Genomic DNA, 54,658 nt, shown 5'->3' on the forward strand with positions numbered 1-54,658 from the left:
CCGAGCAGGCTCCCCGGCTGCTGGACCCGGCCGTCCCGGTCGTCACGTACTGCTGGGGGCCGGGATGCAACGGCGCCACCCGCGCGGCCCTGGCGCTCGCCCAACTCGGCTACCAGGTCAAGGAGATGCTCGGCGGCTTCGAATACTGGGCGCGCGAGGGCTTCGCCTTCGAGACCTGGGAGGGCGGCGAGCGGCGCGCCGCCGACCCGCTCACGGCACCGGTCGACGACGACGCCGACTGCGGCTGCTGACGGCCAGGCCGTCGCGCTCACACCACCGGCCGGGACCCGCTCCGCGAACGGGCCCCGGCCGGCGGGCGGGACGGATCAGAGCCGGGACAGCTCGTCCACCAGATCGTCCAGGCCGAGCGACCCCTGCGAGAGCGCCGCCATGTGCCAGGCCTTGAGGTCGAACGCGTCGCCGTGCGCCGCGCGGGCGTTCTCCCGGCCGAGCAGCCAGGCCCGCTCGCCCAGCTTGTAGCCGATGGCCTGGCCCGGCATGGACAGGTAGCGGGTCAGCTCGCTCTCCACGAAGTCGGCCGGCCGCCCGCTGTGGTTGCCGAAGAACTCCTGCGCCAGGTCCGGCGTCCAGCGCTCGCCCGGGTGGAACGGCGAGTCCGCCGGAATCTCCAGCTCCAGGTGCATGCCGATGTCCACGATCACCCGGCAGGCCCGCATCATCTGCGCGTCCAGATAGCCCAGACGCCGTTCCGCGTCGGGCAGGAAGCCCAGCTCGTCCATCAGCCGCTCCGCGTACAGCGCCCACCCCTCGGCGTTGGCGCTGACCTGACCGAGCGACGTCTGGTAGCGGGAGAGGCTGTCGGCGACGTGCTTCCACTGCGCGATCTGGAGGTGGTGGCCGGGAACGCCCTCGTGGTACCAGGTCGAGACCAGGTCGTACACCGGGAAGCGGGTCTCGCCCATGGTGGGCAGCCAGGTGCGCCCGGGGCGCGAGAAGTCCTCGGAGGGGCCCGTGTAGTACGGGGCGGCGGCGCCGCCGGGCGGGGCGATGCGGGACTCCACCCTCCGTACCCGCTCGGCCAGTTCGAAGTGCGTGCCGTCCAGCGCCTCGATGGCCTCGTCCATCAGGCCCTGGAGCCACTCGCGGACCTCCTCGACGCCTTCGATGTGCTTGCCGTGCACATCGAGGTGGGCGAGCGCCTCCCAGGGCCCGGCGCCCGGCAGGATCTTCGCGGCCTCGGTCTTCATCTCGGCCAGCAGGCGGTGGTACTCGGCCCACCCGTACGCGTACGCCTCGTCGAGATCGAGGTCCGTCCCGTTGAACTGGCGCGTCCAGCGGGCGTAGCGCTCCCGGCCCACCGTGTCGGGTGCCCCCTCGATCGCCGGGGCGTAGACGTCCCGCATCCAGTCCCGTAGGGAGGCGAAGGCGGCGGTCGCGAGCCGGGCCCCCTCGGTCAGCTCCGGACGCAGGGCCTCCGGTGCGGGGGCGATGAAGTCCGTGAAGAACGCGGTGCTCTCGCCACCGCCGCTCCACTCCGTGAGCTGCCCGATGAAGGTGGCGGTCGCGCGGGGTCCGCCGTACAGCTTGCGCTCGAGGCCGAGTCCGAGCGAGGCCCGGTACCCCTCGACCGCGGCCGGGACCGCGCGCAGCCGCTCCGCGACCGCCGCCCAGTCCTCCTCCGTTTCGGTGGGGGTGACGGTGAAGACGCCGATGAGGCTGTGGGCGGGGGAGTGCAGGTTGGAGACGGCCCGCAGCCCCTCCTCCGCGTCGTGCACGGCGAGTTCCGCCGTCAGCCGCTCGCGCAGGAGCCGTCCGCAGCGGCGTTCCTCATCGCTGTCGGCACCCGGCAGCCGCTCGGCGTCGTCCAGCTTCAGCAGCGTGGCGCGGATGAGGTCGGCGGTCGCGTCCTGACCGGCCGGTGAGAAATCGGGCAGGCGGCGCGAGCTTTCCGGGACACCCAGATAGGTGCCTGTGATGGGGTCGAGTTCGATGACTGCGTCGACGTAGGCGTCGGCGACCTGGCGGGGCAGCGCGCTGCTCGAAGTGTCTGACATGCGGACATCCTCCAACGGCGGGCCCCTCCCCGTCACCACCGCCGAAGGGTCCACGTCCGAAAGACGATCACGGGCGGACCGGTTGTTCCGGCGGCAGCAGCGGGCCGCACTCCCACTGCTGGAAGATCAGCCGGGTGTCCACCCGGGCCACCTCCCGGCGCGAGGTGAACTCGTCCAGGACCAGCCGCTGGAGATCCGCCGCGTCGGCCACCGCCACCTGGACCAGATAGTCGTCGGGGCCGGTGAGATGGAAGAGCGCCCGCGACTCCGGCAGGGCCCGGATCCGGTCGACGAACGGGCCGATGAGCTCGCGGCGGTGCGGCCGGACCTGCACCAGGAGCAGCGCCTGGAGACCCCGGCCGAGCTTCGCCGGATCCAGCCGGAGCTGATCGCCGAGGATGACCCCGGAGCGGCGCAGCCGGGTCACCCGGTCCAGGCAGGTCGAAGGGGCCACCCCGACCTCGGCCGCCAGCTCCCGGTAGGTGGTCCGTGCGTCGTTCTGCAACAGCCGCAGAATGTGCAGATCCACCGGATCCAGAGCGACAGAATCAGCCATGCGGCGAACGTAACACGGTCCTTCGCCCCTACGAGCCGGTAACTGTTCAGAGTGTTGTCATGGACAACGAAGTCTCGATGACGCCCCCTGCCCCCACCCCGTCCAGGGCGCTGGCCACCGAAGCCGTGCACGCCGGACGCGACGACCTCGCCTCCCTCGGCCTGCACGCCCCTCCGCTCGACCTGTCCACCACCTACCCCTCCTACGACTCGCGCGGTGAGGCCGAGCGGATCGACGCCTTCGCCACCACGGGCGCCCGGCCGGACGGCCCGCCCGTCTACGCGCGGCTCGACAACCCGACCACCGCCCGCTTCGAGACGGCGCTCGCCCGGCTGGAGGGGACCGACAGCGCTGTCGCGTTCGCCAGCGGCATGGCGGCTCTCACGGCGGTCCTGCTGGCCCGCGCGAGCCTGGGGCTGCGCCATGTCGTCGCGGTCCGGCCCCTCTACGGGTGCAGCGACCACCTGCTGGGCGCCGGACTGCTGGGCACCGAGGTGACCTGGACCGACCCGGCGGGCATCGCCGACGCGATCCGCCCGGACACGGGTCTGGTCATGGTCGAGACCCCGGCCAACCCCACCCTGGCCGAGATCGACATTCGGGCCGTCGCCCACTCCTGCGGCTCCGTGCCGCTCCTGGTCGACAACACCTTCGCCACCCCCGTCCTCCAGCGCCCCGTCGAACACGGCGCCCGGATCGTCCTGCACAGCGCCACCAAGTACCTCGGCGGACACGGCGATGTGATGGGCGGAGTCGTGGCCTGCGACGAGGAGTTCGCCGCCACGCTGCGCCAGGTGCGGTTCGCCACCGGGGGCGTGCTGCACCCGCTGGCCAGCTACCTGCTCCTGCGCGGCCTGTCCACCCTGCCGGTCCGCGTACGGGCCGCCTCGGCGAGCGCCGCCGAGCTTTCGCGCAGGCTGACCGCCGACCCCCGGATCGCGCGGGTGCACTACCCGGAGATCGGCGGCGCGATGGTCTCCTTCGAGGTGTACGGGGACCCGCACGCCGTAATCGCCGGCGTACGGCTCATCACCCCCGCCGTCAGCCTGGGCAGCGTGGACTCGCTGATCCAGCACCCGGCCTCCATCAGCCACCGCATCGTGGACGAGGGGGACCGGCAGGCGTCCGGCGTCGGTGACCGCCTGCTGCGCATGTCGGTCGGTCTTGAGGACGTCGAGGACCTCTGGGCGGACCTGTGCCAGGCGCTCAGCGACGGGCCCGTTCCGCGGGCTCGGACCGCTGAGCGGGCCGCTGAGGGGGGCGCGCGTCCGTCGGCTGAGCCGTCAGCTCGTCCGCCGTACGCGTCTGCTCCGTCGCCCGCGTCAGCCGCGCGGTGATGACCAGGGTGCCCTCCTCGATCTGGTAGTCGAGGGGCAGCTCCAGGGCGCGCATCGCCGCGACCATGCCGGTGTTACGGGACTGGGTGACGGCGTACACGCTGTCGCAGCCCGCCTCCTCGGCGAGCTGCACCAGACGGCCGAGCAGCTCCGAACCGATGCCCCGGCGCTGCCAGTCGTCCTCGACGAGGAGGGCCACCTCGGTCTCGTCGCCGTCCCAGAGGAGGTGGCCCAGGGCCACCAGCTTGCCGGAGGCGGTCTGCACGGCCAGCGTGCGGCCGAACCGCGGGCTCAGCAGGTGGTCCAGGTAACGGTCCGCGTCCCCGACGGGCCCGTGGTAGCGCAGGCCCAGGGTGCCGGGGGAGCACCGGTCGTGCATGGCGCGGGCGGCGGCGAGATCGCTGCGGTCCGCGCGGCGCACGGTGATCTCGTTGCCCTCGGGCAGCGTGAGGATGTCCTCGCTACGGGGCACCCGCGGGCCGAGCCGGGCGTCCAGCTCCACCAGGGCGCGGGCCCGGGCGAACTCGGTCGGGGTGAACGGCAGATGGGGCCGCTCGACGGAGATCACGCCGCCGGACGGGTCGCGCAGCCGCATCACCGTCTCCTCCAGCACCCCTTCGACCGGGGCGCTCTCCCCGGTCGGGCGGCCGGTGATGGAGACGGCGGGCAGCGAGTGGATGGTGCACCGGCCGAGCAGCTGGCGCAGGGCGAGCGGGAGCTCCGCCGCGTCGAGCGCCGTGCGGGTGGCCAGCGAGAGCACCCGGGTCGGGGTGTCGACCAGATCGTGGGTGTCCGCCCGCTCGATCCAGGTGGCGGTGCCGCCCGCGCCCGAGATCTGCCGGGTGAGCTCCTGCGCCGGGAGCGAGGCGGGCGCCCGCAGCAGGAACTCGTCGACCGTCCCCTCGGCCAGCGGATGGGTCTGGAGCGTCAGGATGTCGATCCGGAGCCGGGCGAGCACCAGGCACAGCGCGGCCAGACTGCCCGGGGCGTCGCGCACGGTCGTCCGCATCCGCCACAGGACCGTCTCCCCGGCACCCGCCCCGGCCTCGGCCTCGGCCCCGACCACGGTCGCGGCCGTCGAGCCGGTGGCCGTTCCCGGTGTCGGATCGGACGCGGCCGGATCCGCGGACGGGGGAGCGTTGCTGTGGCGCCGCGCCCACCAGGTGTGGAACGCCGCCGTGGCCACCAGGGCCACGGCCGACGCCACGAGCAGGTACGGCCCGTCGGGCTGGTGCCCGATCAGATTGGCGATCGCGTCGGCCACGGCGACGGCGGTGAACAGCGCGGCCAGCTCGATCAGGTCCCGCCGCCAGTGGTGCGGACGGCGGGCGGTCTTCGCAGAGGTCACATCAGTCATATCCTTACTGTGAACGTCTGGTGTTGCCTGATCACGAACACCTTGTGACTGATGGGTTAAGTATGGATCTGATCACCTATCGTCGGTTTTCAGCCGTATTCATCACCTCGTGAAGGCCTTCTCCAGACGCGCGGCCTGCCGGACGGTCTGCGAGGATCCCTTGCGCCCGGCCGTCGCGGCCAGCCCGGCGATCGGCTCGATCCCCTCCGTACCGCAGCGTTCGGCGCACTCCGCCGCCACGGCCAGCAGGTCCCCGATCCCCCGGGGCGCCTTCTCGTACGCCAGCAGGGTGGGCAGCACCCTGGCGAGCACGCCCAGCACCGTCCGGTACGCCCCGGTGGCGGCCGCCGTCCGGGCGGCGTCGGTCAGGCGGTTGACCTTGACCAGGTCGTGGTCGACGAGGACCCCCAGCTCACGCCCGAGCAGCGCCGTGTCCAGCCGTCCCTGAGCGGCCAGCACGAGGAGCGCGTCCACGGCGGATATCCGGTCCTCGGGGTGCCGTGCGCCCAGCCCGTAGGCCAGGGCGAGGTGCGCCGCGACCCCGGCCTCGCCCCCCGTCTCCATCAGCGGCGGCAGGAACCACGCCCCGCCCCTGGGCCCCTCGTCGGCGGTGCGCAGCAGATCCGGCATCAGCCAGGCGGCCAAGGTCTCCCCGTCCTCGGGCAGGGTGGCGGCCCAGTGCGGGCACTGGTCGGTGCCCCAGTGGTAGCACTCCCGTGTGTTGGGCACGTGAGGGCGGCCGAGCCAGTGGAAGGAGCGCGGGAACTCCTGCTGGATCACCAGCCGTTCCCTGGTGGCGAGGAGCACCTGCCGTACCCCCGACGCGGACCGCTGCCACCAGTTGCCGGCCGAGGGCAGGTCGCTGGTGAGACCGTGGCGCAGGACGGGAGCCACCGGCTCGTCGGCCCGTATCCAGGCGGCCAGCCGGTCCCCTTGCGGTGTGGAGAGGGACGCGGCGACCTCGGCGGCCTCCGAATCGCCGCTTCGCCGCACCCGCAGCAGGGCCTGGGAGAAGTCGGCCGGCCCCGGGGCGACGCCGAGGCGCTGATAGGTCCGCAGCCGCTCGACCAGCTCCGCAGCGTCCAGCGAACCGGTGTGCCAGGTCGGTGTGGCGAGCAGGAAGGGGACCCGGTCGGTCGCCACATCACCGGCCGCCTCCCACGCCCGGGCGAGCAGCACCCCGTTCAGCGCCGCGTGGGCGCACGTCCCGGTGCCCGTCCAGCGGTTCTTCCCCTCGACGATGTCCTGGTACGGGACCTGGCCCAGGAGCGAGCCCACCACCAGCGCGAGTGCGTAATCCGTGGTCATGTACGCCGGTTCGGGCTGCTGCTCGATCCCGTGCTCGACGAACCACACCCCGGCCAGAGCCTCCCGCAACGCCTCCGTCAGCTCGGCCCGGTCGGTGCGGGCCACGCGGACGAGCCCGTCCAGCGTGCGCTCGAAGGCGGAGATCCCCGACGCCGCGGCCAGGGCCCCAGGGGTGGAGCCCTGCCAGGAGCGGGACTTCAGCTGGGCCGCCACCTCCTCGACGAGCTCCGCCACGCTCCCCGGCGCCGGGTCCAGCCGGGACAGGACCGGCACGGGCGGCAGCAGCTCCTCGTACGGGCCGTCCGCCGGCGCCTCCTCACCCACCGCCCCGAACAGCGCCGTGACCGCCTCCCGGTGCAGCGGCCCCAACTGCGCGGCAGCGAACGCCAGCTCCTCCCGCAGCGGCGCGTCGTCGGCCGGAAGGTGGCGCGCGATCAGCTTGAGCGCCCGCTCCTGGAGGGCGACGTCCTCGTTCCCGAACGCCTCGGCGACCACCGGGAGCAGCTCACCCGCCGTCGAGGCGTCCCGGCTCAGCACCTTCCCCAGCAGGAGCAACTGGCCCCGCACCAGCTTCTTCTCCCGGCGGAAGAGGACCGAGCCCGACACCTCGGCGAGATCCCCGGTGGACAGCTCGCCCCGTGCGTCCAGCCGCGCGAGCATGTCCTGGGCGTGGGAGGCCACCACCGAGATGCCGTCCGCCGCCATGGCCATCCAGTCGCGGAGGTGAGCCCTCTCCTCGTCCTCCGTGATGCTGAGCTGCTGGAGCACCGTGAGGAAGAACCGCTGGTCACCGGTCTTCCCGCCGCGCACCAGGCGGGTCACGCACCGTTCGGCCAGCTGCGGACGGTCGAGCACGCCCTCCTCGGCGAGCACGCGGAGCGCGGCCGGCCAGTGGTCGGTCGAGTCCGGCATGTCGTACCAGCCGACCTGCGAAGGAAGCTCCCGCATCTCGAAGAGCCGGGGCGCCAGCACGGCCACATGCGGGTCCGAGCGCAGGAGGTCGACCAGCGGCACCCGGCGGCCGGACCTGCCGTGCCACCGTGCCGTACTGATCCGCTCGGCCCAGCCCTCCACCAGGCTGTCCGTCGTCGGGATCGGGCACCCCGCCATCCGTACCAGCTCGCTGATGAACGTGTACTCCGCCTCCGAGTTCAGCGACTTCGCCGCCAGCCGGTGGGCGAGATCGCCGAGCCAGGCCGGATCACGGTCGCCCAGCGCCACCAGGATCAGCGGATACGGGGACCGCGACCAGCTGCGCAGGTCACGGCCGCCGATCCAGGTGGCACAGCCCGCCGCCCCCGTGTGGCAGCCGGCCCCGGCCACCTGGAGGGCCTTGCGGATCTTGTCCTGTCGCTGCCACTCCCAGCCCCGGGCCTCCTTGCGCAGCTCCTTCAACTCGGCCAGGGCCGCTCTGCGTCCGGCCCGGTCCAGCCGGAGCACCAGCGCCGGGACCTCGCGGTGCTGTCCCGCCCGTACCGCGGTGAGCAGGTCGGTCATCGCACACCTCCGGCGACCGTCGCGCCGCGCCGGACCATCGTCACGGCGAGGGCGTGTTTGCACGGGCCCCGCTTGCCCCGGTAGTCCGCCCACCACTGGCAGGTGCAGGTGAGCGCCCCGTCGCCCTCGCGCACCTGGTAGCGCCGGTCGCCGGAGGCCACGTACGCAACCGTCCCGTCCAACGACACCGCCCCCGCACCGGCCAGCTCGCGGGCGGCGACCAGACGCGGGTTGTGACGCTCGGCCCGGTCCGCGTCGTAGGGCAGTTCGCGGTGGAAGTAGGCCGCGTCCGCCAGGTCGTAGCCGACCCGGCCCGCCGTGCCGAGCCGGGTGAGCGCGGCCCGTACCCGCTCGACGCTCAGCCCCGACCGCTCGGCCAGCGTGGCCGGTTCGATCGTGGGCTCCCAGGCGAGCAGGACGGAGACCAGCTCGGCATCGGCCGCCGCCTCATCGGTGGCCAGCGCCGCCAGGACCCCGCCCTCACCCGAGAAGCCGCGCGAGGCATCGGGGGACAGCGTCAGCGTGAGCCGCATGCCCGGCAGGACCACCTCCCAGGCGCTCGCCACCGGCGCACCGTCCGCCACCGGAGGCCCGTACACCCGCAGCGCCGTCGCGTGGCGGAGCACCCGCTGCAACGCCACCAGCCGCTCGGGCCCCGGCAGGCACACCGCGCCCGGCACCGGCCGGGTCGTCGGCCGCAGGGCGGAGCCGGAGGCCACCACCCACTGGGCGCCCCGCGCCGCGTTGCCCGAGCCGCGCGGCAGGGAGCGCAGGAACGCCACCGCCTGCGCCGCCGACAGCTCGGCCCGCAGATCGAACCCGGCCGAGGCCACCTGCGCCTCGGCGAACCCCCGCAGCCACCGGTCCGGCAGCGGCACCTTCTTCTCCACCACCGGCCCGTCCAGCGTGGTGACCGCCAACTCCTCGGGGCCCACCCGCAGATGCAGCGGGTCGTCCGCCGTTATCCGGGACAGGGCGTCCCGCAGCGGATTGTTCACATCCACATTGGTCGTGCCGTGACCGGTCCGCTCACCCTCCAGCCCCTCCTGGAGCACATCGAGGCGCGCGTACACCCCGCAGCAGCCGGAGAACGACTCGAACCGCAGCCGGTCCCCGTTGCCCGTCACCACTGGGTCCAGGGAGGCGGGCAGGGTGCGCTGGTAGTAGCGGGCGGCGGCCACGTCGGCCACCGCCAGCAGCCCGCGGGCGGCGGTGCGCGGGGCGGAGAGGAATCCGGCGAAGAACCGCGGATGCGCCTCCGCCCCGCGCGGGGTGAGACCGCCCGCGGTCTCCAGGCCGAGGGAGGCTCCCACCTGCGAGGACTCCAGGGCGGACGGGCGTGCGTAGGCCAAGGCCTGAACGGATCGGGTCATGGAGAAAACGGTAGGACCCACCACTGACAACGGCCCCTGGCGCAGCCGTCCGCGCAGGTCAGCGGCGCTCCACCGCTGACCTGTTACACGCAAGTCAGCGGCGCTCCCTCACTGACCGACGCGGCCCGGCCGCAGCACCTTGGTGAACAGCACCCCGCCTTCCTCGGCCCGCAGACGTACCGTCAGCTCCGCGCTGTCGCCGTCGATCTCGACCTCTCCGAAGAACTGCGGCGATTCCATCGGCGACACATTGGCCCGGTCCGGCGCCCGGACGAAGACCCGGTCGGGTCCGAAGGTGCCGTCCAGCGCGTTGGCCGGAAATCCCCCTGCGGCCAGCGGACCTGAGACGAACTCCCAGAACGGAGCGAAGTCCTTGAACGCCGCCCGCTCGGGGGCGTAGTGCTGCGCCGAGGTGTAGTGCACGTCGGCCGTCAGCCACAGGGTGCCGGTGACCTTGCGGTGCTTGATGAACCGCAGCAGCTCGGCGATCTGGAGCTCGCGGCCGAGGGGAGCGCCCGGTTCGCCCTGCGCCACCGCCTCGAAGTCCGTCGCCCCGTCCGGCACCACCAGGCCGAGCGGCATGTCGGCCGCGATCACCTTCCACACCGCGCGGGACTCGGCAAGGGAGCGTTTCAGCCAGCGGAGCTGCTCCGCACCGAGGATGCCGGTTGTGTCGTCGGCCTGCCGGTTGGGTGAGTTCCGGTTGCGGTGCGAGCGCATGTCGAGCACGAAGACGTCCAGCAACGGCCCGTGGTGGACGGTCCGGTACATGCGGGAGCGCCGCGAGGAGGTGCCGTACGAGCCGTTCGGCGCCGACACGGGAAAGTACTCGTGGAAGGCGCGTGCGGAGCGGGCCGCGAGGATGTCGACGTTCTTCTCGGTGTAGCGCGCGTCGTCGAGGATCTGGCCGGGGTACCAGTTGTTGCGTACCTCGTGGTCGTCCCACTGGACGACGGAGGGGACCTGCGCGTTGAAGCGCCGGACGTTGTGGTCGAGCAGGTTGTAGCGGAAGTTTCCCCGGTACTCGTCCAGTGTCTCGGCGACCTTGGCCTTCTCCTCGGTCATGACGTTGCGCCAGGTCCGGCCGTCGGGCAGGGTCACGCTCGGCTGGAGCGGCCCGTCCGCGTAGACGGTGTCGCCGCTGCACAGGAAGAAGTCCGGGTCGAGGCGGCGCATCTCCTCGTAGACGCGGTAGCCGCCGATGTCCGGGTTGATGCCCCACCCCTGCCCCGCGATGTCCCCGGACCACAGGAAGCGCACCCCGTCACGGCGCCGGGCCGGAGCGGTACGGAACGTTCCGTACACCGGTTTTCCCGTACGGCGCGGATCGCCCGGGTCCGCCAGCGTGACCCGGTAATGCACCTGCTCGCCCGCCGGGAGGCCGTACAGGGGAGTGGTGCCGGTGAAGTCCGACCCGGGGCCGATCAGCGGCCCGTACCAGCGCCGGGCCCGGCGGAAGGACTCGGTCGACGCGGTCTCCACCAGCATCCGGGCGGGCCGGTCCGACCGCACCCACACCAGCGCCGACGAGGCGGTGACGCTCCCCACCTGCACGCCCCACGCCGCCTCCGGCCGCCCCGCCAGCGCCAGGGCGGGAGCCGCACCGACGGCCGCGGGCAGGGCGGCCGCCGCCGGGACGAGCAGCGAGCCCCGCAGAACGGTACGGCGGCCGGGCGAGGGGATGTGCGGACGGTGCGGCATCGGAGCGCCTCCAGGACGGTGGACGGAACGGGCGGACGGACACCGGGCCGGGGCGGGCCGCAGCGCTCCGCCGGGCCGGAACCGGTCTCCGCCTCCATGCCTAGTGGGCCGCGGAGACCGCCGTCCCAACGCCGGGTGAACGGGGCCGGTCCGATGAGCCGTCAGGCACGAGCACCCGCGCCCGGCCCCTGAGCGCCGGGTTCCTGCGTGCCCGCCCCCTGCGTGCCCGCCCCCTGCGCGGCCGCGAGCATGCCGACGCCCCGGGAGATCTCACCCGCTGCCAGATGGGCGTAGCCGAGTACGAGCGCCACCGTGCCGTCCTTCCGCCCGGCGTCCCCGCAGTCGCTCAGCGGCCGCAGCGCGATGCCCGCCCGGTCCGCACGGCGCAGGAACGCGCCCTCGGGGCCGTACCGTTGCGGCAGCCGCGCGATGATGTGCAGGCCCGCCGCGATACCGCTGACCATCGTGCCGGGGAAGTGCTCGTCGAGCGCGGCCACCAGGGCGTCGCGGCGCTCCCGGTAAGCACGCTGACACCGGCGCAGCTGCCGGTCGTAGGAGCCGCGCACGATGAAGTCGGCCAGCACCGCCTGATCGATGGCGGGGTTGCCGAGGTCCATGGTCCGCTTGCGGGCGACGATGCGGTCGGTCAGCGCGGCGGGAACGATCAGCCAGCCCAGCCGCAGCCCCGGAGCCAGCGACTTGCTCACCGACCCGGTGTACACGACGCGCTCCGGGTCGAGCCCCTGCAAAGCACCCACCGGAGCCCTGTCGTAACGGAAGTCCCCGTCGTAGTCATCCTCCAGGATCACGGCGTCCGCCTCCCGCGCCCAGTCGAGCAACGCACGGCGACGCTCGGCGGAGTAGGCGATTCCGGTCGGGAACTGGTGCGCCGGCGTGGTCACCACGGCGCGCACGCCGGAGCGCCGCAGCGGACCCAGTGCTACCCCCTCCGTGTCGAGGGGCAGTGGAGTCGCGCGCAGGCCGGTCGCCGCGAACAGCGACGCGTGCTCCGGGCTCCCCGGGTCCTCCACCCCGACGGAGGCGAGGCCCTGCTCCCGCAGGACGAAGCCGAGCAGCGTCGTCGCCTGCGCCACCCCGGAGCAGACCACCAGCCGCTCCGGATCGGCCACCACCCCGCGCCGCCGGGCCAGCAGTCCGGCCAGCGCCTCCCGCAGCTCCGGCAGCCCGCGCGGATCGGGGTACCCCAGCGAGCTGTGCGGCAGCCGGCCGAGCACCGTCCGCTGGGTGGCGGCCCACGCGGCGCGCGGGAAGAGCGAGAGGTCGGGTACACCCGGCCGGAAGTCCACCCGCGCGCCCGGCGCGCGCGGCGCCAGATCCCGTACGGAATGCGCCGCCGCGCGCACTCCGTCGCTCACCCAGGTCCCCGCGCCCTGCCCGCTGCGCAGATAGCTCTCGGCGGTCAGCTGCTCGTACGCCTCGGTGACCAGACCGCGCGACACCCCCAGATCCGCGGCGAGTTCCCGGCTGGACGGCAGTCTCGTACCCGCGGCGAGACGGCCCGAGCGGACGGCCTCGCGCAGCGCGGACCGGAGCGCGCGCCCCCGCCCGCGCGCCGGCGCGGCGGCGGCGGGCAGCAGCAACTCCCAGGCCGGTGAGGTGGAATCGAGACCGCCGGATCCGCCGTGGCCGCCTCCACCGGTCGAATTGGTCCCCGAAGACGTCATGGAAGTGGACCTTAAACCGGTCCGGTCCCGAACTTAGCGTCACCGTCATGAACGCGAACTCTCTGCGCGGGGCCCTCCTGGCGGCCTTCGCCTGTGTGCTGGTGGGGGCCTCCTTCACCGCCAACAGTGTCCTCGGCGACTACCCGTACGCGGGCGGCCAGGCGCTCCGCTACGGCCTGGCCGCCCTGCTGCTGGCCGCTCTGCTGAGGCGGGGCCCCGACCCCGTGGCCGTTCCGCTCCGGAGCCTTTCCGGGCGCCACTGGATGCGGCTCGGCCTGCTGGCGGCGGTCGGGATGGTCGGCTTCAACCTGGCGGTCCTGGCGGCGGAACGCACCGCGGAGCCGGCCGTTCCGGGCGTCTTCGTCGGCTGCGCGCCTATCGTCGTCGGCGTCCTGGTCCCCCTCCTGGAGAACCGCCGCCCGTCCCGTGTCACCTTGTACGCCGCCGGGCTCGTCGCCGCCGGAGCGTTCACGGTCCAGGGCTGGGGGCGCACCGACCTGGCGGGGATCTGCTGGTCGGTGGGCGCGCTGGCGGGCGAGACCGGCTTCGCGGTGCTGGCCGTTCCGGTGCTGCGACCGCTCGGCCCGAAGCTGCTCGCGGCGACGGTGTGCGCGATCGCGGCCGTCCAGTCCACGCTGCTCGGGCTGGTGGTGGACGGCGGCGCGTTCCTGCGGGTGCCGACAGCGGCCGAGACGACGGCCCTGCTCTGGCAGGCCGTCGTCGTGACCGTGATCGGCTTCGTCTGCTGGTACATCGGCCTGCAGCGCATCGGGGCCGAACGCGCCACCCTCTTCTCCGGCCTCATCCCGGTCTCCGCCGCGCTGACCGCGCCGCTCGTCGGAGCGGGGACGTACGGCCTGGCGCAGGGCGCGGGGAGCCTGCTCGTCGGCGCCGGGGTGGCGCTCGGCTCAGGCGTCCTGCGGCGCCGCGAGGCGGGCGGGGCGGTGAAGCGCCCCGTCCCCTCCGCGGCTGGTGTCGAGGATGACGCGGGCCACCAGGGCCGGGTCGTCGTTCATGGGCACGTGCCCGCAGCCGGGCAGCCGCACGAGCCTGGCCTCAGGGATCACGTGCTTGGCGCGGATGCCCTGCCTCCGGAGCAGGATGCGGTCGCGGGTGCCCCAGGCGACGGTGACGGGGATGCCCTCCACATCGTCGGTGAAGGAGACGCTCCCGCCGGCGGCCAGCGTCTGGTGGAAGCCGGTCGCTCCCCGCAGGGCCAGGGTCTCGGCGACGACGGCCTCGGGTGAACGCCTGCCGGGCCGGGCGTAGATCGTGCTGGTCAGCGCCGTACGCCCGGCCGCGCTGCGCGACAGCCGCTCGATCGCGGGCACCGGGAGGGCCAGCGCGGCGCGGCGCATCGCCCGCAGGGTCGTGAAGGCGTAGCGGCGCTCCGGCTCGTTCCAGAAACCCGCGGGCGACAGGGCGGTCACCGAGCGGACCAGCCCCGTGCGCCCCAGCTCCAGGGCGAACAGGCCCCCGAGGGAGTTGCCGGCCACATGCGGGCGGTCGAGGCCCAGCGCCTCGAAGAGGGTCCCGAGGACCGCGGTGACCGCCTCCAGCGTGTACGGAACTCCGTCCGGCAGACCGGGGGAGGCGCCGAAGCCGGGCAGGTCGAGGGCTATCACCTCGCGCTCGGCGGCCAGGATCCGCGTCACCGGGTCCCAGGCCTGGTGGTGGTGGCCGATGCCGTGGAGCAGGACCAACGGCTCTCCCGCACCGGTCCGTTCGTACTCCACCGAGACCGGACGGGGGCCGTGCGCCGAATCGACGGTGAAGGAGACCGTGGTGGTCATGGAGCTGCTCCCTGGAGTGGGTAGACATCGCGTCAACAACAATTACCGTCCGGTAGCTTGGAGTTCAAGGGCTGCGGCGATTCCCGCTGGACACCACCGGGCGTGTCGGCTGGGATGGACCGGTGACAGCCGACCCCGCGACCGACGTCTTCGAAGAGCACCGGCCCGTCCTCACCGGCGTCGCCTACCGCATGCTCGGCCGCGTCGCCGACGCCGAGGACGTCGTGCAGGAGGCGTGGCTGAGGTGGTCGTCCGCGGGCCAGGACGGCGTCCGCGAGCCGCGAGCCTTCCTTGTGCGGATCACCACACGGCTGGCCATCGACCGGCTGCGCCACCTGAAGTCGCGCCGGGAGGCGTACGTCGGTCCCTGGCTGCCCGAACCGGTGGTCACGGACTTCGGGGCGGCCGTGCCCGACGCGGCGGAGCGGGCCGTCCTCGCCGACTCCGTCTCCCTCGCCGTGCTGGTCGTCCTCGAATCGCTCTCGCCGCTGGAGCGCGCCGTCTTCGTGCTCCGGGAGGCCTTCGGCTTCCCGTACGCCGAGATCGCCACCGCTCTCGACCGCACCGAGGCGGCCGTCCGGCAGCTCGCCGGGCGCGCCAGGCGCCACGTGGACGAGCGCAAGCCGCGCTACGACGTCGACCCGGGGGAGCGCCGGGACCTCACCGAGCGGTTCCTGGCCGCCGCGTCCGGGGGCTCCATCGAGCAGCTGATGGCACTCCTGGCGCCGGACGTCCGGCTCGTCAGCGACGCGGGCGGCAAGGCGAAGGCCGCGCGGCGGGTCATCGAGACCGCCGACAAGGTCGGCCGCTTCCTCGCCGCGGTCGGCCAGGAGGTGGGGCCGGACTGGGACATGCGCGTCGCGGAGTTCAACGGTGGACCCGCCGTGGCGTGCTTTGTCGGAGGAAAGCCGGATACTTTCTTCCAGGTGGAGGTCCGGGACGGCGCCATTCAATGCATCTATATCGTTCGTAATCCGGACAAGCTCGCGGGTCTCTCCGCCGTGTAGTCGGTCCGCTGCGTGGCCGGTCGACTTTCCCGGCCAAGAGGAATCCGGACGATCCTCCTCCGCGACCGGACCGTGACCGATCCGCAGAAGCCCCATCACCGGCCCGGTGGTGGGGCTTCATGCTGCGCGCGGCTCACGGCACCACGAACGTCTTGTGAACGCTCTGCGCCAAAGTCCCGTTTCGTTCCGTTACGGAATAAGGATTGGTCTTGACCAAGGGGGTGCGCCACCCTAAGGTCACCTTAAGGCAGGAACCTTTAATAAATAGCGTCGCGGAAAAGTCGCTGGGCGATTGCGGAGGACTTGGTGGGGACCACGCAGCTGGAATCGGTGCAGGAGCCGAAGTACTGGCACCTCAAGACCGTGCTCAGTGAGGCACTCGACTCGGACTTCGCGGTGGGTGAGATCCTGCCCAACGAGCGGGACCTCGCGGCACGGTTCGGCGTCGCGCGTGCCACGCTCCGGCAGGCTCTGGAGCAGCTCGAACTGGAAGGCAGGCTGCAGCGCCGCCGAGGCGTCGGCACGACCGTCGCCCCGCCGCGCGTGGGCGTCGCCGTCTCCACCGCCCAGCACGAGTGGACGGGCGGGGTGGCCGGCGAGGCATGGCAGCCCGTCGACTGCGCGAGCGAGGCCGCCCCGAGCGCCGTGGCCGCCATGCTCGGCACCGGAACCGAGCCCGTGCACGTGGTGCGCCGCATCCGCGACACCCATGGCCAGGCGGTGGCGGCCGAGCTTCTCTATGTGCCCGCCTCCTCGGTGCCCGACCTCTCCGCGATCGACGCGCCGTCCGGCACCGTGCGCGCCCGGGCTGTCCTGCGCGAGCTGCACCGGCTGGGCCTGGAGGGGCAGGACCGCTCCGTCGAGCTCGGATCGGCGCGCGCGGACGACGCCAAGGAGCTGGACCGGCTCCCCGGCGCACCCGTCCTCGTCGTCACCACCCGGTACTTCGCCGCTGGCGGTACGGCCGCGGTATCCATCGCCACCTACCGGGCGGACACCTGCCGGCTCACCTTCGGGGACTCCGGCGCCCTGGAGATCAGCCACGACGAGCAGCAGGAGCGCCAGGCTTCCTGACGCCCCGCGCGCCGGGAGCCTGCGGGCCGCCGCAGCCCGGCAGACTCCGGGCCCCGTGAACAGCGCCACCCGATGGCGGTCCGCCGGTAATCCGGCCGGGCCGCCATCAGCGCGTCTCCTGCCCCGCCCGCGCTCAGCGAACGCCGGCCCGGTCCGGTCCTGTGGCGGCACCTCTGAGGCAGTGCGCCCACCTCGGCCCGTCCGCGATCAACGGCGGGCCGTCACCGCGCCCTCCACGGCGAACAGCTGCTCCTCGACATGGTCCAGCGCCAGCCGCAGGGCCCCCGTCGCGACCGCGGCCTCGCCGAGCAACGACAGCGTCACCCTTGGCGGGCGCAGACAGTAGCGGGCCAGCTCCGCGCGCAGCGGCTCCAGCACCCCGTCCAGGCCGGCCGCCCAGCCCCCGACCACCACCAGCTCCGGGTCGAGCGCCAGCGCCAGGGCCGCCACATCGTGCACGAGCCGCTGGAGGAACCGCTCGACGGCCGCCTGCGCCTCCGCGTCGCCCTGCCGTGCCTTGGCGAACACCACCGCCACCGCCTGCTCGTCCAGGGGTTCCAGCGGGGTGCCCGTGGTCGACAGCAGATGCTCCGGAGTCACGTCCCTGCCCAACAGGTGCAGAGCACCGATCTCCCCGGCCGCCCCGCCGAACCCCCGGTGCAGACGCCCGCCGATCAGCGAACCGGCTCCCGGACTCAGCCCCGCCAGGACGAAGACGATGTCGTCGGACTCGGTCGCCGCGCCCTTCCAGTGCTCGGCGACGGCGGCGGCATTGGCATCGTTCTCGACGAGGACCGGGCAGCGGAACGAACGCCGCAGCCGCTCCCCGAGCGCGAGCCCCGTCCACCCCGGCAGCGCCGTGCCCAGCCGGACGGTCCCATCGGCCTCCACGATGCCGGGGCTGCCGACGCCGACGGCCCGCAGACTGCTCCGGGCCACCCCCGTCCGGCGCAGCAGGTCCGCGATCACGGCTCTCACCTGGTCGAGCCGTTCGTCCGCATCCGCCGTCTCCGACACCGTGCGGGAACCCGCCCCGGTCACCCGGCCGTCGAGCCCCGACAGGAGCGCCGAAACCCGGTGCGGGCCGATCTCGACGCCCAGCAGATGCCCGGCCTCGGCCCGGAAGCGGAACCGGCGGGCAGGCCGTCCCTGGCGCCGCGCCTCACTCTCGTCGGGCAGGGCCTCGACGACCAGACCGGCCTCGAACAGCCCCTCGACCACGCCTTCGACCGTCGGACGGGAGAGACCCGTGATCCGGGTCAGGTCCGTGAGCGTCGGCGAGCCGGCCCCCCTCAGGGCGTGCAGTACCACCGCTGAATTGATCCGCCGCAGCAGCGACGGATCTCCCCCGGTCAGCCGGCTCACGGTGTGTCCTCCCAGCTCGTGCGCATGTCTGCCGGATCGTACTCGCTGCTCGCAGGCCCTGCGAGCAGCTCCGCAAGCCGGTATCGAGCCGCAACCTGCGTCAGCTCGGAGCCACAAAACCGGACTCGTACGCCGCGATGACCGCCTGCGTACGGTCCCGGGCACCCAACTTCCCGAGAATCGAACTGACATGGGACTTCACCGTCTCGATCCCGACGGTCAGCCCGGCGGCGATCTCCGCGTTCGACAGACCCCGGGCCACCAACCGGAGCACTTCCTCCTCCCGGTCGGTGAGCGCGGCCCTCTCCAGGGCCGCCCGCGCCTCGTTCGTGCCGTACTCGGCCGCGAGCTGCCGGACCGCGGCGGGGAACAGCAGCGACTCCCCCTCGGCCACCAGACGCACGGCGTGCACGATCTCCGCGGGCCTCGCGCGCTTGAGCAGGAAGCCGTCGGCCCCGGCCCGCAGCGCCTCGTAGACGTACTCGTCGTTCTCGAACGTCGTGACGACCAGGATCTTCGGCGGGTCCGGCACGGTCCGCAGGACCAGCCGGGTCGCCTCGATGCCGTCCATCAGCGGCATCCGCACGTCCATGGCCACCACATCGGGACGCAGCCGGTTCACGAGAGGGATCACCGCGGCACCGTCCGCCGCCTCACCCACCACCTCGATGTCGGGCTGAGCCTCCAGCACGGCACGCAGGCCGGCCCGGACGAGCGGTTCGTCATCGACCAGAAGAACGGTGAACGGCATCCGACCAGCGTATGCCGTCCAGCGGGAGGCTCACGCTCACCCTCCACTCGTCCTCCCGCGACTCCGTACGCGCCTTCCCGCCCAGCAGCGCGGCCCGCTCCCGAATGCCCCGCAGGCCACTGCCGCTCCCCGGCAGACCGGCCGCCCCCGAAAGCGGGTTGGCCACCTCCAGCTCCAACCGCCCGTCGTCCACCGCGATGGTCACCCGGACGGAGACCCGCGAGGGCCGGACGGTCCTGGTCTCCAGCCACCTCATGAACGAGACCGCCTCCTTCGCCGACCACCTGGTGGTGCTCGGCCGGGGCCGCCTCCTCGCCGACCTGCCCATGCGGGAGTTCCTCGACTCCCGCAGCCGCCCCCGTGTCCACCTGCGCACGACCGAACAGGACAGGCTCCGATCGGCGCTGGCCACCAGGGGACTGACCGCCGCACAGACCGAGGACGGCCGCTGGGTGATCGACGGTGTCACGGCGGAGGCGATCGGCACGCTCGCCGCCGACGAGGGCATCCCCCTCCTCGAACTGGCCGACGAACGGGCCACATTGGAACAGGCCTACCTCGACCTCACCTCGGACGACACGCCCTTCGCCGCATCGACCACCAGCATCCGCCAGGAGGCGCGACCATGACACCGACGGCAGTACTCCACTCCGAGTGGATCAAGATCAGATCGGTACGGTCGCTCTACGGCTCCCTGGTGGCCGTCCTCGCGACCACGCTCACGGTCACCGTCCTCGCCCTCGGGACCGTCGGTCAGGAACAGGCGGAGCGGGCAGGAGCCGAACCGGTCTTCGACGCCTTCTACGCACTGAACTTCGGACAGATCGCGGCCATCGCGTTCGGTGCGGCGGCGGTCTCCTCGGAGTTCCTCGGCGGCGCCCTGCGCATATCGCTCGCCGCGGTGCCCCGCCGCTCCCTTTTCTACGCCGCGAAGATGACGGCCATCGGCGGGTCGGCGCTCGTGGTCGGGCTGGTGACCAGCTTCACCGCGTTCCTGGTCGGCCAGCTCTTCCTGGGGGAGCACGCGATCGGCCTCGGACACCCCGGCGTGCGGCTGTCGGGGGAGGGATCTACCTCGCGCTGATGGCGCTGTTCGCGGCGGGGCTCACGGCGCTCCTGCGTAGCGCGGTCGCGGTGCTCAGCCTCCTCATACCCTTCCTCCTGATCGTCCCCTTCGTCTTCACCGACATAGCCACCGCGGTGGCGCAGTATCTTCCGGACCGTGCCGGGCAGTTGGTGCTCCACCAGAATCCGGAGGGCAGCCTGGGGCCATGGTCGGGACTGGCCGTGACAGCGGCCTGGGCGGCGGCCGCGCTCCTGGCGGGCTGGTGGGCCGTGCGCCGGCGCGACGCCTGAGCCCGGGGGCAGGGCATCGCCTGTCAGTGCCGGACGGTTTACTGACGTCATGACGACCGCACACCATCTCCGCCTCATCGACGGGATGTGCACCGGGGACTTCCCCCGGGAGCGCACCCCGTCGGTCTCGGGAGTCAGCGGACCCGGCTATCACACGGCATTCCTGCGCACCGGCCATGAACCATGGGACGACGAACCGGCCGGCCCGGAGCACCGGGCCCAATGCCTGGCGGAGCACGACGCGCTGCTCACGCTCCTCACCGCCCGCTGGGGCGAACCTCAGGTGATGAGCCTGTGGAGCGCCCAGGAGCGGATGCTTGCGGGCGAAGTGATATCGGACCCCTGGGCGGACCCGGTGGCCGGATGTGAGTTCGTCCGACTGTGGCGGGTGGAGGAGCGGTGGGTCGCGATCGGGCTGGTTCTGGAAGAGGAGGGGCCGGGCTGCGAGGTGACGGTGCTGGTGACGGTCATCGACCCGCCCTGATACGGACGGAGGGGGCCGGCGGTCGGTGAGGCTGTCAGCCGGGGGAGTCCGGTGCTGATGCCGGGACGGCCGCACGGAGGCGGGCGTACTCCTCGGCCATCGTGTCGATCGTCCAATGGGCGTTGAGGCCGCTGGGGTTGGGCAGAGCCCACACGTGGGCACCACCGATCGTGCGCTCCTGCCGACCGATCCGTGCGCGGGGCTCCCCGAAGGCCGTGCGGTAGGCGGTGATGCCGACGACCGCGAGCCACGCCGGCGCGAGCCGCTCGACCCTCTCGGTCAGCGCTGCCCCGCCCTCCCGGAACTCCTCCGCCCCGAGCTCGTCCGCACGAGCCGTCGCCCGGGCCACCACATTGGTGATGCCGAGACCGAGGGGCAGAAGTTCGGACTGCTCCGAGGGCAGCAGCTGCCGCGGTGTGAAGCCCGAACGGTGGAGGACCGGCCAGAACCGGTTGCCGGGGTGGGCGAAGTGATGACCCGTGGCAGCGGTCATCAAGCTCGGATTGATCCCGCAGAAGAGCACGCGCAGACCGCCCGCGGCCACATCGGGGACGATGCGGTTGCGGGCGGCGCGAAGCTCCTCGGGGGTCATACGGTGAACGCGGCGCCGGTCAGAGGATCGAGCCGGGGGCGTACGCCGCGGCCTGGGGGTGCTGCTTGGTGATCTCCTCGATCCGGGACACCAGCACCGTCACCTGGTCGCCCGCCGCGCCCGTGAACGAGAGCTTGTCCGCCATCAGGGCGTCCAGCTCCGCCCGGTCCAGCGGGATGCGCTCGTCGGCGGCCAGCTTGTCGAGCAGCTCGTTGCGCTCGGCACCCTGCTCCCGCATCGCCAGTGCGGAGGCGACCGCGTTCTCCTTGATCGCCTCGTGGGCCACCTCGCGGCCCACTCCGGCCCGCACGGCGCCCATGAGGACCTTGGTCGTCGCCAGGAAGGGAAGGTAACGGTCCAGTTCACGAGCGACGACGGCGGGGAACGCGCCGAACTCGTCCAGCACCGTCAGGAAGGTCTCCAGCAGACCGTCGAACGCGAAGAAGGCGTCGGGCAGCGCCACCCGGCGGACCACAGAACAGGACACGTCGCCCTCGTTCCACTGGTCACCCGTCAGCTCACCCGTCATCGAGGCGTAGCCCCGCAGGATCACCATCAGGCCGTTGACCCGCTCGCAGGAGCGCGTGTTCATCTTGTGCGGCATCGCGGACGAGCCGACCTGGCCGGGCTTGAAGCCCTCCGTCACCAGCTCGTGGCCGGCCATCAGCCGGATGGTCTTCGCCACCGACGAGGGCGCCGCGGCGAGCTGCACCAGGGCGGTCACCACGTCGTAGTCGAGGGAGCGGGGGTAGACCTGGCCGACCGAGGTGAACGCCTCGGCGAAACCGAGGTGTCCGGCGATGCGCTGTTCCAGGTCGGCGAGCTTGTCCGCGTCACCGCCCAGGAGGTCCAGCATGTCCTGCGCCGTACCGACCGGGCCCTTGATCCCGCGCAGCGGGTAACGGGAGAGGAGGTCCTCCAGCCGGCCGTAGGCCACCAGCAGCTCGTCGGCCGCTGTCGCGAAGCGCTTGCCGAGCGTCGTCGCCTGCGCGGCGACATTGTGCGAACGGCCGGCGATCACGAGCTCGCGGTACTCCGCCGCGAGCTTGCCGAGCCGGGCCAGCACGGCCACGGTGCGGTCGCGCATCAGCTCCAACGAGAGGCGGATCTGCAGCTGCTCGACGTTCTCCGTCAGATCCCGGGAGGTCATGCCCTTGTGGACCTGCTCATGACCCGCGAGAGCGTTGAACTCCTCGATCCGGGCCTTCACGTCATGCCGGGTGATCTTCTCGCGCTCGGCGATCGACGCCAGATCGACCTGGTCGAGCACACGCTCGTAATCGGCCAGCGCTTCGTCCGGCACCTCGATCCCGAGGTCCTTCTGAGCGCGCAGCACCGCCAGCCACAGCTGACGCTCCAGCTTCACCTTCTGCTCGGGGGACCAGAGGACGGCCAGCTCCGTGGAGGCGTAGCGGCCGGCCAGGACATTGGGGATGCGAGGCTTCGCAGACACAGCAGTCACGTGAACAGATTCTACTGTCGGTTTCTGCAGGCCAGCGCCGCGGGCCTCTTTGTGGCTTGCTACGAAGACCGGCTACGAAGACCGGCTACAAAGACCGGCTACGAGGACTCGCTACGAAGACCCGTTACGAGGGCCGGTCACGAGGACGCGGGGGACGCGCGCCCTCCTCGGGCGAGGTCCGGCGCCAGCCCGTCACCGGGCCCGGGGCCTCGGCGTCCGCGGGCGTGATCCAGAAGCCCGATGCCGTCCCCGGGTCGAACTGGGCGCCCCACCGGCCGTCGCCGGAGGACCGGCCGGTGAGCCGACGGCCGATCCAGGGACCCAGGTGGCGGCGGGCAAAGCGGATGTCGTCGGCCCGCCGGTTCGCCCAGCGCGGCGGCAGTGATGCGGGGACCGGGGCCTGCCAGTCGAGCTCGGGCGGGAGCCCCAGCGTCTGCCAGACCGCTTCCGCCACCCGCCGGTGCCCTTCGGCGGCGAGGTGCAGCCGGTCGGCGTCCCACACGCGCGGGTCGCTGAGCGAGCGCGCGGAGTAGAGGTCGACCACCGCGGCTCCGTGCCGGCCCGCCAGGTCGTCGATCAGGGCGAACAGCGCCTCCATCCGAGGACGGAACCGGTCGAACACCGGGCCGTTGCGCCCGGGGCTGCGCATCAGCACCAGCTGCTTGCAGGACGGGGCCAGCCGCTCCACGGCCTCTTCCAGCCGCCCCCTGACCATGCCCATGTCGCACTTCGGGCGCAGCGTGTCGTTCAGCCCGCCCACGAGGGTCACCACATCGGCCTGCATCGCCGCCGCCGCGCCCACCTGCTCGTCGACGATCTGGCTGATGAGCTTTCCGCGTACGGCGAAGTTGGCGTACCGGAAGCCGGGGGACCGGGCCGCGAGCCGGGAGGCCAGGACATCGGCCCAGCCCCGGTAGGTGCCGTCGGGGAGCAGGTCCGACATGCCCTCGGTGAAGGAGTCGCCGACCGCGACGAAGCTGGTGTAGGAGGCATTCAATTCCATGGCCCGGCGATTCTATCGCGTACGACTCCCGTACCGTCCGGCCGGTACGGGAGCCGTCACGTAGCGGGAACGGGAGCCGTCACATGGAGGGCACGCGAGTCGCCGGCCCGGCGTTCAGCGGGACTGCGTCCGGCCGACCAGCTCGCGCAGGACGTCCTCCAGCGTGACCATGCCGACCAGCCGGTCCCCGTCGTCGAGGACCACCGCGAGATGGGTCCGGCTACGCCGCAGCGCGGTCAGCACGTCGTCCAGCGGGGTCGACGCGCGGACCCGGGCGATCGGCCGCAGAGCGGTCACCGGGAACGGCGCGTCCCGGGGCGTTGCGTCCAGGGCGTCCTTCACATGGAGGTAGCCCAGGATGCGGCCCTCGCCGTCCATCACCGGGAAGCGGGAGAACCCGGACACGTGCGAGAGCCGCTCCAGGTCCTCGGGGGTGGTGCCGACCCGGGTGTACAGCACCCGGTCCACCGGCATGACCACATCCCGTACCGGACGCCGACCCAGCTCCAGGGCGTGGTGCAGCCGCTCCGCCGAGCGGTCGTCGACCAGCCCCGCGTCCCCGGCGTCCTTCACCAGCCGGGCCAGTTCGTCGTCCGAGAACGTCGCGGACACCTCGTCCTTCGTCTCCACCCGCAGGAGCTTGAGCAGGGCGTTGGCGAACGCGTTGATCGCGAAGATCACCGGACGCAGCGCACGCGCCACCGCGACCAGCGGCGGACCCAGGAGCAGCGCGCTGCGCGCCGGTTCGGCCAGCGCGATGTTCTTCGGCACCATCTCGCCCAGCAGCATGTGCAGATACGTCGCCACGCTCAGCGCGATCGCGAACGAGAGCGGGTGCACCAGCCCGTGCGGCACCCCCACCGCGTCGAAGACCGGCTCCAGCAGATGGGCGATGGCCGGCTCGGCCACGATGCCCAGCACCAGGGTGCAGAGCGTGATGCCGAGCTGGGCGGCGGCCAGCAGCGCCGAGACGTGCTCCAGCCCCCAGATGACACTGCGGGCCCGCTTGTCGCCGGCCTCGGCCTGAGGCTCGATCTGGCTGCGGCGTACGGAGATCAGGGCGAACTCCGCGCCCACGAAGAAGGCGTTGAGCACCAGGGTCAGCAGACCGATGAAGAGCTGAAGGACGATCACCGGCCCTCCTCCTCCGTCCGCTCCTCGGCACCGGGCGGCGGCGCGTGCAGCAGCGCCCGCGCGGCCCGGCGGCCCGTGGCGTCCACCACGTCGATCCGCCACCCCGCCAGCTCGACGGTGTCGTCCACCGTCGGGATCCGTCCGAGCTCGGCGGCGATCAGCCCGGCCAGCGTCTCGTAGGGCCCGTCGGGCACCCGCAGCCCGATCCGGCCCAGCTGGTCGGTGCGGGCCGCCCCGTCGGCCGACCACAGGGTGCGGCCGTCGGCGTCCTCACCGGCGGCCGCCAGGTCGGGCGTCTCGTGCGGATCGTGCTCGTCGCGGACCTCGCCGACGACCTCCTCCACGATGTCCTCCAACGTCACGACCCCCGCCGTACCGCCGTACTCGTCGATCACCACCGCCATGGCAAGCTTGCCGGACAGCTGGTCCAGCAGCCGGTCGACGGTGAGCGTCTCCGGTACGAGGAGGGGTTCACGCAGCATCTCCGAGACCCGCTTACGGGGGCGCTCGTCGGCCGGGACCGCCAGCACGTCCTTGATGTGGGCCACGCCGACCACGGTGTCCAGACTGCCCCGGTAGACGGGGAAGCGGGAGAGACCGGTGGCACGGGTCGCGTTGGCCACGTCCTCGGCCGTCGCCCGCACCTCCAGCGCGGTCACCTGGACCCGAGGGGTCATCACGTTCTCCGCGGTCAGCTCCGCCAGATTCAGGGTCCGTACGAAGAGTTCGGCGGTGTCCGCCTCCAGCGCCCCCTCCTTCGCGGAGTGCCGCGCCAGCGCCACCAGCTCCTGCGGGCTGCGGGCGGAGGCCAGCTCCTCGGTCGGCTCCAGACCGAAGCGGCGCACGATCCGGTTGGCCGTGTTGTTGAGGTGGCTGATGAAGGGCCGGAACACCGCGGTGAACACCCGCTGCGGGGTGGCGACCGCCCTGGCCACCGACAGCGGCGAGGAGATCGCCCAGTTCTTCGGCACCAGTTCGCCGACCACCATCAGGACCACCGTGGACAGCGCCGTACCGATGACGAGGGCCAGCGTGGACGCCGCGGCCGGAGGCAGCCCGGCGGCCTCCACCGGGCTGCGGATCAGCTTGGCGATCGACGGCTCGGAGAGCATGCCGATCACCAGATTGGTGACGGTGATCCCGAGCTGCGCGCCGGAGAGCTGGAAGGTCAGGCTGCGTACGGCCTTCAGGGCGCTCGACGCACCCCGGTCACCCCGCTCGACGGCCCGCTCCAGCTCGCCGCGCTCCACCGTGGTCAGCGAGAACTCCGCCGCCACGAAGGCGCCGCACGCGACACAGAGCAGAAGGGCGACGAGCAGCAGAAGCACTTCGGTCATCGGTTCACCTCCGTCCCATGATCGGGCAGGGGCAGAAGGATCGCGCGATGTCGGCGGCTGCGGCTACGGGGAGGCTCGCCCATGGGCGGACGCTCACACCTTTCGGCAGATGCAGGTGGGGGACGGAAGAAGGGCTCATCGTAGAGCGTCTGCCCAGCCGCACCCCGCCCTACCGCGTCACTCCGTGAGGTGCTTGACCCAGCGGCTCCACTGCGGCTGCGGCCCGTACCCCGCCGCCCGCCAGGCGTGGTGCGCCAGGTCGTTGCGGTCCAGCACCATCGCGTCGGAGCGGCGTCCGCCGAGATCCGCGAAGCGCTCCTCCGCCGCCGCGAGAAGCGCGCCGCCCACGCCCCTGCGGCGCTGCTCCGGATGGACCGCGAGCCGGTAGAGATGGCAGCGCCAGCCGTCGAAGCCCGCGATCACCGTGCCCACCAGCGTTCCGTCCCGCTCCGCGAGGATCAAGGCATCCGGGTCCCGTTCCACCAGACGCGCGACCCCGTCGCCGTCGTCGCTGATGCTGGTGCCCTCCGCGGACACCTTCCAGAACGCGAGCACCGTGTCCAGATCGGCCGCGGTCGCGGACCGTATCGAAAGATCGTCCATGGCGGCCATCCCACCACCCGCCCGGCACGGAAGTCGATCGCTTTCCCGGGCCTCCCCTTGCCGGTGCTAGCGCGCCCGCGCTAGCTTGGAAGGGTGCCCAAGACTCAGCTGAACGTTCGAGTGGACGAGGCCACCGCCGAGGCCGCGCGGCAGCGCGCGCTCCAGAGGGGGATGAGCGTGAACCGCTACATAGAGGAGCTCGTCAAACAGGACGCCGGCGAGGTGGGACACACCTTCGTCGAGGCCGCCGCCGACTTCATGAAGCAGTACGAGTCGGTCTTCGCCGAAGAGTTCGGCCCGGAGCGCGAAGGCACCCGTTGAACCTGCGGATCGACCTCTCCTGGCTGCTCATGGTCGCCGAGCACAAGACGCCCGGTGACCCGCAGGTCGTCGACTGGGGCGCGCTCGTCGCCGCGGTCGCCCGCCACGAGGCGGAGATCTTCGGCAGCGCCGTCTACAGCGACCCGCACACGCGGGCGGCAGCCCTGTTGCAACTGCTGCTGCACGTGCCCGCCCTCGAACGCTCCAACGCGATGTTCGCCTCGGCCGTCGCATACGGCTATCTGGTCGCCTCCGGGCTGAAGGTCATCACCTCGCCCGAGCAGGTGCGCGATCTGGCCCTCCTGGTGAAGCAGGGCAAGGCGGACGTGCGAGCCATCGCGGACGAGCTGCGCCAGTGGAGCGTGTGAGGCACACCGAGCGCCCTCAGTCCGGAGGCTCCGAGGTGAACGGCTTGCGGGCCACGCCCAGGACACAGGGGGACGAGGGGAATTGCGGCCCCTTCTCCGGGATCCGCAGCCTGCGGTACGTCCCCAGCTCGAAGCCCGCCGCCTCGATCGCGGCCAGCGGATCCCGCGCCGTGTGACAGCCGCCGAAGAGGAGGGGCCACACCGTCCGGTCCGCCGTGCGCTGCGCGGCCGCCAACGCTCTCCCCTCTGCCAGTCCGTGTTCGAAGAACCGCAGTTCACCGCCCGGGCGCAAGACCCGCCTGATCTCGGCGAGCGCCTTCGGCAGGTCCCGTACGGTGCACAGCACCAGTGAGGCCACCGCCGCGTCGAACGCCTCGCTCTTGACCGGCAACGCCTCGGCCGCCCCCGGCACCACGTCCACCGGCACCTCGGCGCGCAGCCCGGAGCGGACTGCGAGCTGCCGCAGCGAGCGCTCGGGCTCCAGCGCCACGACCTCCGAGACGGCCCCCGGGTAGTGGGCGAAGTTCAGCCCGTTGCCCGCACCGATCTCGATGACGCGGCCGGAGAGTCCCGCCAGCAGCTCCTCGCGGTACGCGGCGACGCCGCCCTTGAGGTCGGCCGTCACACTCATCCGGGCGTAGAAGCGGGCGAAGACCGGGTGGTGCACGGCGTCCCGCGGGAGCTTCCTGCTGCGCAGCTGCATGACGGACCTCCGGGAGGGAGAGGAGGACGTACGGTACGGCTCTCCTCACCGATTCTCCCCCGTACGGACCGGTACAGGCATGTCCGTACGGGACCGAGGCCGGGCACGTCCGTACGGCACCGAGGCAGACCATGTCCGTACGGCACCGAGGCAGCCCCCCGCCTCACAGCGACGGCACGGTCCACGTCCCCCCGAGCTCCGGCGCCAGCCAACCGGCCGCCCTCGCCGCGAAGTCGGCGCCCGCCAGCGCCCCCGCCCCGGCCGGCACGGCTCCCAGCAGCGGGGCGCCGGCCGCCACCGGCAGGTCCTCGATGTTGCACCGGGAGGCCAGATCCGGCCGGTCCGGCATGCTGCCCACGACGACGCCCAGGCACTCCAGCCCCCGCGCCCGCAGCGCCTCGGCCGTCAGGGCCGTGGCGTTCAGCGTGCCGAGGCCCGCGGGCGCCACCACCAGGACGGGGGCGGACAGCAGGCGCGCCGCGTCCGCGAGCGTGCCGCCCTCGTCGTCGAACCGGACGAGCAGCCCGCCCGCCCCTTCCACCAGCACCAGGTCGTGCTCGGTGGCCAGTTTCTCCGCCGCCTCGGCCACCTCGTGCGGCCGCACCGGAGCCATTCCCGCCCGCCGCGCGGCCGTGGCCGGGGCCAATGGCTCGGGGAACCGGGCCAGTTCGACCGGCGTCACATGGCCGCCCGCGAGCCGCGCCACCTCCGCCGCGTCCCCCGGCTCCCCGGGCGCGAGCCCGGTCTGCGCGGGCTTCAGCACCGCGACCCGGCGCCCCCGCGCGGCGGCCGCCACGGCGGCGGTCACCACCGTCTTGCCGATCTCCGTGCCCGTACCGGTCACCACGAGAATCGTCATCTCAGCCCTCCCGAGCCGCGGCACACACGGCCCGGCAGATCCGTTGCACGTCGTCGTCCCCGGTGACGTACGGCGGCATCGTGTACACCAGATCGCGGAAGGGCCGCAGCCACACGCCCTCGCGCACGGCCGCCCGCGTCGCCGCCGCCATGTCCACCTCGTGGTCGAGCTGGACGACCCCGATCGCCCCCAGGACGCGTACGTCCACGACGCCGGGGAGGTCCGACGCGGCCGCCAGACCGGAGCGCAGCCCCGCGCCGATCCGCGCGACCTCGCCCTCCCAGTCCTGGCCGAGCAGCAGGTCCACCGAGGCCGAGGCGATCGAGGCGGCCAGCGGATTGCCCATGAACGTCGGGCCGTGCGCCAGCACCGGCACCTCGCCGCGCGAGATCCCCTCGGCCACCCGCGAGGTGCACAGCGTCGCCGCCATCGTCAGGTAACCGCCGGTCAGCGCCTTGCCCACACACATCACATCCGGCGAGACACCGGCGTGCCCGGCGGCGAACAGCTTCCCCGTCCGTCCGAAACCCGTCGCGATCTCGTCGAACACCAGCAGGACGTCCAGCTCGTCGCACGCCTCCCGCAGCACCCGCAGATAGGCGGGGGAGTGGAACCGCATCCCGCCCGCGCCCTGCACCACCGGCTCCACGATGACCGCCGCCACCTCGTCGGCGTGGGCGGCGATCAGCTCCCGCAGACGGGCCACGTAGGCGGGGTCCGGCTCGGCATCGAAACCGTCCGGCGGGGCGTCGGCGAAGACCTGCCGGGGCAGCGCCCCCGACCACAGCTCGTGCATCCCGCCCTCCGGGTCGCACACCGACATCGGCTGCCAGGTGTCGCCGTGGTAGCCGCCGCGCCAGGTCAGCAGCCGGCGCTTCTCCGGGCGCCCGGCCGAACGCCAGTACTGGAGGCACATCTTGACCGCGACCTCGACCGAGACGGACCCGGAGTCGGCCAGGAAGACGTGCTGGAGCGGCTCAGGGGTGATCTCGACCAGCCGGGTCGCCAGCCGGACGGCGGGCTCGTGGGTGAGCCCGCCGAACATCACATGGCTCATCCGGTCCAGCTGGCCGCGCGCGGCCTCGTTGAGGACCGGGTGGTTGTAGCCGTGCACCGCCGACCACCAGGACGACATGCCGTCCACCAACTCCCGCTGCCCCTCGACGGGTTCGGCGAGCCGGAGCCGTACGCCGGACGCCGACTCCACGATCAGCGGCTCCTGCCGGCCGGGCATCGGACCGTAGGGGTGCCAGACGTGCGCACGGTCCAGCGCCCGCAGTTCGTCGGGAGCGTACGGTTTCGGCTCGGAAGACCCGCCGATTTCCGAGGCGTACGGTTTCGGCTCGGCGGGCCCGCCGAGTTCGGGGTCGTACGGCTCAGGCATTGGGCGCGAGATCCGTCCCCGCACCGCGCCGGCGGACCGCGACCAGATCCGTCCGCGCCGCCCCGGCCGGGACGCTCTCCCCTGCATCGACGGGCGTCGGCTCGCCATGGCCACCGCACGGCCCGCAGCCGCCGCCGGACGCTTCGTGCGAACCACAGCCCCCGCCGCCGCCGTGCGAACCGCAACCGGTGGCACCGGCTGCCTCCGGGGCGCCCTGCGAACCGCAACCGCCCCCGCTCAGCGCGTCGGCCCGGTGGCGCGGAAGCGTCGTCGTGCCCTGGCCCTCCACCTCGAAACCTGCGTCCGCGATCATGTCCAGGTCGGCCTGGCCCGCCTGGCCCTCGCTGGTCAGGTAGTCACCGAGGAAGATCGAGTTCACCAGGTGCAGCGCCAGCGGCTGCATCGAGCGCAGATGCACCTCGCGCCCGCCCGCCAGCCGGACCTCGACGTCCGGGCAGACGAAGCGGACCATGGCGAGGATGCGCAGGCAGCGCTGCGGGGTGAGGTTCCACTCCTTGGCCAGCGGCGTGCCCTCGAACGGAATCAGGAAGTTCACCGGCACCGAGTCCGGGTCCAGGTCCCGCAGCGCGAAGACGACGTCGACCAGGTCCTTGTCGCTCTCGCCCATCCCGGCGATCAGCCCGGAACACGCCGAGAGCCCGGCCGCCTGGGCCTGCTGGACGGTCTCCACCCGGTCCGCGTACGTGTGGGTGGTGGTGATCGCCCCGTACGTCTCCTCGGACGTGTTGAGGTTGTGGTTGTACGCGTCGGCGCCCGCCGAACGCAGCCGGTCGGCCTGTCCGTCGGAGAGCAGACCGAGACAGGCGCAGACCTCGACGCCCTCGTTCTGTTCCTTGATGGCCTCGATGGTCTTGGTGACCCGGTCGACGTCCCGGTCCGTCGGCCCGCGCCCGCTCGCCACCAGGCAGACCCGCTTGGCCCCGCCCGCGACCCCGGCGGCGGCCGCCTTGGACGCCTCGTCCGGCTTCAGCCAGGTGTACTTGAGGATCCCGGCCTTGGAACCGAGCCGCTGCGAGCAGTACGAGCAGTCCTCGGGGCAGAGCCCGGACTTCAGGTTGACCAGGTAGTTGAGTTTGACGCGCCGCCCGAACCACTGGCGGCGTACCTTGCCGGCCGCGGCCACCACGTCGAGCAGGTCGTCGTCGGAGGTCGCCAGCACGGCGAGCGCTTCTTCGCGGGTCGGCAGTTCGCGCCGCAGCCCCTTGTCCACCAGCGTGTTCAGCAGGTCCATGAAAGATGATCCTGGCTTACGGCACCGCCTCCAGCCAAGGAGGAACCAGACAGGAGACGTGGGTGAGGGTGTGTGTATTGCCACACCCTGACCTGCTGCGCCCCCCGCTAGGGTCTGTGAGCTGCCTACAAAGGGGACCGTCCCATGTCCTTCGCCCCGCTCTCCACCCCGGCTTCCGCCCCGCTCTCCTCCCCGTTCGACTGGATCGACGACGAGGCCCGCCGCCGGGCCGCCGCCGGACTGGTCCGGGCCCTGCGCCCGAGGAGTCCTCAAGCCGAGCTCCTCGACCTCGCGAGCAACGACTACCTGGGCCTCACCCGGCACCCGGAGGTCACCGCCGCCGCCGCTGCCGCCGCCCACCGCTGGGGCGCGGGCGCGACAGGATCCCGGCTGGTCACCGGCACCACCGCGCTCCACACCGAACTCGAACGGGAACTCGCCGACTTCTGCGGCTTCGAAGCGGCCCTCGTCCTCTCCTCCGGCTACGCGGCCAATCTGGCGGCCCTCACGGCACTGACCGGGCGCGGCTCGCTCATCGTCTCCGACGCCGGCAACCACGCCTCGATCGTGGACGGCTGCCGGCTCTCCCGGGCGGAGACCTCGGTTGTCCCGCACGCCGATCCGGACGCGGTCGCCAAGGCGTTCCAGGCTCACGAGGGGCGGGCGCTCGCCGTCACCGACTCGGTCTTCTCGGTCGACGGGGACGCGGCACCCCTGGCCGCCCTGGCCGAGGTCTGCCGCGCCGCGAACGCCGCGCTCGTCGTGGACGACGCCCATGGCCTCGGTGTGCTCGGCGACGGCGGACGCGGCGCGCTCGCCGCGGCGGGACTGGCGGGCGGCGAGGGGACCGTCGCCACGCTCACCCTCTCCAAGTCCCTGGGCAGCCAGGGCGGCGCGGTCCTCGGACCGGCCCGGGTCATCGACCACCTGGTCAACACGGCCCGTACGTTCATCTTCGACACCGGCCTCGCCCCGGCGGCGGCGGGCGGCGCGCTCGGCGCGCTCCGGCTGCTGCGCCGGGAACCGGAACGGGCGGCCAGGGCCCGGGAGGTCGCCACCACGCTGTACGAGCGGCTCACCGCCGCCGGGCTGACGGCGGTCCGCCCGGATGCGGCGGTCGTCTCCGTGCGGGCCCCCTCCGCCGACGCGGCGGTGACGTGGGCCGCCGACTGCCGGTCGGCCGGGGTCGCGGTCGGGTGCTTCCGGCCGCCGTCGGTTCCGGACGGCATCTCCCGGCTGCGGCTGACCGCACGGGCGGACCTCACCGAGGAGGAGATCGGAGGAGCGGTGGCCACGATCGTCGCCACCGCTCCCCGGGAGGCCCTGGTTCCGCTCAGCTGACCTGCTGCCCGTCCAGTCCGGCCACGAAGGTGGTCCAGGCCGTCGCGGAGAAGCACAGCGGCGGCCGGTCCACGTCCTTGGAGTCGCGTACGGCGAGGAGCGCGCCGCCGGAGTCCGCGCCACCGGACCCCGGGCCGCCGAGCCGCGCGGTCTCCACACAGTTGTTCATGCCGGTGGAGCGGCTGCTGCGGTGCCACAGCAGTGGTTCAGGGCTGTGTGACGACGGGCGCGGTGCGAGACGGTCGGACATGGTGCCCCCCTCGGGCAGAGTCGGACGTCCTGTCGGTTCAGCGGATCATCGTGCTAGCGCAAGCCGCAGCGGATCGCGTCGATGAGGTCCAGCGATCCGTCCGGCGTCAGTGCGTGTGCCTGCAGAGTGCGGAAGGCCGAGCTGTACGCCTCAAGGTCTTCTTTCCGCTCCAGATAGAGGCTACTCGTCAAGTGGTCGAGAACGACCACATCCAGATCAGAAATGTTCGGAAAGGAGAAGATGACGAAAGGAGAGGTGAGTCCGACATACCCGCCGACGGAGAACGGGAGCAACTGGAGGTCCACATGCGGGAGTTGGGCCACCTGCGTCAGGTGGTGCAGCTGGTCCCGCATCACCTCGGGCCCGCCCACCTCCCGGCGCAGCACCGCCTCGTCCAGTACGGCCGTGAACCGCAGCGGCGGCTTCGCGCGCAGCACCCTCTGACGGGTCAGCCGCACCTCGACCAGGGAGTCCAGGCGGTCCGCCGGCAGGCCGTCGAGCGAGGCGCGGGTCACCGCCCGCGCGTAACCGGCCGTCTGGAGCAGCCCCGGCACCACCGAGGTCTCCAGGGTCCGCACCGTACTGGCCTGGGACTCCAGGCTGATGAAGTCGCGGTACTGGGGCGGGATCAGGCCCCGGTAGGCGTGCCACCACCCCGAGCCGCCACCGCCCGCCGACCCGGCGAGCACTTCGAGCAGGGCGCGCAGCTGCCCGTCGCGCACCGCGTAGACGTCGAGCAGACGCGTCACGTCCTCGGGGCTGACCCCGCTGGCGCCGGTCTCGATGCGGCTCACCTTCGACTGGTGCCAGCCGAGAAGGTGCGCCGCGTCCCGGCTGGTCAGTCCGGAGGCGTGCCGCAGACTCCGTAACTCCTCGCCGAGCTTCCGCCGTCGGACGACGGGGCCGTGCAGCATCCGGTTCTCCTTGCGCTGTGCGGTACGGAACGGGACGGGGCCGACACGCACCGCACGGTTCGGCCCCGCAAGGGGGCCAGTGTGCCCTTCGTCCAGGTTGTGCGGGACCCGAATTCACCGCTTCGAGCGACAGATATATGCATATCTTGGTCGAACGTCGTTACAGCGAGCTTCAACAGTGGCAGTCTGGCGCGAAGCACCATCCTGGCCGACTTCCGGTCGGCCGGGGCGCGAAAGGGACGGCGTCGCCATGGCAGACCATCAGGAAGCAACCGTCACCCTGCCGAGCGATCCGGTTTCGGTCTCCTCGGCCCGCAGATTCGTGGCCAGGACCTTGGCCGAATGGGGCCTCTCCGAGGACACGGAGCTGGCCGACACCATCCGGCTGATCATCAGCGAGCTGGCCACCAACTCCGTTCAGCACACCTTCGGCCAGTCGCCCACCTTCACCGTCGATCTGCGCCTCGAACGCGACGAGGAGCTGCGCCTCGGGGTGACGGACAGTCACCCCCGGTGGCCCCAGCGGCTGCCTGCCGCCGTGCGGCAGGACAACGGACGCGGCATGGTGATCATCCGGTCGCTGGCCAAGGAGTACGGGGGACGGCTCACGGTCGTCCCGACGGCCGAGGGCGGCAAGACGGTCTGGATCGCGCTGCCCTGGGCGGTGCCGGTCCAGGGCTGACCACAGGGCCGGGAGGGGCGGCGGGATTCAGGAGGCCGCCGCCCGCCCGAACCCGCTCCGCAACAGGGCGAGCAGCGTCGCCGCCGCGGCGGTCGCCCGGTCGCCGCGGTGCACCACGGAGATCGTCCGGCGGAACTCCGCGGGCTCCAGCCGCCGTACGGCCAACGGCGTGGCCGACAGCGACGCGACCATCTCCGGCACCACCGCCACGCCGAGCCCCGCGCTGACCAGCGCGCACACCAGCGCGTAGCCCGGCGACTCGCACACCACCGCCGGGGTGGCGCCCGCCGCCGCCAGCGCGCTCTCCACCCCGCGCCGGGGCGGATGCGCCGGAGCGCTGCTGATCAGCGGCCGGCCCGCCAGCTCGGCGACCGGCAGCCGGCCTGACCCTTCGGAGAGCCGGTGCCCGACCGCGGTCGCCAGCACCAGCTCCTCCACCAGCAGGGGTTCCACGGTGACGCCCGGCGGCGGCGGGTCGGCCACCGCCGGTTCGTAGGTGTGGGTCAGCGCCAGGTCCACCTCGCCCGCGGTGACCGCCGCGATCCCGCCCGGCGGCTCGTACTCGGTGACGGCCAGCTCGACCTCCGGATGGGCCCGCCGGAACGCGCTCAGGACCGGCGGCAGCAGATGGACCCCGGCCGTCGTGAACGTCCCCACACGCAGCCTGCCGCCCGACAGCCCGGCCAGCTGCGCCAGCTCGTGCCGCGCCTGGTCCAGCTCGTCCAGGACCCGCCGGGCCCGCCCCGCCAGCAGCTCACCGGCGGCCGTCAGCCGCGCCCCGCGATGGTGGCGCACCAGCAGCGTCGCCCCGGCCTCTCGCTCCAGCTTGGCCAGCTGCTGGGAGAGGGCGGGCGCGGTGTAGCCGAGGTGGGCGGCGGCCCGCGTGATCGATCCGGTCTCGGCGACCGCCACCAGCGCGGCGAGCCGCGTCGGGTCGTACATGAAGCGTTCCTTTAGGCAGACCCAGAAGATTGCAAGTACACGCTAAAGGCTCCGCCGGTCCAGGCTGGACCCCATGGACGCACAACTGATCGCCTTCACCGGGGTCGCCGCCGGCATGGTCGCGCTGCCCGGCGCCGACTTCACCGTCGTCGTACGCAACGCCCTGGCCTCGCGCACCGCCGGTCTGGCCACCGCCCTCGGCGTCGCCGGGGGACTGCTCGTCCACACCGCGCTCGCCGTGGCGGGGCTCGCCGCGGTGCTGGTGACGATGCCCGTCCTCTTCCGCACGGTCCAGCTGCTCGGCGGCGCGTACGTGCTCTACCTCGGGATCAGCGCCCTGTACGCGATCCGGCGCCGGGTCTCCGAGGAGGGCCGTACGCCGGAGCATGCACCGGGGCCGAAGGAGCCCGAGGGGCTCGGGCGCGCGCTGCGCCAGGGATTCCTGACCAACGCGCTCAACCCGAAGGCGCCGGTCCTCTTCCTCAGCCTGCTGCCGCAGTTCGTCCCGGACGGGCAGCCGCCGCTGCCCAGGACCCTCCTGCTCGCCGCCCTCGTGGTCGCCCTCGCCCTCGTCTGGTTCTCGGCCCTCGCCCTGCTCGTGGACCGGCTGGGGCGGTGGCTGCGCCGGCCGCGTACCGCCCGGGCGATCGAGGGCGGCAGCGGCGTGGCGCTCACCGGACTGGGGCTGGCGCTGGTGACCGGGCCCCTCCTGCGCTGAGGTGCGCCGAGGGGCCCGTGCGCCCGCAAGGGACGGAGCGTCCGGCCGCAAGGGACAGAGAGCGCCCGGCCGCAAGGGAAGAGCGTCCGGCAGGTGGGTCAGCGGACCCGTCCGTACCAGACGCTCTTGGACCAGATTTTCGCCTTACGCACCACATCCCCGGATTTGGGGGAGTGCCAGATCTTCCCGCCCCCGGCGTAGATGCCCACGTGGTAGACGCTGCGGCCGGAATGGAAGAAGACCAGGTCGCCGGGTTTCCGCTTCGACGAGGAGATACGGCTGGTCTTGTTGTACTGCTGCTGTGCTGTGCGGGGAAGCTTCTTCCCCGCCTTCTTGAACGAGTAGACAGTCAGCCCCGAGCAGTCGAACCGGCTGGGACCCGCGGCCCCGTACTTGTACGGAGCCCCCTTCTTCGACGCGGCGATCTTGAGCGCCTTCGTCGAGTGGGTGGCGGCCTCGGCATCGTCGACCAGACCTGGCGCCAGCATCGAGGACGTCACGGCCAGGGTGAGTACGGAAGCCGTACCGACCCGGGCGAACAGAGACGGGACATGAACCTGCGCAGACATGCGCAACCCTTCGTCAGCCGCCTGTGAAGGATGACCTGTCGGGTTCGGGCTGGCGAAGTTGCCCGGCCGCTTGACGCGGCTTCACCCCGAGGGCTTCCCGGTCTCCCGGTCGGCCCGTAATGCTCGGGTCCTCCACTCCTGCCGATCCACTCCTTGTCGACCAGTCATCCGGGAAGCGGCAGGACTCGGCGTCCACCCGGACCGCCCCGCCGCGGTGGCGGGGGCTTGTCGTCCCAGGGATCTTGACTCACCAAGTGCCGGATTTCCGAGCCGAAACAGTGATTTGTGAGTCTCCTCACCACTGATCCATTCAGGTGGACAGGGTGGATTCGCCCCCGCCGACGAGCCGGGCGCACGCCCCCGTACCAGCGACGAAAGGCCGCATTCCGGGTACGGCTCCCGCGTCGAGCGCAAGTTGGGGCGTCGCTCGTGCGGGTGATCGCCTACGCCGAACGAGCGAGGGAAATTGATCGCGGCACCGGGCGTGTCGCGCGCGGGGCGACCGGCCCGCTCCCGTAATGCGCTCCCGGCGCGCGGAGCGGTTCAGTTCGGGGTCGGCGGCACGGCGACCCTGCCCGCCCGCCGCTCGCCGTCCAGCACCCGCAGGGCCCGTGCGAGCGTCGCCGCGTGGATCTGCCGCTCGCCGCGCTCGTGCATCAGGGAGAGGGCATCGCGCAGGGCCGCGGCCCGGGAGACCAGGGCCTGCGCGGCTCTCAGCGCGCTGTAGGTGTCGCTGCCGCGCGCCGGGTTGATGCGGCCCACCTGGTCGAGGACCGCGAGGTAGCAGTCGATCAGCTCACCCTCGGCGCGGGTCAGTGCGGGTAGGGGCGGGAACTCCGTGGGTTCCATGGGCGGTTCACCTCACGTCGTGCGGCGGCTGGGAGAGTGTGCGGTTCTCCACGACGTGGTCCACCAGCCCGTAGGCGCGAGCGGCCTCCGCGTCGAGGATGGTGTCGCGCTCGATGTCGGCGGTGACCCGCTCGGCGGTCCGGCCCGTGTGCCGGACCAGCATGCCCGTGAACAGCTCGCGGGTGCGCACCAGTTCGCGCGCGTGGATCTCCAGGTCGGACGGCTGGCCCCGCAACGGCTCTGCCAGCGCGGGCTGTTGAATGACTACCCGCGCGCCGGGCAGGGCATGTCGCCGCCCCGGAGCTCCGGCCGCCAGAAGAGCGGCCGCGTAGGAGCCGGCCTGCCCCAGACAGAAGGTCTCCACCTCGCAGGTCAGAAACCGCATCGTGTCGTAGACCGCCGCCATCGCCCCGAACGAGCCGCCGGGGCAGTTGATGTACAGCGACAGCGGCCGGTCCGGCTCAGCGTGCTCCAGATACATGAACTGCGCGATCAGATCGCTCGCCGCGGTGTCGTCGATCGGACTCCCGAGGAAGACGATCCGCTCGGACAGAAGCTTGGAGTACGGGTCCTGGGTCCGGGTCCCGGTCGCGGTGCGCTCGGTGAACTCGGGCAGTACGTAACGGGCGTCGGGTCGGGCATCGGGTCGGATCATGGCGGAGCCCCTCTCCTGGGTGCGTGACGGAACGCAGGCGCGACACAGGTCCGCCCTGCGCTCACGTCCTGTCAAAAATGTACAGGACGTACAGAAGAGAGGGAGGGTTGACGCGTTCGCGGGACCGAAGAGAGGGGCGGTGGGTGTCTATTCGCCTGTTCGTCTATTCGCAGCCGACTCCGTCACCGTCACGGTCGAGGTGGGAGTCGTACCCGGGGTCGCCTCTCCTGATGGGAGCGGCGCCCGCCGCACGGACGGCGGTGCAGTTCTTGTAGTACGTGGATCCCCCGCCCGAGTCGTCGCCCTCGTCGTAGACCGGGTCGGGCGCCTCGGCGGCGGGCTCGGGCGGCGGAGCGGTGACGGTGACTCGTACCTTCTTGATTTTCGTGACCGTCGGGGCCGGCTCCGGGCTGGCTGTCACGGTCACCTTGGCCGTCTCCGTCACGGTGACGGTCACCGTCGGCCCGGGCTCTGTCTTCACCGCCGCTGTCTGTACAGCTTCCGGCTCCTCGCCGGTGGCGCCGATCCCGATGCCGAGCAGGAACAGCACGCCGGCGGCGGGAAGGATGACGCGCTTACGGGCCCAGCGTGGTCCGGGGGAAGGGTCCGGCGGCGGGACGGTGACGCCCGGCCCCCAGTCCGCTTGCCGTGACGGGTGCTGCGGGTCGTTCCAATTCATTGTCCCCCCAAGGAAGTTCGTGGAGGAACGACGCTAATGAGCCGGGCGCGCCCGCAGGAGGAGGATGTTCCGTTGGTGATGGAGTTGTGACCAAAGAGCGGGGGAGTGATGGTCACGGCTCAGCGGTGGAGTCGTGTTGTGCGGATGCCGCGCGGCTCCGGGGCGGTTGCGCGCGCGCCTTAAGCTGGGGCCATGGCTTACGAGATTCCGGTGACGCAAGCACGGGCGGAGCTCGCCGACCTGATCAACCGCGTCGTCTACGGCGGTGAGCGGGTCGTCGTGACGCGGCACGGCAAGCCGCTGGTCGCGCTGGTCTCCGCCGCCGACCTGGAACGGCTGGACGGGCTCGATGGGGAGGGGGCGGCGGGCGAGGAGCAGGTGATCAGCTCGGTCTCCTCGATCCGTTCCGCCGCCCCGGCGGCCCCCGGCGAACGTCAGCGGTTCGGGATCGCCGCCGAGCACCGCGGTCAGGGCGCCCCGGGCGCCTGATCTCCGGCCGGTGCGGCCAGTGCCCTTTCCCGCGCGACCGGTGCCGCCTCGGCCGGACCGCCCGAGGTGCCCGACGTACGCCGTCGTCCCGCTACCAGCACCGCCGCCAGGCCGAGCGCCGACCAGAGCGCGAGGGTGAGGACGGGGCCGCCCGCCGCGCTGCCGTCGAAGAACGCGACCGAGCGCAGCAGCGATCCGCCCGCGCCCGGCGGCAGCCACTGCCCGAGCGCGCCGACCGGTTCGGGGAGCAGCTGGGGAGCGCTGGTGACCCCGGAGAAGGAGTTGCCCAGCAGGATCATCAGCAGCGCGCCGAGGCCCAGGCCGCGTGGGCCCAGCAGGGCGGAGAGCCCCGCCACCGCCGCGCCGATCGCCAGGACGGTCAGGGCGAGCACGCCGGCCTCGGTCCACCAGTCGCCCGTGATCACGCCGAGCCAGCTGTGCGCCACGCCCGTGGCGGCGAGGCCCACCAGTGCGGCCGATCCCACCAGCGTCAGCGCCGCCCGTATCCCGCGCAGTCCCAGCAGGGTCACGGCCGCGCCGGCGCCCATCCCCGCCAGGGCCAGCGGCAGCACGCTCGCGCCGAGTGCGCTGCCGCGCGGGTCCCCGGCGGGTGCGGCGACCACATCGGTGACCTGGATCCGGGCGCCCTCCGGTGCCGCCGCCGTCACCGCCTCGCGCAGCAGTTGGGCGACCACGGGGCTTGCGGCCGTCGCGGTGAGGACGTGCGGGCCCTCCGGTCCGGCGACCACGGCTCCGTATACGACCCGGTCCTCGATCGCCTCCCGCGCCGCGGCCTCGTCGTCGAAGCGGTGCACCTCGAAAGCGCCCTCGCGCTGCTCGAACTGCCGCCCCAGCTGATCGGCCGTCGGCGCCGCACCGGCCACGCCCACCGGGAGGTCGCGGGGCGCGATCCGGGCGGCGGGCCAGGCGAAGGCCCAGAGGGCGAGCGTCACCACCAACGGGATCAGCAGGACGACCGCCACCGCGCGGCGGTTGGGTGCAGTGGACATGGGGGCCTCGTTCCGGGTCACGATCAAAGAGAAGGATCGTTCGTTTTACGTACGGTCCCACTGTCGGGACGGTGAGCCCGCTTGTCAAGAATGAACGTTCGTTTTAAGTTGAGCCCATGGCTCGTGTATCCCAGGAACACCTCGACGCCCGGCGCCGCCAGATCCTCGACGGGGCGGCGCGCTGCTTCGCCCGCAATGGATTCCACGGCACGTCCATGCAGGACGTCCTCAAGGAGGCGGGCCTCTCCGCCGGTGCGGTCTACCGCTACTTCCCCGGCAAGGAGGACATCATCGCGGCCATCACCGAGGAGACCTTCGTCGCCATCCGCGGCGCGTTCGAGGAGGCCGGCCGCATGACTCCGCCGCCCACCCCGGACGTGCTGCTGGGCAGTGTGCTCGGCCGGGTGCTGTCCGGGGAGCTGCACGGGCTGGAGCGCCGGACCTTCGCCGCCCTCGCCGTACAGCTCTGGTCCGAGACGCTGCGCGACGGTCGACTCGCCGCACAGCTGGACGAGGGTTACGCCACGATGCGCGCCGCATGGACCAGACTGGTCGAGGCCTACCGGGACGCCGGGATCCTGAGCGGTGACGTGGAGGCCGACCATGTGGCCCGGACGATGATCGCCACCGCCCAGGGCTTCATCGTGCAGGAGGCCCTCTTCGGGGACGTCACCCCCGAGGTGCTGGAGAACGGCTTGCGCGGGCTGATGTCCATGGGTCCGCAAAAGGCCAGTTAACGCAACGGAAAAACTTCCGCCCTAACGTGCAATACCTGGTCGCGAGAGCCGGGTTCGTCGTTCAACGAAATGTTGAACGGGGATAGGGTCCCGCTGCGCCCGGAGGCCGGTACCGGGCGGTAGACGATGAGGTGGAAGCGTGCAACTGACCCCGCACGAGCAGGAACGCCTGCTCATCCATGTGGCCGCCGACGTGGCCGAGAAGCGCCGGGCACGCGGGCTGAAGCTCAATCACCCCGAGTCCGTCGCCCTGATCACCGCCCACCTCCTGGAAGGCGCCCGGGACGGCCGCACCGTCGCCGAACTCATGGCGTCCGGCCGCAAGCTGCTCACCCGGGACGAGGTCATGGAGGGCATCCCCGAGATGCTCCACGACGTCCAGGTCGAGGCCACCTTCCCGGACGGCACCAAGCTCGTCACCGTCCACGACCCGATCGTCTGACGGGGCCGCGCCGATGATTCCCGGAGAGATCCTGTACGGGGACGGGGGCATCGCCCTCAACGAGGGGCGTCCCGTCACCCGCCTCACCGTCCTCAACGCCGCCGACCGCCCCGTCCAGGTCGGCTCCCACTACCACTTCGCCGAGGCCAACCCCGGGCTGCGCTTCGACCGGCAGGCCGCCCACGGCCTCCGGCTGCACATCGCGGCAGGCACGGCGGTCCGCTTCGAACCCGGCATCCCCGTCGACGTCGAGCTCGTCCCCCTCGCCGGCCGCCGCATCGTCCCCGGCCTGCGCGGCGACACCGGAGGTGCCCTCGATGCCTGACCTCAACAGGGCCGTGTACGCGGACCTCTTCGGGCCCACCACCGGCGACCGCATCCGCCTCGCCGACACCGCTCTCTTCGTCGAGATCGAGGAGGACCGCTCCGGCGGCCCCGGCCACGCGGGCGACGAGGCGGTCTTCGGCGGCGGCAAGGTGATCCGCGAGTCCATGGGCCAGGCCCGCACCACCCGGGCCGAGGGCGCACCCGACACCGTCATCACCGGCGCGGTCGTGATCGACCACTGGGGCATCGTCAAGGCCGACATCGGCATCCGCGACGGCCGCATCACCGGCATCGGCAAGGCCGGGAACCCGGACACCATGGACGGGGTCCACCCCGACCTGGTGATCGGCCCGGAGACCGAGATCATCGCGGGGAACGGCAAGTTCCTGACGGCCGGAGCGGTCGACGCGCACGTCCACTTCATCTCACCGACCCTTCTCGACCAGGCTCTCTCCAGCGGCATCACCACCCTCGTCGGCGGCGGCACCGGACCCGCCGAGGGCACCAAGGCCACCACCATCACCCCCGGCCCCTGGCATCTGGCCCGGATGTTCGAGGCGCTGGAGACCTTCCCCGTCAACATCGGGCTGCTCGGCAAGGGCAACACGACCTCCCGCGACGCCATGTACTCCCAACTGCGCGGCGGAGCGCTGGGATTCAAGATCCACGAGGACTGGGGCGCCACCCCGGCCGCGATCGACGCCTGTCTCACCGTCTGCGAGGAGACCGGCGCCCAGCTCGCCATCCACACCGACACCCTCAACGAGGCCGGGTTCGTCGCCGACACCCTCGCCGCCATCGCCGGGCGCTCCATCCACGCGTACCACACCGAGGGCGCGGGCGGCGGGCACGCGCCCGACATCATCACCGTGGTCTCCGAGCCGTACGTCCTGCCGAGCTCGACCAACCCCACCCGGCCGCACACCGTCAACACCATCGAGGAACACCTCGACATGCTGATGGTCTGCCACCACCTCAACCCGGCCGTCCCCGAGGACCTGGCCTTCGCGGAGTCCCGGATCCGGCCCTCCACCATCGCGGCCGAGGACATCCTGCACGACCTCGGCGCCATCTCGATCATCTCTTCGGACTCGCAGGCGATGGGCCGCATCGGTGAGGTGATCCTGCGGACCTGGCAGACCGCCCACGTCATGAAGGTGCGGCGCGGCGCGCTCCCCGGCGACGGGGCTGCCGACAACCATCGGGTCCGTCGCTATGTCGCCAAATACACCATCAACCCGGCCGTCGCGCAGGGCCTCGACCGGGAGATCGGCTCGGTGGAGAGCGGCAAGCTCGCCGACCTCGTGCTCTGGGATCCGGCGTTCTTCGGTGTGAAGCCGCAGATCGTCATCAAGGGCGGCCAGATCGCGTACGCGCAGATGGGCGACGCCAACGCCTCCATCCCGACGCCCCAACCGGTCCTGCCCCGGCCGATGTTCGGCGCACTGGGCCGGGCCGCCGCACGCGGCTCCTTCAACTTCGCCACCGAAACGGCGATCGAGGACGGCCTGCCCGAACGGCTCGGCCTGGAGAAGGAGTTCAGGGCCATCACCAGCACCCGGGGGGTCACCAAGGCGGACATGCGGGAGAACGACGCGATGCCGCACGTCCACGTCGACCCCGACAGCTTCGCCGTCACCATCGACGGCGAACCGGTCGAGCCCGCACCGGCGGCGGAACTGCCCATGGCCCAGCGCTACTTCCTCTTCTGAGCCGGGCGGACCACCAGCCATGTCACGCGCAGCCCTGCTCGTCCTCGCCGACGGCCGGTTCCCCGCCGGCGGCCACGCCCACTCCGGCGGGGCCGAGCCGGCCGTCACCCAGGGGCGCATCCGCAGTGCCGACGACCTCGCCGCCTTCTGCCGGGGCCGCCTGCACACCACCGGGCTCACGGCCGCCGCCCTCGCCGCGGCGGCCGCCCACGGCCTCGACCCGCTCGCGCTCGACGAGGCCGCCGACGCCCGTACGCCCTCACCCGCCCTGCGGGCCACCGCCCGCAAGCTGGGGAGGCAGATGATGCGGGCCGCCCGCGCCACCTGGCCGAGCCTCGAACTCGACGCGCTCGCCACCGCCCGGCCACGCGGCGCCCACCAGCCCGTCGTCCTCGGCCTCACCGCCCGGGCGGCAGGACTCGGGCCCGAGGACGCCGCGCACTGCGTCGCGTACGAGACGGTCAGCGGGCCGGCCACCGCCGTGGTCCGGCTGCTCTCCCTCGACCCCTTCCACGCCACCGCCGTACTCGCCCGCCTCGCCCCCGAACTGGACGAGGTGGCCGCCCAGGCTGCCGAGGCCCCCCGGCACGGCATCGACGCCCTGCCCGCCGCCTCCGCCCCGCTCCTCGACATCACCGCCGAGGCGCACGCCGCCTGGCCGGTCCGCCTCTTCGCCTCCTGACCCCGACCGCCAGCCTCGCAACCCCGACCACCAGCCTCGTCACCCCGACCACCAGCCTCGTCACCCCGACCACCACAAGGAGCCCCCATGCACCTCGGCCACACCCACGACGGCCCCGCCGCCGTCAGCGCCGACGCCACCCGCCCCGACGGCACCCGGCGCGCCCTGCGCATCGGGCTCGGCGGCCCCGTGGGCTCGGGCAAGACGGCCACCGTCGCCGCCCTCTGCCGCGAGCTGCGCGACCGGCTCTCCATCGCCGTGGTCACCAACGACATCTACACGCGGGAGGACGCCGAGTTCCTCCTGCGCAACGCCGTCCTGCCGCCCGAGCGGATCCAGGCCGTGGAGACCGGTGCCTGCCCGCACACCGCGATCCGCGACGACATCTCCGCCAACCTCGAAGCCGTCGAGGACCTGGAGGAGGCGGTGGGACCGCTCGACCTGATCCTGGTCGAGTCCGGCGGCGACAACCTCACCGCCACCTTCTCCAAGGGGCTCGTCGACGCCCAGGTCTTCGTCATCGACGTGGCCGGCGGCGACGACATCCCGCGCAAGGGCGGCCCCGGCGTCACCACCGCCGACCTCCTCGTCATCAACAAGACCGACCTGGCCCCCTACGTCGGCTCCGACCTCCAGCGGATGGCCCGGGACGCCAAGGAGCAGCGCGGTGAACTCCCTGTCCTCTTGACCTCGTTGACCTCCGCCGAGGGTGTCGGGCCGGTCGCCGACTGGGTGCGGGCGCAGCTCGCCGCATGGACCGCATGAGCGTCCGCGCCACCGCCCGCCTCCGCGCCGAACCCGACGGCCGTGGCTCCACCGCCCTGCCCGTCCTGGAGTCCGCCGGCCCGCTGGCCCTCCGCCGCACCCGCTCACCGCTCCCGGAACACGCCCGGGTCACCGTCGTCGGCGCCATGAGCGCGCCGCTGAACGGCGACCGCCTCGCCATCGAGGCCGAGGTCGCCGACGGCGCCCGCCTCACCGTCGACGCGGCGGCGGCCACGGTCGCGCTCCCGGGCCCTTCAACGGGCACCGGCCCCTCCACGTACGCCATCCACCTGAACGTGGGGGAGCGGGCCACCCTCCACTGGCTCCCCGAACAGCTCGTCTCCGCCCACGGCAGCGACCTGCACCAGACCACCCGGGTCGAACTCGCGCCCACCGCACGGCTCCTGCTGCGCGAGGAGCAGATCCTCGGCCGCCACGGCGAACCCACCGGCGCCCTCACCACCCGGCTCACCGTCCGCCGGGCGGGCCGCCCGCTCCTGGACCAGCAACTCGCCTACGGGCCAGGCGCGTCCGGCGGCTGGGACGGCCCCGCCGTCCTCGGCGGCCACCGCGCGGTCGGCCAACTCCTCCTGGCCGACCCGTCCTTCGAGGACGCCCCGCTCCCCGCCCGCCTCCTCGGCCCCACCGCCGCCCTCACCCCGCTCGCCGGTCCCGCGGTCCTGGTCACCGCGGTGGCCGCCGACGCCCGCCTGCTGCGCGAGATCCTGGACGGGGCGCTGCACGAGCTGCTGGACGGCCTCAAAGCGGACACCGGCAACGACTGAGTCCGCTCAGCGGACTTCCTTCACCGGTTATGGGTTCGGTAAAGAAACAGGTGTACGCCCTGGCCCCAGGAACCCCGCAGACGAAAGGATCCCCCGAACGCTCCGATGGAGACCACGCCGCCACCGGCGGCGCATCGGACGACGATGGGGGAGGTTCCACGTGGGACGAACAGCAGTGCTCGGCGCGGCCGGCGCGCTGATGGCGGGCGCGCTCGTCGCGGGAGCGATCACCGCGCCCGCCGCGGAAGCGATACCGGTATCCGCCGACAGCCGCCACCACGACCGGGCGGGCTCCGAGGCGCGCGGAGTCCAGATCGCCGCCGAGCGGGCGGCGCAGGCCGGGATCGACTGGAAGGACTGTCCGGAGGACTGGGGCCTGGCCGCCCCCATCCAGTGCGGCTGGGTGGCCGTACCGCTCGACTACGCGAAGCCGTACGGCAAGAAGATCAAGCTCGCCGTCGACCGGCACGTCAGCACCGGCACCCCGGGCGAGCGCCAGGGCGCCCTGATCTACAACCCGGGCGGGCCCGGCGGTTCGGGGATGCGCTTCCCCACCCGCGTCACCTCCAAGAACCCGCTCTGGACCAAGACCGCGAAGGCGTACGACTTCGTCGGCTTCGACCCGCGCGGGGTGGGCCGCTCGGCGCCCATCTCCTGTGTCGACCCGCAGGAGTTCGTGAAGGCACCGAAGGCGGACCCGGTCCCCGACAGCGAGGCCGACAAAGCCGCGCAGCGCAAGCTGGCCCGTGAGTACGCCGAGGGGTGCGGCGAGCGCAGCGGCTGGATGCTGCCGCACATGACCACCCCCAACACCGCCCGCGACCTCGATGTCATCCGGGCCGCGCTCGGGGAGAAGAAGCTCAACTTCCTCGGCGTCTCCTACGGCACCTACCTGGGCGCCGTCTACGGCACGCTCTTCCCCACCCACGTACGGCGCATGGTCGTCGACAGCGTGGTCAACCCCTCGCGGGAGTCCATCTGGTACCGGGCGAACCTGAACCAGGACATCGCCTTCCAGATGCGCTGGGACGACTGGAAGGCATGGGTCGCCCGGCACGACTCGGTCTACGGCATCGGCGACACCCCGGAGAAGGTCGAGCAGGAGTGGCTGAAGCTCCGCGCGGCCGCCAAGAAGAAGCCCATCGGCGGGGTCGTCGGACCCGCCGAGCTCATCGGCTTCTTCCAGAGCGCCCCGTACTACGACTCCGCCTGGGCTCCCACCGCGAAGACCTGGAGCGCCTACCGGGCCGGTGACGCCCAGGCGTTGATCGACGCCGCCGCCCCCGACATGAGCGACCTCAAGGGCAACGCGTCGGCCGAGAACGGCAACGCCGTCTACACCGCCGTGGAGTGCGCGGACGCCAAGTGGCCCACCAGTTGGCGCACCTGGGACCGGGACAACACCCGGCTGCACAAGAAGTACCCGTTCATGACGTGGGCCAACGCCTGGATGAACCTGCCCTGCGCCACCTGGCCGGCCAAGCAGCAGACCCCGCTGAACGTGAAGACCGGCAAGGGCCTGCCGCCGGTCCTCATCGTGCAGGCCACGCGGGACGCCGCCACCCCGTACGAGGGCGCCGTCGAGCTGCACAAGCGGTTCAAGGGCTCGCGGCTCATCACCGAGAAGGACGCCGGGTCCCACGGCGTCACCGGGCTGGTCAACCCCTGCGTCAACGAGCGGGTGGACACCTACCTGCTCACCGGAAAGACCGACCGGCGCGACGTGACGTGCGCCCCGCACGCCACGCCGAAGCCTTAAGCACCCCGGTGAGGCGTACGGCCGGGGCCCCGCATCTCAGCGGCGGCCCCGGTCGTACGCCTCCAGCCACGCGTCCTCCGCCGCATAGTCGAAGAGCGTCTCCCCGTGGTTCCGCGCCATCTTCGGGAAGGCCTCCCGCCAGTCCCGCCCCGCCAGCTCCCCGGCGAGCCACTCGACGGTCTCCGGCAGCGACTCCACGTACCCCGTCACCGGCCGGTACCCGAGTTCCCGCTCCGCCGCCGTCATGTCGTACACGACGGGATGGGCCCCGCTCCACGGTGTATCACCCACGCCCCCATCGGGCGCCGGGCCGTCGACCAGGACCGTCTCCGTCTCCCGGCCGAGCACCGCGTTGATCGCCGCCCCGATCTCGGCGACCGTGGGGGCCTGCGGGTCCGCCGCGTTGAGCACCCGTGAGCCGGGGCGGCGGGCGGCCAGCCGGATCAGCTCCGCCACGTTGGACACATGGACCGGGTGGAAGCGGCTCTCGCCGCCGTACGCGAGCACGCGCCGCCGGCGCCCGTCCAGCAGCCGCTTCACGAAGTACAGCTCGCGCGGTGTGCGGCAGCACGGGCCGTGGACCGCGCCCGCCCGCAGCAGGGTCACCGGCAGCGCGTCGCCCGCCGCCAGCAGCTCACGCTCCAGCAGCACCTTCCGGGTCCCGTACGTCGTGTCGCCCGGCTCCACCGTGCGCTGGGTCTCCGGCAGCGGCACGGGGTAGCGGGGGAAGCCGTCGGGTTCGGCCTGGGTGTCGAAGCTGCGCCCGCGCTCGTCCTCGTACACCGCACCGCTGGAGATCACGACCGCCGAACCGACCCGCCCGGCGAGCCCGGTCAGCTGCCGTGCGTGCGCCGGGCCGAACGCCACCATGTCGACCAGAACGTCACAGCCCTCGCCGAGCGCCCTCTCCAGCGCCCCTTCCTCGTCCCGGTCGAGCGCCAGGGTCCGGACCCCGTCGCCCCATCGCTCATCCCGGCCGCCACCCCGCGAGACGGCGGTCACCTCCCAGCCGTCCCCGGCGAGCGCACCCACCGCCGCTCGCCCGATCTGGCCCGTCGCTCCCAGCACCCACGCGTGTCCCTGGTTCATGGTCACGACGCTAGGGGGAGCGGTCCGCGCCCGACCAGCCCGCTCTGCCGTCGGCGAATCCGCCGTCAGCGTCGCAGCTTGGGGAACTTCCTCGGCGGCGCGGCCTCCTGCTCGGCGGCCTTCACCTTCGCCGCGTACTCGTCGACGTACTCCTGGCCGGAGAGTTCGAGGATCGCGTACATGATCTCGTCCGTCACGGCCCGGATCGCGGCCTTCTGGTTCTCCATGCCCGCGTAGCGCGAGAAGTCCAGCGGCTCACCGAACCGGATCGCGACCTGCTTGATCTTGGGGAGTTTCTGGCCGGGCGGCTGGATCTCGAACGTCCCGAGCATGGCGCACGGGATCACCGGCACCCCTGCGGTGAGCGCCATGACCGCCACCCCGACCTTGCCCTTGTAGAGCCGGCCGTCGTGCGAGCGGGTGCCCTCCGGGTAGATCCCCAACAGCTCGCCCTTGCTCAGCACGCCCAGGCCCTCACGGATCGCCGCCTGGCCCGCGTCCTTGCCCGAGCGGTCCACCGGGATCTGGCCCGCGCTGCGGAAGAACGTGGCGGTGAGCTTGCCCTTGATCCCCGGGCCGGTGAAGTACTCGGCCTTCGCGAGGAAGGTGATGCGCCGCTTGAGAATGGCGGGCATGAGGAAGTGGTCGGAGAAGGAGAGATGGTTGCCCGCGACGATCGCCGCGCAGTCCTCCGGGATGTTCTCAAGACCCTCGATCCGAGGACGGAACAGCACCCGCAGCACGGGCCCCAGCACGACATACTTCAGGATGTAATAAAACACCTTGTGGGTGCACCTCGCTCTGCCGGGCCGGCGTCAGGGCTGCGTTCTGCCAGTTCGCTGCGTACTACCAGGTCATGGTCGTGCCGGGGACGTCAGTGTAGGTCCCCGGCATCACCGTGCGACCGTAGCGAACCGGTCAACCGCCTCGTACCCTTCACCGGGCCCGTCAGGCGTGTCCGCCGTGATGGTCAGGTGTCCTGGGTGGCCAGCATGCCGAGGGTGCAGAGCCCCAGCACGATCCAGCCGAACCAGAGCCAGCCACTGCTGCCCAGCGCCACCGTGTAGGCCGTCACCGTGACCAGCGCCCCGACGGTCAGATATCCCATGGTTTTCGTCGATCCGGACATGCGCGTACCCTCCTCGTCGGCCGCGCGGCCGTTCACCCCATGGTCACCCCGATGACACCCCTGGCGCTACTGTCGCGCCTGCAATGACGCGAGATAGGCGTTGTACGCCTCCAGCTCCTTGTCCCCGTCGCGGTCGGCGGCCCGGTCCGAGCGCTTCGCCGCCCGCTGCTCGGAGTGGTACCACTGGTAGACCAGCGCGATCAGCACCAGCACGGACGGGATCTCGCTGAACGCCCACGCGATGCCGCCCGCCCAGTTCTGGTCGCTGAGGGCGTCGATGCCGAGGGAGGCGGGCGGATTCTCGTACGTCTTGACCATCGGGGTGGTCGCCATCATCAACGCGATCCCGAAGAACGCGTGGAACGGCATCCCGGCGAACAGCTCCAGCATCCGCATCACATAGCCGGGCCGGTGCGGGCCGGGGTCAACGCCCATGATCGGCCAGAAGAAGACCAGGCCGACGGCGAGGAAGTGCACCATCATCCCGATGTGGCCGGGCTTGGAGCTCATCAGGAAGTCGAAGACAGGCGTGAAGTACAGCGCGTACAGGCTCGCGATGAAGAGCGGGATCGTGAACGCCGGATGCGTGATGATCTTCATGTACCGGCTGTGCAGCAGCATCAGGAGCAGCTCGCGCGGTCCGGTCCGGCCGCGGGCGGCGGGCGGCAGCGCGCGCAGCGCCAGCGTCACCGGGGCGCCCAGGAGCAGCAGGATCGGCGACAGCATGCTGATCACCATGTGCTGCACCATGTGCACGCTGAACATGACCATGCCGTAGTCGTTGAGCTTGGTGCACATCACCAGGGCGATGCTCAGCACGCCCACGGTGAAGAAGACGATCCGGTTGACCGGCCAGCCGTCCCCGCGTCGGCGCAGCCGCGCCACGCCGTACCCGTACAGGGCGAGCGCCAGGACGCAGCCGGTGAGGAAGAACGGGTCGGGTGAGAGCTCCAGCCCCCGTCCCAGCGTGAACGGCGGCAGATCCATGTTCATGCCGTGCCCGCTGTGATCCATCTGTTCACTCCCGATGGGGACACGTCCCCGTTTCGTGCCGGTTGTCCGGTACAGCGTAGAACTGCCCCCGGCCGCGGTTGCGGCCGGGGGCAGTTCTCGACGCCGTGTCCCTTAAAGCACGCACTCCGCTTCGGCGTACCGCTCGGCCGGGACCGTCTTCAGCGTTTCGACCGCCTCCGCCAGCGGGACCATCACGATGTCGGTGCCGCGCAGCGCGGTCAGCATCCCGAACTCGCCCCGGTGCGCCGCCTCCACCGCGTGCCAGCCGAACCGGGTCGCCAGGACACGGTCGTACGCGGTCGGCGTGCCGCCGCGCTGGACGTGGCCGAGGATGACCGGGCGGGCCTCCTTGCCGAGCCGCTGCTCCAGCTCCCCGGAGAGCTGCGTGGCCACCCCGGCGAACCGCTCGTGGCCGTAGATGTCCTTGACGCCCTGCTCGAACTGCATGGAGCCCTCACGGGGCTTGGCGCCCTCGGCGACCACCACGATGGCGAACTTCTTGCCCGCCGAGAAGCGCTTGCCGACCAGCTCGGTCAGCTCGTCGATGTCGAAGGGGCGCTCGGGCACGACGATGGCGTGGGCGCCGGCCGCCATCCCGGAGTGCAGGGCGATCCAGCCGGTGTGACGGCCCATGACCTCGACGATCAGCACGCGCTGGTGCGATTCGGCGGTGGTCTTCAGCCGGTCCAGCGCCTCGGTCGCGACACCGACGGCGGTGTCGAAGCCGAAGGTGACGTCGGTGGAGGCGATGTCGTTGTCGATGGTCTTGGGGACGCCGACGATGGGCAGCCCCGCCTCGGAGAGGAGGTTGGCCGCCTTCAGCGTGCCCTCGCCGCCGATCGGGATGATGGCGTCCAGGCCGAGGTCGGCGACATGGCCGCGGGCCCGCTCCACGCCGTCGCGCAGATGCGCGGGCTGGACCCGGGAGGAGCCGAGGATCGTGCCGCCGCGGGCCAGGATGCCGCCCACCGCGTCGAGGTCGAGCTTGCGGTAGTCGGCCTCCAGCAGGCCCTTCCACCCGTCGTGGAAGCCGATGACCTCGTCGCCGTGGTCCACCACCGCGCGGTGCACGACGGAACGGATGACGGCGTTGAGGCCGGGGCAGTCGCCGCCGGAGGTGAGTACGCCAATGCGCATGGCCCGGAAACCTTTGCAACGTTAAGTCGACGACCGGACCACGTCGTCCGGTTGGATCCCCGCCACCCTACCGGCGCAGGGTGGCGGGACCGAACCGTGCGTCCGCCTGCTGGACTCCGCTCAACCGAGCGGAAAACCCCTCATCAGGCGGGCTGTGTCGCCGAGGCGATCCGCTCCGCGCGCAGCGCCTCGTACCAGCGGTCGTCGGTCGGCGGCAGCGCGTTCACGTCGAGCGCCAGCTTCAGCAGGTGGTCGGCGATCTGCGGGTTGCGGGCCATCACGGGGCCGTGCATGTACGTCCCGAAGACCGTGTCGTTGTACGCGCCCTCCGTGCCGTCCCCCGTGCCGTTGCCCCGGCCGAACCGCACCCGGGCGAACGGCCGTGCCGTCGGGCCGAGATGGGTGACGCCCTGGTGGTTCTCGAACCCGGTCAGCGGCTCCAGGCCGAGGTGCGGGTCGATGTCCGCCAGTACGTCGCCGACGCACCGGGCACCCTCGCCGCGGGTCGAGACCACGTCGAGGAGGCCGAGACCCGGCTCGCGCTCACCGAGGTCGTTGATGAACTCGTGGCCGAGGATCTGGTACCCCGCGCAGACCGAGAAGATGATCGCCCCGTTGGACGCGGCCCGGCTCAGCCCGCCGTCGCGCCGCAGCCGCTCCGCCGCGAGGCGCTGGGGCCGGTCCTCGCCGCCGCCGATCAGATAGATGTCGCCGGACGTCGGCACCGGCTGGTCGCTGCGCACGTCGACGCGCTGCACGTCCAGACCGCGCTGCCGGGCCCGCCGCTCCACGACCAGGGCGTTGCCCTGGTCGCCGTAGGTGCTGAGCAGGTCGGGGTAGACCCAGACCAGACGCAGACCGTTGTTGCTCATGCTTCGTCCTCTCCGGAGGTGGCCGGGGCCGGGGTCAGTTGCCGACACGACGGCGCAGATCCTGGAAGGCGGTGTAGTTGGCGATGACCTCGATACGGCCGGGCGGTGCGTACTGCACGGCCTCGTCGAGGTTCTCGCAGACCCGGAAGTCGAGACCGGCGACTTCGAGCCGGACCGCGAGGTCCAGCTTGCGGTCGCCGAGCACGAAGATCGGGTGACCGGCCAGCTGGGTGTAGTCGACGTCCCAGAGCCAGGAGGTGTCCGTGCCGTCCGCGCCGCGGGCGTTGACGGAGAGGATCACCGGCGTCGGCGGCGGGTCGATCAGCGAGAACGTCTCCAGCCAGCCGGCCGGGTTCTTCGCCAGCAGCAGGCGCAGCTCACGGTTCTGGAAGGTCACGACGTCGTAGCGTCCGGCGACCGCCTGCACCTGGTACATCCGCTCCAGCGCGACCTGCGGCGGCACACCGAAGACGGCGGCGACCGCGGCCGAGCTGGCGGCGTTCGCCTTGTTGGCGCGGCCCGGCAGCTGGAGGTGGATCGGCCAGGCCGAGCCGTGCGGGTCCAGGACGTAGTCGCCGTTGAGGGCCCAGCTCGGGGCGGGACGGCGGAAGCCGCACTGCCCGCAGAACCAGTCCTCGCCGGGGCGCTGCATCACACCGCCGCAGGACGGGCAGGACCAGGCGTCGTCCTTCCACGCCTGACCGGCCGCCACCCACACCACGTTGGGCGAGGAGGAGGCCGCCCAGACGACCAGCGGGTCGTCCGCGTTGGCGATGATCACGGCCTTGGAGCCGGAGAGGCCCTCGCGCCAGTGCTCGGCCATCATCCGGGTCTCGGCCGCGCGGTCCAGCTGGTCGCGGGAGAGGTTGAGCAGCGCGATCGCCTTGGGGGTGGTGTCGCGGGCGACGCCGGCGAGATACTTCTCGTCGACCTCGATCACGCCGAACTTCGCGTCCGAGCCGCCGGCCAGCGCCGAGGTGATGCCCGCGGGCATGTTCGCGCCGAGCGCGTTCGACACGACGGGCCCCGCGGCCCTCAGCGCCTCGGCGATCAGCCGGGTCGTCGTCGTCTTGCCGTTCGTCGCCGACACGAGGATCACGTCCAGGTGCTGCGCCAGCCGCCCCAGCAGGTCGGGGTCGAGTTTGAGCGCCACCCGGCCGCCGATCACCGATCCGCTGCCCCGCCCCGCGGCGCGTGACACCGCCGCCGCGGCCTTGCCCGCCGTCACGGCCAGTTTGGCCCGCGGCGACAACGGCTCCGTGTTGCCTGCCATCGTCCTAGATCCTCCTTGCATCGGTCCGCGCCCAGCCTATCGATGTCCGGCGCGGCGACCGCACCGCGGCACCACGGGAACGCACCGGCCGCGGCGGAACGTACGCTTGCCGCCATGCGAAACCGCCCGATCCCCGGCAGTTCCGGACTCGTCCGTGAGA

54 protein-coding genes, 5 pseudogenes and 1 riboswitch (2 of these 60 only partly in view) are annotated in these 54,658 nt (G+C 72.3%); of the genes and pseudogenes, 23 read left to right on the forward strand and 36 right to left on the reverse strand.

Annotated features, from left to right (window positions below):
• Window positions 1–251, forward strand: the 3' portion of a protein-coding gene (locus R2B67_RS32125; RefSeq protein WP_317823012.1) for a rhodanese-like domain-containing protein. It extends 247 nt beyond the left edge of the window; 251 of the gene's 498 nt are visible here — the last part of the coding sequence; the start codon falls outside the window, past its left edge; its stop codon occupies window positions 249–251.
• Between the two features lie 75 nt (window positions 252–326).
• Here the strand turns inward: R2B67_RS32125 and R2B67_RS32130 are convergent, their stop codons facing one another.
• Window positions 327–2,015: a DUF885 domain-containing protein gene (locus tag R2B67_RS32130; protein ID WP_018516110.1), complete on the reverse strand. Its 1,689-nt coding sequence runs from the start codon at window positions 2,013–2,015 to the stop codon at window positions 327–329.
• A 67-nt stretch (window positions 2,016–2,082) separates the two neighbouring features.
• The gene (locus R2B67_RS32135; RefSeq protein WP_026242237.1) at window positions 2,083–2,571 is read right to left on the reverse strand and encodes an Lrp/AsnC family transcriptional regulator; all 489 of its coding nucleotides are present in this window, start codon (window positions 2,569–2,571) and stop codon (window positions 2,083–2,085) included.
• Window positions 2,572–2,630: 59 nt separating this feature from the next.
• Between R2B67_RS32135 and R2B67_RS32140 the strand changes: the two genes are divergently transcribed.
• Entirely contained in the window at window positions 2,631–3,908 is a 1,278-nt protein-coding gene (locus tag R2B67_RS32140) for a trans-sulfuration enzyme family protein (RefSeq protein WP_317823015.1), read from the forward strand.
• Window positions 3,909–4,011: 103 nt separating this feature from the next.
• On the opposite strand, the pseudogene R2B67_RS32145 reads toward R2B67_RS32140, so the two are convergent.
• The 5 genes and pseudogenes from R2B67_RS32145 to pdxR all read right to left on the reverse strand — a co-directional run.
• Window positions 4,012–5,265: pseudogene (locus R2B67_RS32145) on the reverse strand (GNAT family N-acetyltransferase); the annotation flags it as partial.
• Window positions 5,266–5,367: 102 nt separating this feature from the next.
• A complete protein-coding gene (locus R2B67_RS32150) occupies window positions 5,368–8,070 on the reverse strand; it encodes a DUF7824 domain-containing protein (RefSeq protein ID WP_317823017.1) in 2,703 nt (900 codons plus the stop codon).
• Window positions 8,067–9,443, reverse strand: a complete 1,377-nt coding sequence (locus R2B67_RS32155) for an SWIM zinc finger family protein (RefSeq protein WP_317823019.1) — start codon at window positions 9,441–9,443, stop codon at window positions 8,067–8,069. The genes R2B67_RS32150 and R2B67_RS32155 overlap by 4 nt, the downstream gene beginning before the upstream one ends.
• A gap of 108 nt (window positions 9,444–9,551) precedes the next feature.
• Window positions 9,552–11,144 (reverse strand): alkaline phosphatase D family protein, encoded by a 1,593-nt coding sequence (locus tag R2B67_RS32160; RefSeq protein ID WP_317823021.1) that lies wholly within the window; start codon window positions 11,142–11,144, stop codon window positions 9,552–9,554.
• 161 nt (window positions 11,145–11,305) lie between these two features.
• On the reverse strand, window positions 11,306–12,829 hold the full coding sequence (pdxR, locus tag R2B67_RS32165) for a MocR-like pyridoxine biosynthesis transcription factor PdxR (protein ID WP_317823023.1): 1,524 nt from the start codon (window positions 12,827–12,829) through the stop codon (window positions 11,306–11,308).
• 47 nt (window positions 12,830–12,876) lie between these two features.
• Between pdxR and R2B67_RS32170 the strand changes: the two are divergent.
• Window positions 12,877–13,722, forward strand: a pseudogene (locus R2B67_RS32170) (DMT family transporter); the annotation flags it as partial.
• Window positions 13,723–13,737: 15 nt separating this feature from the next.
• On the opposite strand, the gene R2B67_RS32175 reads toward R2B67_RS32170, so the two are convergent.
• On the reverse strand, window positions 13,738–14,622 hold the full coding sequence (locus R2B67_RS32175) for an alpha/beta fold hydrolase (RefSeq protein WP_317823025.1): 885 nt from the start codon (window positions 14,620–14,622) through the stop codon (window positions 13,738–13,740).
• Between the two features lie 122 nt (window positions 14,623–14,744).
• Here R2B67_RS32175 and R2B67_RS32180 point away from each other — a divergent pair, with 122 nt between their 5' ends.
• Together R2B67_RS32180 and R2B67_RS32185 are read left to right on the forward strand one after the other, a co-directional pair.
• Window positions 14,745–15,629 (forward strand): RNA polymerase sigma-70 factor, encoded by an 885-nt coding sequence (locus R2B67_RS32180; protein ID WP_317823027.1) that lies wholly within the window; start codon window positions 14,745–14,747, stop codon window positions 15,627–15,629.
• A 306-nt stretch (window positions 15,630–15,935) separates the two neighbouring features.
• Window positions 15,936–16,703, forward strand: a complete 768-nt coding sequence (locus R2B67_RS32185; protein WP_317823029.1) for a GntR family transcriptional regulator — start codon at window positions 15,936–15,938, stop codon at window positions 16,701–16,703.
• Window positions 16,704–16,910: 207 nt separating this feature from the next.
• On the opposite strand, the gene R2B67_RS32190 is transcribed toward R2B67_RS32185, so the two are convergent.
• The 3 genes and pseudogenes from R2B67_RS32190 to R2B67_RS32200 all read right to left on the reverse strand — a co-directional run.
• Complete coding sequence (locus R2B67_RS32190) at window positions 16,911–18,068, reverse strand: ROK family protein (RefSeq protein WP_026242235.1); 1,158 nt, start codon at window positions 18,066–18,068, stop codon at window positions 16,911–16,913.
• 100 nt (window positions 18,069–18,168) lie between these two features.
• Window positions 18,169–18,819 (reverse strand): response regulator transcription factor, encoded by a 651-nt coding sequence (locus tag R2B67_RS32195; protein ID WP_237324794.1) that lies wholly within the window; start codon window positions 18,817–18,819, stop codon window positions 18,169–18,171.
• Window positions 18,791–19,036, reverse strand: a pseudogene (locus R2B67_RS32200) (two-component sensor histidine kinase); the annotation flags it as partial. The pseudogene R2B67_RS32200 and the gene R2B67_RS32195, both read right to left, overlap by 29 nt.
• 1 nt (window position 19,037) lies before the next feature.
• Here R2B67_RS32200 and R2B67_RS32205 point away from each other — a divergent pair.
• The 3 genes and pseudogenes from R2B67_RS32205 to R2B67_RS32215 all read left to right on the forward strand — a co-directional run.
• Window positions 19,038–19,448: pseudogene (locus R2B67_RS32205) on the forward strand (ABC transporter ATP-binding protein); the annotation flags it as partial.
• Window positions 19,445–20,175 (forward strand): annotated as a pseudogene (locus R2B67_RS32210) (ABC transporter permease). The pseudogenes R2B67_RS32205 and R2B67_RS32210, both read left to right, overlap by 4 nt.
• 49 nt (window positions 20,176–20,224) lie before the next feature.
• Entirely contained in the window at window positions 20,225–20,659 is a 435-nt protein-coding gene (locus tag R2B67_RS32215; RefSeq protein WP_317823033.1) for a hypothetical protein, read from the forward strand.
• 34 nt (window positions 20,660–20,693) lie between these two features.
• Here R2B67_RS32215 and mug read toward each other — a convergent pair whose 3' ends face one another.
• The 6 genes from mug to R2B67_RS32245 all read right to left on the reverse strand — a co-directional run bounded on the left by mug (window position 20,694) and on the right by R2B67_RS32245 (window position 26,799).
• Entirely contained in the window at window positions 20,694–21,251 is a 558-nt protein-coding gene (gene mug / locus R2B67_RS32220) for a G/U mismatch-specific DNA glycosylase (RefSeq protein WP_317823035.1), read from the reverse strand.
• Window positions 21,252–21,270: 19 nt separating this feature from the next.
• Window positions 21,271–22,713 carry an adenylosuccinate lyase gene (gene purB / locus R2B67_RS32225; RefSeq protein WP_317823037.1) on the reverse strand — a complete coding sequence of 481 codons (1,443 nt, stop codon included), beginning with the start codon at window positions 22,711–22,713 and terminating at the stop codon, window positions 21,271–21,273.
• Window positions 22,714–22,837: 124 nt separating this feature from the next.
• Entirely contained in the window at window positions 22,838–23,716 is an 879-nt protein-coding gene (locus R2B67_RS32230; protein ID WP_317823039.1) for an SGNH/GDSL hydrolase family protein, read from the reverse strand.
• 114 nt (window positions 23,717–23,830) lie between these two features.
• On the reverse strand, window positions 23,831–24,850 hold the full coding sequence (locus R2B67_RS32235) for a hemolysin family protein (protein WP_317823040.1): 1,020 nt from the start codon (window positions 24,848–24,850) through the stop codon (window positions 23,831–23,833).
• Window positions 24,847–26,187, reverse strand: coding sequence for a hemolysin family protein (locus tag R2B67_RS32240; protein ID WP_317823041.1), 1,341 nt, complete (start codon window positions 26,185–26,187; stop codon window positions 24,847–24,849). Before R2B67_RS32240 ends, R2B67_RS32235 begins: the two co-directional genes overlap by 4 nt.
• Window positions 26,188–26,364: 177 nt before the next feature.
• Window positions 26,365–26,799, reverse strand: a complete 435-nt coding sequence (locus R2B67_RS32245; RefSeq protein WP_317823042.1) for a GNAT family N-acetyltransferase — start codon at window positions 26,797–26,799, stop codon at window positions 26,365–26,367.
• A gap of 84 nt (window positions 26,800–26,883) precedes the next feature.
• On the opposite strand from R2B67_RS32245, the gene R2B67_RS32250 reads away from it, so the two are divergent.
• On the forward strand, window positions 26,884–27,111 hold the full coding sequence (locus R2B67_RS32250) for a hypothetical protein (RefSeq protein ID WP_014157595.1): 228 nt from the start codon (window positions 26,884–26,886) through the stop codon (window positions 27,109–27,111).
• Window positions 27,108–27,479: a hypothetical protein gene (locus R2B67_RS32255; RefSeq protein ID WP_018516085.1), complete on the forward strand. Its 372-nt coding sequence runs from the start codon at window positions 27,108–27,110 to the stop codon at window positions 27,477–27,479. Before R2B67_RS32250 ends, R2B67_RS32255 begins: the two co-directional genes overlap by 4 nt.
• A 16-nt stretch (window positions 27,480–27,495) precedes the next feature.
• Here the strand turns inward: R2B67_RS32255 and R2B67_RS32260 are convergent, their stop codons facing one another.
• From R2B67_RS32260 to bioB, 4 genes are all read right to left on the reverse strand, one after another.
• Window positions 27,496–28,182 (reverse strand): class I SAM-dependent methyltransferase, encoded by a 687-nt coding sequence (locus R2B67_RS32260; protein ID WP_317823047.1) that lies wholly within the window; start codon window positions 28,180–28,182, stop codon window positions 27,496–27,498.
• A 163-nt stretch (window positions 28,183–28,345) separates the two neighbouring features.
• Window positions 28,346–29,041 carry a dethiobiotin synthase gene (bioD, locus tag R2B67_RS32265; protein WP_317823049.1) on the reverse strand — a complete coding sequence of 232 codons (696 nt, stop codon included), beginning with the start codon at window positions 29,039–29,041 and terminating at the stop codon, window positions 28,346–28,348.
• 1 nt (window position 29,042) lies between these two features.
• Window positions 29,043–30,425 (reverse strand): adenosylmethionine--8-amino-7-oxononanoate transaminase, encoded by a 1,383-nt coding sequence (locus tag R2B67_RS32270; protein ID WP_317823050.1) that lies wholly within the window; start codon window positions 30,423–30,425, stop codon window positions 29,043–29,045.
• Window positions 30,418–31,677: a biotin synthase BioB gene (gene bioB, locus R2B67_RS32275; protein ID WP_018516081.1), complete on the reverse strand. Its 1,260-nt coding sequence runs from the start codon at window positions 31,675–31,677 to the stop codon at window positions 30,418–30,420. Before bioB ends, R2B67_RS32270 begins: the two co-directional genes overlap by 8 nt.
• Window positions 31,678–31,821: 144 nt before the next feature.
• On the opposite strand from bioB, the gene R2B67_RS32280 reads away from it, so the two are divergent.
• Window positions 31,822–33,018: an 8-amino-7-oxononanoate synthase gene (locus R2B67_RS32280; protein ID WP_317823052.1), complete on the forward strand. Its 1,197-nt coding sequence runs from the start codon at window positions 31,822–31,824 to the stop codon at window positions 33,016–33,018.
• Here the strand turns inward: R2B67_RS32280 and R2B67_RS32285 are convergent.
• Complete coding sequence (locus tag R2B67_RS32285; RefSeq protein WP_317823053.1) at window positions 33,011–33,268, reverse strand: DUF397 domain-containing protein; 258 nt, start codon at window positions 33,266–33,268, stop codon at window positions 33,011–33,013. The two genes, R2B67_RS32280 and R2B67_RS32285, sit on opposite strands and share 8 nt — an antisense overlap.
• Window positions 33,269–33,321: 53 nt before the next feature.
• On the reverse strand, window positions 33,322–34,182 hold the full coding sequence (locus R2B67_RS32290) for a helix-turn-helix domain-containing protein (protein ID WP_317823058.1): 861 nt from the start codon (window positions 34,180–34,182) through the stop codon (window positions 33,322–33,324).
• A gap of 250 nt (window positions 34,183–34,432) precedes the next feature.
• Between R2B67_RS32290 and R2B67_RS32295 the strand changes: the two genes are divergently transcribed.
• A complete protein-coding gene (locus R2B67_RS32295) occupies window positions 34,433–34,864 on the forward strand; it encodes an ATP-binding protein (RefSeq protein WP_317823063.1) in 432 nt (143 codons plus the stop codon).
• A 27-nt stretch (window positions 34,865–34,891) separates the two neighbouring features.
• Here the strand turns inward: R2B67_RS32295 and R2B67_RS32300 are convergent, their stop codons facing one another.
• Window positions 34,892–35,806, reverse strand: a complete 915-nt coding sequence (locus tag R2B67_RS32300) for a LysR family transcriptional regulator (protein WP_317823067.1) — start codon at window positions 35,804–35,806, stop codon at window positions 34,892–34,894.
• A 73-nt stretch (window positions 35,807–35,879) separates the two neighbouring features.
• Between R2B67_RS32300 and R2B67_RS32305 the strand changes: the two genes are divergently transcribed.
• Window positions 35,880–36,524 carry a LysE family translocator gene (locus tag R2B67_RS32305; protein WP_317823069.1) on the forward strand — a complete coding sequence of 215 codons (645 nt, stop codon included), beginning with the start codon at window positions 35,880–35,882 and terminating at the stop codon, window positions 36,522–36,524.
• Between the two features lie 98 nt (window positions 36,525–36,622).
• Here the strand turns inward: R2B67_RS32305 and R2B67_RS32310 are convergent, their stop codons facing one another.
• The 4 genes from R2B67_RS32310 to R2B67_RS32325 form a co-directional block, all read right to left on the reverse strand.
• A complete protein-coding gene (locus R2B67_RS32310) occupies window positions 36,623–37,093 on the reverse strand; it encodes a C40 family peptidase (protein ID WP_018516074.1) in 471 nt (156 codons plus the stop codon).
• Between the two features lie 3 nt (window positions 37,094–37,096).
• Window positions 37,097–37,262: riboswitch (cyclic di-AMP (ydaO/yuaA leader) on the reverse strand.
• A gap of 374 nt (window positions 37,263–37,636) precedes the next feature.
• A complete protein-coding gene (locus R2B67_RS32315; RefSeq protein ID WP_030567455.1) occupies window positions 37,637–37,942 on the reverse strand; it encodes a hypothetical protein in 306 nt (101 codons plus the stop codon).
• A gap of 7 nt (window positions 37,943–37,949) precedes the next feature.
• A complete protein-coding gene (locus tag R2B67_RS32320; RefSeq protein ID WP_317823071.1) occupies window positions 37,950–38,597 on the reverse strand; it encodes an ATP-dependent Clp protease proteolytic subunit in 648 nt (215 codons plus the stop codon).
• Between the two features lie 163 nt (window positions 38,598–38,760).
• Entirely contained in the window at window positions 38,761–39,276 is a 516-nt protein-coding gene (locus R2B67_RS32325; protein ID WP_317823072.1) for an excalibur calcium-binding domain-containing protein, read from the reverse strand.
• Between the two features lie 192 nt (window positions 39,277–39,468).
• On the opposite strand from R2B67_RS32325, the gene R2B67_RS32330 reads away from it, so the two are divergent.
• Window positions 39,469–39,765, forward strand: coding sequence for a type II toxin-antitoxin system Phd/YefM family antitoxin (locus tag R2B67_RS32330; protein ID WP_317823074.1), 297 nt, complete (start codon window positions 39,469–39,471; stop codon window positions 39,763–39,765).
• Here R2B67_RS32330 and R2B67_RS32335 read toward each other — a convergent pair.
• Window positions 39,744–40,775 (reverse strand): ABC transporter permease, encoded by a 1,032-nt coding sequence (locus R2B67_RS32335; RefSeq protein ID WP_317823075.1) that lies wholly within the window; start codon window positions 40,773–40,775, stop codon window positions 39,744–39,746. The two genes, R2B67_RS32330 and R2B67_RS32335, sit on opposite strands and share 22 nt — an antisense overlap.
• A gap of 116 nt (window positions 40,776–40,891) precedes the next feature.
• On the opposite strand from R2B67_RS32335, the gene R2B67_RS32340 reads away from it, so the two are divergent.
• The 8 genes from R2B67_RS32340 to R2B67_RS32375 all read left to right on the forward strand — a co-directional run bounded on the left by R2B67_RS32340 (window position 40,892) and on the right by R2B67_RS32375 (window position 47,984).
• Window positions 40,892–41,512, forward strand: coding sequence for a TetR/AcrR family transcriptional regulator (locus R2B67_RS32340; RefSeq protein ID WP_317823077.1), 621 nt, complete (start codon window positions 40,892–40,894; stop codon window positions 41,510–41,512).
• A gap of 139 nt (window positions 41,513–41,651) precedes the next feature.
• Window positions 41,652–41,954 (forward strand): urease subunit gamma, encoded by a 303-nt coding sequence (locus R2B67_RS32345; protein WP_018516067.1) that lies wholly within the window; start codon window positions 41,652–41,654, stop codon window positions 41,952–41,954.
• A 13-nt stretch (window positions 41,955–41,967) separates the two neighbouring features.
• A complete protein-coding gene (locus R2B67_RS32350) occupies window positions 41,968–42,279 on the forward strand; it encodes an urease subunit beta (protein ID WP_317823079.1) in 312 nt (103 codons plus the stop codon).
• Window positions 42,272–43,993 carry an urease subunit alpha gene (locus R2B67_RS32355; RefSeq protein ID WP_317823080.1) on the forward strand — a complete coding sequence of 574 codons (1,722 nt, stop codon included), beginning with the start codon at window positions 42,272–42,274 and terminating at the stop codon, window positions 43,991–43,993. The genes R2B67_RS32350 and R2B67_RS32355 overlap by 8 nt, the downstream gene beginning before the upstream one ends.
• Before the next feature lie 19 nt (window positions 43,994–44,012).
• A complete protein-coding gene (locus R2B67_RS32360; RefSeq protein ID WP_317823082.1) occupies window positions 44,013–44,675 on the forward strand; it encodes an urease accessory protein UreF in 663 nt (220 codons plus the stop codon).
• A gap of 87 nt (window positions 44,676–44,762) precedes the next feature.
• A complete protein-coding gene (gene ureG, locus R2B67_RS32365; protein WP_317823084.1) occupies window positions 44,763–45,440 on the forward strand; it encodes an urease accessory protein UreG in 678 nt (225 codons plus the stop codon).
• The gene (locus tag R2B67_RS32370) at window positions 45,437–46,225 is read left to right on the forward strand and encodes an urease accessory protein UreD (protein WP_317825003.1); all 789 of its coding nucleotides are present in this window, start codon (window positions 45,437–45,439) and stop codon (window positions 46,223–46,225) included. The genes ureG and R2B67_RS32370 overlap by 4 nt, the downstream gene beginning before the upstream one ends.
• Window positions 46,226–46,424: 199 nt before the next feature.
• A complete protein-coding gene (locus R2B67_RS32375; protein WP_317825004.1) occupies window positions 46,425–47,984 on the forward strand; it encodes an alpha/beta hydrolase in 1,560 nt (519 codons plus the stop codon).
• Between the two features lie 36 nt (window positions 47,985–48,020).
• Here R2B67_RS32375 and R2B67_RS32380 read toward each other — a convergent pair whose 3' ends face one another.
• From R2B67_RS32380 to R2B67_RS32410, 7 genes are all read right to left on the reverse strand, one after another.
• Window positions 48,021–49,052, reverse strand: a complete 1,032-nt coding sequence (locus R2B67_RS32380; RefSeq protein WP_317825005.1) for an NAD-dependent epimerase/dehydratase family protein — start codon at window positions 49,050–49,052, stop codon at window positions 48,021–48,023.
• A gap of 86 nt (window positions 49,053–49,138) precedes the next feature.
• Window positions 49,139–49,855: a lysophospholipid acyltransferase family protein gene (locus R2B67_RS32385; RefSeq protein ID WP_317823086.1), complete on the reverse strand. Its 717-nt coding sequence runs from the start codon at window positions 49,853–49,855 to the stop codon at window positions 49,139–49,141.
• Window positions 49,856–50,043: 188 nt separating this feature from the next.
• Complete coding sequence (locus R2B67_RS32390; protein ID WP_043186658.1) at window positions 50,044–50,202, reverse strand: hypothetical protein; 159 nt, start codon at window positions 50,200–50,202, stop codon at window positions 50,044–50,046.
• A 66-nt stretch (window positions 50,203–50,268) separates the two neighbouring features.
• Window positions 50,269–51,216 (reverse strand): cytochrome c oxidase assembly protein, encoded by a 948-nt coding sequence (locus R2B67_RS32395; protein WP_018516057.1) that lies wholly within the window; start codon window positions 51,214–51,216, stop codon window positions 50,269–50,271.
• Between the two features lie 111 nt (window positions 51,217–51,327).
• Window positions 51,328–52,353 carry a 6-phosphofructokinase gene (locus R2B67_RS32400; RefSeq protein WP_018516056.1) on the reverse strand — a complete coding sequence of 342 codons (1,026 nt, stop codon included), beginning with the start codon at window positions 52,351–52,353 and terminating at the stop codon, window positions 51,328–51,330.
• A gap of 143 nt (window positions 52,354–52,496) precedes the next feature.
• Window positions 52,497–53,225 carry a type 1 glutamine amidotransferase gene (locus R2B67_RS32405; protein ID WP_018516055.1) on the reverse strand — a complete coding sequence of 243 codons (729 nt, stop codon included), beginning with the start codon at window positions 53,223–53,225 and terminating at the stop codon, window positions 52,497–52,499.
• Window positions 53,226–53,259: 34 nt separating this feature from the next.
• A complete protein-coding gene (locus R2B67_RS32410; RefSeq protein ID WP_317823091.1) occupies window positions 53,260–54,498 on the reverse strand; it encodes a Mur ligase family protein in 1,239 nt (412 codons plus the stop codon).
• A 114-nt stretch (window positions 54,499–54,612) separates the two neighbouring features.
• Here R2B67_RS32410 and def point away from each other — a divergent pair, with 114 nt between their 5' ends.
• A protein-coding gene (gene def, locus R2B67_RS32415; protein WP_317823093.1) for a peptide deformylase crosses the window boundary here: on the forward strand, window positions 54,613–54,658 show its 5' portion. The gene runs 506 nt beyond the window's last position; the window shows 46 of its 552 coding nt (coding positions 1–46); the start codon lies at window positions 54,613–54,615; its stop codon lies beyond the right edge, outside the window.

The organism is Streptomyces cyaneofuscatus (assembly GCF_033109485.1).
GTDB lineage: Bacteria > Actinomycetota > Actinomycetes > Streptomycetales > Streptomycetaceae > Streptomyces > Streptomyces cyaneofuscatus.

Coding starts and splice junctions, on each gene's coding strand:
- R2B67_RS32375 (WP_317825004.1), top strand. CDS start 46,425: ATGGCGGGCGCGCTCGTCGCGGGAGCGATCACCGCGCCCGCCGCGGAA.
- R2B67_RS32195 (WP_237324794.1), bottom strand. CDS start 18,819: ATGCCGTTCACCGTTCTTCTGGTCGATGACGAACCGCTCGTCCGGGCC.
- R2B67_RS32335 (WP_317823075.1), bottom strand. CDS start 40,775: ATGTCCACTGCACCCAACCGCCGCGCGGTGGCGGTCGTCCTGCTGATC.
- R2B67_RS32230 (WP_317823039.1), bottom strand. CDS start 23,716: ATGGAATTGAATGCCTCCTACACCAGCTTCGTCGCGGTCGGCGACTCC.
- R2B67_RS32160 (WP_317823021.1), bottom strand. CDS start 11,144: ATGCCGCACCGTCCGCACATCCCCTCGCCCGGCCGCCGTACCGTTCTG.
- R2B67_RS32320 (WP_317823071.1), bottom strand. CDS start 38,597: ATGATCCGACCCGATGCCCGACCCGACGCCCGTTACGTACTGCCCGAG.
- mug (WP_317823035.1), bottom strand. CDS start 21,251: ATGACCCCCGAGGAGCTTCGCGCCGCCCGCAACCGCATCGTCCCCGAT.
- R2B67_RS32305 (WP_317823069.1), top strand. CDS start 35,880: ATGGACGCACAACTGATCGCCTTCACCGGGGTCGCCGCCGGCATGGTC.
- R2B67_RS32340 (WP_317823077.1), top strand. CDS start 40,892: ATGGCTCGTGTATCCCAGGAACACCTCGACGCCCGGCGCCGCCAGATC.
- R2B67_RS32270 (WP_317823050.1), bottom strand. CDS start 30,425: ATGCCTGAGCCGTACGACCCCGAACTCGGCGGGCCCGCCGAGCCGAAA.
- R2B67_RS32410 (WP_317823091.1), bottom strand. CDS start 54,498: ATGGCAGGCAACACGGAGCCGTTGTCGCCGCGGGCCAAACTGGCCGTG.
- R2B67_RS32290 (WP_317823058.1), bottom strand. CDS start 34,182: ATGCTGCACGGCCCCGTCGTCCGACGGCGGAAGCTCGGCGAGGAGTTA.
- R2B67_RS32405 (WP_018516055.1), bottom strand. CDS start 53,225: ATGAGCAACAACGGTCTGCGTCTGGTCTGGGTCTACCCCGACCTGCTC.
- R2B67_RS32245 (WP_317823042.1), bottom strand. CDS start 26,799: ATGGCCGCCATGGACGATCTTTCGATACGGTCCGCGACCGCGGCCGAT.
- bioD (WP_317823049.1), bottom strand. CDS start 29,041: ATGACGATTCTCGTGGTGACCGGTACGGGCACGGAGATCGGCAAGACG.
- R2B67_RS32330 (WP_317823074.1), top strand. CDS start 39,469: ATGGCTTACGAGATTCCGGTGACGCAAGCACGGGCGGAGCTCGCCGAC.
- R2B67_RS32140 (WP_317823015.1), top strand. CDS start 2,631: ATGGACAACGAAGTCTCGATGACGCCCCCTGCCCCCACCCCGTCCAGG.
- R2B67_RS32325 (WP_317823072.1), bottom strand. CDS start 39,276: ATGAATTGGAACGACCCGCAGCACCCGTCACGGCAAGCGGACTGGGGG.
- R2B67_RS32350 (WP_317823079.1), top strand. CDS start 41,968: ATGATTCCCGGAGAGATCCTGTACGGGGACGGGGGCATCGCCCTCAAC.
- R2B67_RS32300 (WP_317823067.1), bottom strand. CDS start 35,806: ATGTACGACCCGACGCGGCTCGCCGCGCTGGTGGCGGTCGCCGAGACC.
- R2B67_RS32215 (WP_317823033.1), top strand. CDS start 20,225: ATGACGACCGCACACCATCTCCGCCTCATCGACGGGATGTGCACCGGG.
- R2B67_RS32390 (WP_043186658.1), bottom strand. CDS start 50,202: ATGTCCGGATCGACGAAAACCATGGGATATCTGACCGTCGGGGCGCTG.
- R2B67_RS32400 (WP_018516056.1), bottom strand. CDS start 52,353: ATGCGCATTGGCGTACTCACCTCCGGCGGCGACTGCCCCGGCCTCAAC.
- R2B67_RS32280 (WP_317823052.1), top strand. CDS start 31,822: ATGTCCTTCGCCCCGCTCTCCACCCCGGCTTCCGCCCCGCTCTCCTCC.
- bioB (WP_018516081.1), bottom strand. CDS start 31,677: ATGGACCTGCTGAACACGCTGGTGGACAAGGGGCTGCGGCGCGAACTG.
- R2B67_RS32360 (WP_317823082.1), top strand. CDS start 44,013: ATGTCACGCGCAGCCCTGCTCGTCCTCGCCGACGGCCGGTTCCCCGCC.
- R2B67_RS32395 (WP_018516057.1), bottom strand. CDS start 51,216: ATGGATCACAGCGGGCACGGCATGAACATGGATCTGCCGCCGTTCACG.
- R2B67_RS32295 (WP_317823063.1), top strand. CDS start 34,433: ATGGCAGACCATCAGGAAGCAACCGTCACCCTGCCGAGCGATCCGGTT.
- R2B67_RS32240 (WP_317823041.1), bottom strand. CDS start 26,187: ATGACCGAAGTGCTTCTGCTGCTCGTCGCCCTTCTGCTCTGTGTCGCG.
- R2B67_RS32285 (WP_317823053.1), bottom strand. CDS start 33,268: ATGTCCGACCGTCTCGCACCGCGCCCGTCGTCACACAGCCCTGAACCA.
- R2B67_RS32130 (WP_018516110.1), bottom strand. CDS start 2,015: ATGTCAGACACTTCGAGCAGCGCGCTGCCCCGCCAGGTCGCCGACGCC.
- R2B67_RS32150 (WP_317823017.1), bottom strand. CDS start 8,070: ATGACCGACCTGCTCACCGCGGTACGGGCGGGACAGCACCGCGAGGTC.
- R2B67_RS32355 (WP_317823080.1), top strand. CDS start 42,272: ATGCCTGACCTCAACAGGGCCGTGTACGCGGACCTCTTCGGGCCCACC.
- R2B67_RS32155 (WP_317823019.1), bottom strand. CDS start 9,443: ATGACCCGATCCGTTCAGGCCTTGGCCTACGCACGCCCGTCCGCCCTG.
- R2B67_RS32315 (WP_030567455.1), bottom strand. CDS start 37,942: ATGGAACCCACGGAGTTCCCGCCCCTACCCGCACTGACCCGCGCCGAG.
- R2B67_RS32310 (WP_018516074.1), bottom strand. CDS start 37,093: ATGTCTGCGCAGGTTCATGTCCCGTCTCTGTTCGCCCGGGTCGGTACG.
- ureG (WP_317823084.1), top strand. CDS start 44,763: ATGCACCTCGGCCACACCCACGACGGCCCCGCCGCCGTCAGCGCCGAC.
- R2B67_RS32175 (WP_317823025.1), bottom strand. CDS start 14,622: ATGACCACCACGGTCTCCTTCACCGTCGATTCGGCGCACGGCCCCCGT.
- R2B67_RS32370 (WP_317825003.1), top strand. CDS start 45,437: ATGAGCGTCCGCGCCACCGCCCGCCTCCGCGCCGAACCCGACGGCCGT.
- R2B67_RS32260 (WP_317823047.1), bottom strand. CDS start 28,182: ATGCAGCTGCGCAGCAGGAAGCTCCCGCGGGACGCCGTGCACCACCCG.
- pdxR (WP_317823023.1), bottom strand. CDS start 12,829: ATGACGTCTTCGGGGACCAATTCGACCGGTGGAGGCGGCCACGGCGGA.
- R2B67_RS32135 (WP_026242237.1), bottom strand. CDS start 2,571: ATGGCTGATTCTGTCGCTCTGGATCCGGTGGATCTGCACATTCTGCGG.